The sequence below is a fragment of the Sphingomonas echinoides ATCC 14820 genome, assembly GCF_000241465.1.
Lineage (GTDB): Bacteria > Pseudomonadota > Alphaproteobacteria > Sphingomonadales > Sphingomonadaceae > Sphingomonas > Sphingomonas echinoides.
This window is the reverse complement of the sequence record NZ_JH584235.1, coordinates 2,134,279-2,176,175: the sequence shown is the minus strand read 5'-3', so window position 1 is coordinate 2,176,175 and position 41,897 is coordinate 2,134,279. Positions and strand designations below refer to the sequence as shown.

The following is a 41,897-nucleotide window of genomic DNA, read 5'->3' as shown; positions in this document are numbered from 1 at the left end:
ACACGGCCGCCAAGCGGAAATCCCCGGTTGCGCGCGAGTTACGAAAAGCACTGGAACCAGAAGGTGGAAAGACCCGAACGATTGCGCCGATTGATGGCTGGGTCGATCCCACTGCCTTGACGATATTATACTTCAGACCAATCGAGGACGGCGCAAACCCGCTGCTGTCCGTATCGACTAGGGCCGGGTCGTGCTGGCGCTGCCGAGTGAACGTGTTGCCTTCGACACGGAACTCCCAGTTCTTGCTGAACCCATATCGCAGCAGCGTCGGAATAAAGGTCGTATGCTCTCGTTCATCGCCGTTGCTGCGATACTCGCGCTGGATAGCCGTCTCGATCTGAAAATGACCCTGGCCAACCGTCGTGCTTCCATCCGCGATCCCGGGCCGATCGGGATTGATGAAGTCGTCGGAAGGGTCCGCATGAGCTGGAGCCGCGACTGCGAACGCCGCAACGATAATGAGCGTTGTTGATGTGCGAAGATGGCAATGGGGCATCGAAAACTTACTCCGCTCCTGGACGCAATCAGTCGGCACCTAAGCGGCTGGCCTCGCAATCGCTTGAATGACCCGGCACTCGGCCATCGTTCGGGCGCAGCACCCGCTCGCGCTCATGGCGGCCAGTTCGTCGCGCAAGGCAGAAAGCTGGCGAAGCCGATCCTCCACACCGACCAGGTGGCGCGCTGCGATTTCCGCTGCTTCCGCACAGTCGCGCTCTGGTTGATCGGCAAGCGCCAGGAGCGAACGAATTTCGTCGATCGAGAAACCGAGCCTTCGCCCGTTCCGCACGAAGTTCAGGCGATCCACGTCGCCGTCACCATAGGTGCGTCTGCCCGAGGATGTGCGCGCGGGTGTTTCGAGCACACCAATTTGCTCGTAAAAGCGGATCGTCGTCACCTTGGTCGCAGTCGCGCGCGCCAACTCACCAATCTTCATCTCGCATTTGCTCCAAATCATTTGCTGCCATCGAACTTTGCGCTTGCTCCTACAGCAGCTAGAGATTGTAAAGAAGCCAGATGATTGACACCCGAATCGTTAACGCGCCCGCCCGCCATGGACGGGGCGAGCGTTGCCCGACCTCACGGTTGACGGCGTGATCGCGCTTCTGTTCCTTCCTTCCGCGTATGAGATCGTCCGCAATGCGCGGACTGAACTCCGGCCGGCAACCTAGAGGTGCGCAGGATGATCGTTCCGCCGCGCGCGGTTTTGTGCGTGCTGAATGCAACGCTGGTCGCGTGCCTCGCTGGCGCGTCGGTCGCGCAGGCGCAAACGGGGTCTCAACCGGGGGTGCCGACGACTTCGACCGAGGGAGAGGTGCTTAGCCTTGAAGCGGCCTTGTCTCAGGGCGGCGCCGCTTCGCCCTCGATCGCAGCATCGACTGCCGGTGTGCAGGCGGTCACGGCCGCCCGTACGATAGCGGGATTGCGCCCAAACCCCGAGGTTCAGCTGCAAGTCGAAAATTTAGCGGGTTCGGGGCAATATCGAGGCTTCCGCAGCGCTGAATCAAGCGTCGGAATTGCGCTGCCTCTGGAACTAGGAGGCAAGCGCAGCGCGCGGCTTGCGCTGGCGAACGCACGACTGACCCGGGCTGAGATCCAGACCGCAATCGCCGTTGCCGACCTTCGGCTCAGGATCACGCAGCTCTATGTCGAGGCGGCCGCAGCCGAGCGTCGTACAGAAGTGCTGTCGGAGCAGTCTGCTATTGCAGCAAATGCCTTGCGGATCGCAAGCGAACGCGTTCGTGCCGGCGCGGCATCGCCAATCGAGCAGCAACGCGCTGATGTCCTCCGGATCAACGCACAGGTCGCTGCCGACAGTGCGGGGCGGCAGGCACAGGCTGCAAGACTAAATCTCGCCGCGCTCATCGGTCGCCCGATCACGGGGCTGCTTGACCGCGCCTGGTTCGATCAGGTCGCAAGTTTCTATGGGCCCGCTCAGCCCGTCGATGTCGAAGAGACTCTCGCTTTTGCCGCTGCCACCGCCGACGTTCGCGCGGCGGATGCTCAGGTCCGACTAGCTCGCGCGTCACGCATTCCTAACATCACGATCAGCGCAGGAGCCCGTCGTTTGGCGGAGACCAATGACACAGCCGCCGTGGTCGGCGTGAGTGTCCCCATCCCGATCTTTAACAATGGTCGGGCCTTCGTCAGTCAGTCGCAAGCCGAGCAGACGCAGGCTCAGGCGCTGCGCTCCCTCGTGGCACTCGATACCCGCCAGGATATCGCCCGCGCGCAAACCGAAGTCGCCAATGCTGCCGCGACTGCACGCGCTACGGGAGGCCCAGGTCTCGCTGCCGCAGCGGAGGCGGCCAGGATCGCGCGTATCGGTTACTCTCAAGGCAAGTTTGACCAGATCGCGCTGCTAGACGCCGAGCGAACGCTGTCTCAAACCCGGCAAGCCTATGTCGATGCGCTTGCCGCCTACCACGATGCAGTGGCGAGATTGCAGCGTCTGACGACGCCAGCCACCCTCGCCAACGGTGAGGCGCGGCAGTGATGAACTTGGAACATAAGCCGGGTTCCGGCCGCACGTGCCTTGGGCATAAGTCGTATGCTCGCGCCTCGTTTTATCTCGGAGAACACCTATGATCCTTCAGGATAAGCGCCTGCTTGGCAGTGCGGCCGGTGTCGCGTTGATCGCCGCACTCGGTGGTTTCGCGGTTGCCCGCTATACCACGGGCGGCTCGAAGCCCGTCGAGGCCCCGGCCAGCGTTCCTGCGGCTGCATCGGGCAAGGAGAAGAAGCCGGATACCTTGGCAATGACCGCACAAGCAATGCAGCAAGCTAGCATTGCGACTGAAACGGTCAAGGCAGGCGGTCTGGGTGCCGAAATCGTTAGCCAAGCGACAGTGGCAGCCTCCCCTACTGGCGAGGCGATCGTCACAGCGAGAGCCGGAGGTGCGGTGACGCGCTTGCTCAAGCGCCTGGGCGATCCCGTACGAGCAGGCGAAGCGCTCGCGATCGTCGAGAGCCGTGAGGCGGCTCAATTCGCGGCGGATCGCACGGTCGCAGCTGCCAAATCAGCGCTGGCGCAAAAGGCATTGGCGCGAGAGCAATATTTGTACCGGCAGAAAGTATCCGCGCGGGTCGATCTCGAGCAGGCTCAGGCCGGGGCGACGTCCGCGGCGGCCGAGGCGCGACGCGCGCAGGTCGCCGCGGGAGCGGCAAACGTCACAAGCGATGGTCGCGGTGTCGTCGTCGCAAGTCCGATCACAGGGCGCGTGACCGCCGAAAACGTAAGTCTCGGGGCGTTCGTTCAACCCGAGACCGAACTGTTCCGGGTTGCCGATCCTGCGAAGATTCAGATCGAAGCCGCGGTCGGTCCGGCTGATGCTCAGCGCTTATCCCCCGGTGACCGCGCAATCGTCGAATTGCCCGGCGGGCGGACGATCGAGGCGCGCGTGCGCGCCGTGACCCCTGGCCTTAGCGGGGAGACTCGTTCCGCGACTGCGGTGTTAGATGTTCCCGGTTCTCTGCAGCCGGGTCTCGCAGTCCGGGTGCGGCTCCTGCCAAGCCGCGGCGAGGTTTCGAACGCGATTGTCGTGCCAGAAGACGCCGTTCAGAGCCTTGAAGGTCGCGACGTCGTGTTCACACGCACTGCTAAGGGTTTCCGCGCCCAGAATGTCACTACCGGCCAGCGCAGCGCCGGCCGCATCGAGATCGTGTCGGGCCTCTCAGCCGGGCAGACCATCGCCACCAAGAACGCCTTCCTGCTCAAAGCCGAACTCGGCAAGGGCGCGGGCGAGGAAGAATAACAGATGATCGCCAACCTTATCGCGCTGGCCGTCCGTGCGCGCTGGGCGGTCCTGTTCATCTTCCTGGCGATTGCCGGTCTTGGCCTGTGGCAGCTCACCAAGCTGCCGATCGACGCCGTGCCCGACATCACCAACAAACAGGTACAGATCAACACCGTCGATCGGCGCCTCTCGCCGGTCGAGATGGAAAAGCTTGTCACTTATCCGATCGAAACCGCGCTGGCTGGCATCCCTGGACTGGAGACGACCCGTTCGATTTCCCGCAATGGCTTTAGCCAGGTATCCGCAATATTCTCGGAAGGCACCGATCTCTATTTCGCGCGCCAGCAGGTAGGCGAACGCCTGACCCAGGCGCGCGATACGTTGCCCGACGGCGTACAGCCGCAGATCGGCCCGGTTACGACCGGTCTTGGCGAAGTCGTGATGTACACGGTCGAATATGCCAATCCTGACGGCAAAGGCGCGAAAATTGTGAACGGCCAGCCCGGCTGGCAATCGGATCGGAGTTACCTGACGCCCGAAGGCGATCGGCTGACGAATGCGGTCGAACAGGCCGGGTTCCTTCGCACCGTTCAGGACTGGATCGTCCGCCCACAGCTCCGCGCCGTTCCGGGCGTGGCCGGCGTCGACTCGATCGGCGGCTACGCCAAGACATTCGTGGTTGAACCAGATCCGGTGAAACTCTCGACCTACGGTATCTCGTATAGCGAGCTTGGCGAGGCGCTGGAGAACGCCAACCTCGCGGTGGGCGCGAACTACTATAACCGCGGCGGCGAAGGCTATTTGGTTCGGCTCGATGCGCGGGTTCGCTCGGTGGATGAAATCAAGAACGCCGTCGCCGCCACACGCGGCGGTGTTCCCATCACCGTTGGCCAGATCGCCAATGTCGAGAGCGGGGGCGACCTTCGCACCGGTGCGGGCAGCGTGAACGGCAAAGAAGCCGTCATCGGCACCGCGTTGATGCTTATCGGTCAGAACAGCCGCATCGTTGCGCAGGATGTCTCTGCAAAGCTCGAGCAGGTATCGAAGACCTTGCCGCCCGGCGTTACCGTCAAGGTGGTGCTCGACCGCTCGAAGCTGGTCAACGCGACGGTCGCGACCGTGCAGCGCAATCTGACCGAGGGCGCGATCCTGGTGGCGGTCGCGCTATTCCTGTTGCTCGGCAACTGGCGCGCGGCGCTGATCGCGGTGCTCGTTATTCCCTTCTCGTTCCTCATGATGGCAATGGGGATGAACGCCTTTCGCGTGCCCGGCAACCTGATGAGCCTGGGGGCTCTCGACTTCGGTCTTATCGTCGACGGCGCGGTGATCATCATCGAGAACTGTCTGGCGCGGCTAGCGCACCGGCAGGAACATGAGGGCCGGCTGCTCGCCCTTCGCGAGCGGCTTGAGGAGACCATGCGCGCCGCTCAGGAAATGATAAAGCCGACCGTTTTCGGGCAAGCAATCATCCTGCTTGCCTTTGCGCCGCTGCTCATGTTCACCGGCGTCGAGGGCAAGACGTTCTCGCCGATGGCAATCACGATCATGCTCGCGCTGGTCGCGGCCTTCATCCTGGCGCTGACCTTCGTGCCGGCCATGGTGGCGCTGCTCATTCGCGGCCGGGTCGCCGAGAAGGAAGTGTGGCTGATCCGCAAGAGCAAGGAGCGCTATCTGCCGCTGCTCGACAAGGCGATCGCACGGCCGTGGCCGTTCATCCTCGGCGGACTGGCCTTCTTTCTCGCCGCGGTGCCGGCGTTCGGATTGTTGGGCAGCGAGTTCATCCCGCAGCTCGACGAGAAGAATATTGCCCTCGCCTCGACCCGCGTTCCCTCGGTCAACCTCGAACAGTCGCTCGCTATGCAGCGACAGGTCGAGGCCGCCGTGAAAAAACTGCCCGAAGTCGAGCTGATGTTTTCCAAGACCGGCACCGCTGAGGTTGCGACCGATCCGATGCCGCAGAATATGTCGGACGGCTATATCATTCTCAAGCCCCAGGATCAGTGGCCCGCCAGCGTCCATACAAAAGCCGAGGTGATCGAGCGCATTGAGAAGGTGTCACGTGGTCAGCTCGGTCAAATCTATGAAATGAGCCAACCGATCCAACTTCGCTTCAACGAACTGATCGCGGGTGTTCGCGGTGACGTCGCCATCAAGCTCTACGGCGACGACCTCGACAAGATGGCGCAGACGGCCAGCGAGATGGTTCGCGTCCTGCAATCCATTCCGGGCGCGGGCAGCGTAAAGGCTGACCAGGTTGGTGGTGCGCCGACGCTCGACGTGAAGCTCGATCGCGCCGCCATTGCACGCTATGGTCTCACGATGCGCGAAGTGGCCGACACGGTTTCCGCGGCGCTCGGGGGCCGCGAGTCCGGTTTGCTCTATGAGGGCGACCGGCGGTTCGACATCACGGTGCGCGTGCCCGAAACCACGCGCACCAGCCTGGATGACATCCAGGCGCTGCCGGTGTTGCTTCCCGAGAAGGCCGGGCAAGCTCGCCAGCAAGTGCCGCTCTCGCAAGTCGCGCAGATTCGCGTCACCGAAGGCCTCAATGAGATCAGGCGCGAGAACGGCAAGCGCCGTCTCGCCATTCAGGTGAACTTGTTGGGACGTGATGCCGGGTCGTTCGTCGCCGAAGCGCAGGCCAAGATTGCACAGGTCAAACTTCCGGCCGGCTATTATCTCGAATGGGGCGGGCAGTTCCAGAGTCTGCAGGATGCATCTAAGCGGCTTTCGATCGTTGTGCCGCTCTGTTTCGCGTTGATCTTTGGCCTGCTCTACATGGCTCTCGGCAGCTTTGGACGCGCTACTGCGGTGTTCCTGGCGGTGCCCTTAGGATTGGCGGGCGGCGTGTTCACCTTGGCGCTCACCGGCATTGCATTCTCGGTATCAGCCGCTGTCGGCTTCATCTGTCTTGCGGGCGTCGCCGTACTCAATGGCCTCGTGGTGATGACAGCGATACGCGAACGGATCGAGGCAGGGTTTCCGCTCGCTCAGGCGATCCGCGACGGGATGGCCGAAAAGATGCGCGCCGTCGTCATGACCGGATTTGTGCCGGCGATCGGTTTCGTGCCGATGGCGCTCGCGCACGGCACCGGCGCCGAGGTCCAGAAGCCCCTGGCGACCACTGTTATCGGGGGCTTGGTTGCGGCTACCATTCTCACTTTGCTCGTTCTCCCCGCCATCGCCCGCGTGGTGCTTGGCTGGGGCGAACGCGTGGGCAAGCACCGCGATCCCGAGCCGGATGGCGGCGTGGCGGCGCATCCGACCCCCGAGCCGATCTCGACATGACACAGGAGGCGAGCATGAGCGAACATACCAAATTGCTCCGCATCTACACCGACGAGGCCGCCTATTACGGCGACCGCAAGGTGCTCGAGGTGGTCGCATCCAAGGCGCGTGACGCCAGACTCGCCGGCGTGACCGTGCTTGAGGCGCTTATTGGGTTCGGGCGATCGGCGCATCTTCATCGCAGGCATGTACTCGAAAGCGATCGAGCCGTGGTGATCGAGATCGTCGATTTCGACGCTCGTTTGCGGGCGTTCGTGTCGGACCTGTCCGACGTGCCAGGGATAGGATTGATGACGCTCGAAGCAGTGGAGGTTCTCGGGTCAGAGCTTTCGGTCAGCAGTATACAACCAGAGTGAGGTTTGGGATCAGGGTGAGGATCGTTCTTGGCGACTGATATTCCTTCCGCTTCGTCTCCACGGCCATCATTGCGCCGCTTTGCCCTGTTGCTCGTGCTGGTCGGGGCGGCAATGATTCCCGCCGTGATCCTGCGGATCGAAGGCTGGCGTCCCAACCCGCTGCTCGACACGTTCGTTTTCGGAGCGGCTATCCTCGCTGCGGGGTTCCTTTTGTCATGGGGCGCCGAGGCGGCCGAGAAGCGCATTTCGGCAGGGTTGATCGTGGCGATCGTCGCGCTGATCACCGTGCTCCCTGAATATGCCGTGGATTTTTACTACGCCTATTCGGCGGGCGCGAACCCCGGATCGAATTACGTCCATTATGCCGCGGCGAACATGACCGGCGCAAATCGGCTGCTCGTCGGCCTTGCCTGGCCGCTTCTGGTATTGCTTCACTGGCGGCGAACGCGGGATCGCGCCATTGAGTTACGGCCCGCGAACCGAACCGAAATCCTCTTTCTGCTTCTGCCAAGCATCTATGCCTTCGCGATCGTGGCGAAGGGCCGAATTTCACCCATCGACACCATCGTCCTTATCGCGCTGTTCGGGGTGTATATGTGGCGCGCCAGTCGGAAGGAAACTGGCGCAGACGCTGATGACGACGATGACGACGATGACGACGAGCCTGGCCCGGCCGCGGCGCTCATGCTGCTTTCACCCCTTCGCCAATGGTTAGCCATGGGAGCGCTGACGATCGTCGCAGCCGCGATTATTCTTGTATCCGCCGAACCTTTTGCAGAGTCGATGATCGACTCGGGCCGCCTTTTGGGGTTCGACGAGTTCTTGCTGATCCAGTGGCTCGCGCCGCTGGCCAGCGAAGCGCCTGCCGTCGTCGTGGCGGCGCTGTTCGTGCTGTCGGGCCGCGCCGCGTCCGGCCTCGCGACGATGATGTCCGACAAGATCAATCAATGGACTCTGCTAGTCGGCATGTTGCCGCTGGCGGTCAGCTTGGGCGCGGGGCATCTGACCAGCCTCCCGCTCGACACACGCCAACACGAGGAATTCTTCCTCACTGCCGCACAGTCGTTATTCGGTATCGGCTTGCTGCTGCGTCTTCGCCTCAGTCTGGTGGGTGCGGCGGCGCTCGCTACCCTTTTCGTCGCCCAGGTGGCTTTGGCGGTAATCTGGCAGGGTGACGAACTGCGTATCGTCAACAGTCTGACGTGGCTGGCTTGGGGCTATCTGGCGCTCGCGGCTGGCCTGTTCTTGACGAACCGCAAAGCGCTTGGCGCGCTTTTCAGGAAAACAGGCTAGTGAGACGGCCAGCGTCGTTGAACCGACACGGCCGGCCCGCCGGCAAACGTAGGAGGTGGAGTCGTTGTTTGACCAACTCGCCGCTCCGGTCCTCGACAGCCCAGCCTCTAGGCCGGGGAATACGCCGCAGCGCGAGGGTGAAGCCATGACGAGGGCTGCCACCTGGCTGGGCGCAGGGCTCGCCCTGACCGTGGACCAGGTGACCAAGCCGGCGGCCTTCGAGCTCGTTGCAAGCCACGGCGCGATACCCGTCCTCCCCTTCCTTACCATCACGTCCAGCATGAACGCCGGCGTTGCCTTCGGGATCGGCACAAGGGTGCATCCGATCCTGCTGATCGGGGTCGCGGCGACCGTCACGGCTCTTCTCCTCGCGATGATCCTGCGGTCGGCGAGTCCTCTCTACCGCGCCGTGCTGGGCATGATCCTCGGCGGCGGCATTGGGAATATCGCCGACAGGCTGCGATTCGGCGCCGTACGCGACTTTATCGACCTCCACTGGGGCGGATCTCACTGGCCGACGTTCAATATGGCAGATGCTTTCATCACCGTTGGCTTCGTCATCATGCTCATCGCCTGCGACGAGTCCAACGGGCATTTGAAGCCGCGATCCACCCGTTGCGGGAAGAACTGATGTCAGAAGCGGGGATGAATGAGGGAGCGCCACCCATGACAGGCCACTTCCTGTCGATCTACCGACAAGGCTTTGTGAGGGTCGCCGCTTGCTGCCCCCTCTGCAGGATCGCGGAACCGGCGTTCAACCTCGAGGAAACACTGAGGCTCGCCCGCAGAGGGAGTGATGAAGGGGTCGCGCTGATGGTCTTCCCGGAGCTCGGGCTGTCGGGCTATTCGATCGACGACCTCCTCCATCAGCGGGCCCTGCTCGACGAGGTCGAACGACGACTTCTGGAGCTGGTCGCCGAAAGTAGCGATCTCCACCCGGTCCTCCTCGTCGGGGCACCGCTGCGCCGTGAGGGGCGGCTCTACAACTGCGCCATCGCCATTCATCGGGGTCGAATTCTCGGCGTCGTGCCGAAGGGGCACCTGCCCAACTATCGGGAGTTCTACGAGAAGCGTTGGTTCGCCTCCGGGCGGGACGTGCGCGGCGAGATCTGCCTCGGAGGCGAGCCCGTTCCGTTCGGGATGGACCTCCTGTTCCAGGCGGAGGATGTCGACGGCCTGATCTTCCACACCGAGATATGCGAGGATGCCTGGGCGCCCGCCCCGCCCAGCGACTTCGGCGCGCTCGCCGGCGCGCTGATCCTGACGAACCTCTCTGCCAGCAACATCGTGGTGGGCAAGGCAGACACACGGCGACGCCTCTGCGAGGTCCAGTCCGGCCGCTGCTGGGCCGCCTACGTCTACTCGGCGGCTGGACACGGGGAGTCGACAACCGATCTAGCCTGGGATGGCCAGGCCTGCATTTACGAACTCGGGGCCCAACTCGCGGAGACGGAGCGCTTCAGCGCAGAGTCCCAGATGGCCGTCGCGGACATTGACATCGAGCGGCTGCAATTGGAGCGCATGCGGACCGGTACGTTCAACGAGGCGGCAATCGCCAACGGCATGCCGGACCGGCGCTTCCGTCGCGTGTCCTTCGTTCTCCAGCCGCCCGCTGGCGACTTGGGCCTGCGGCGACGCATCGATCGCTTCCCCTTCGTACCTAACGATCCAGCCCGGCTCGATCAGGACTGCTACGAGGCGTTCAACATCCAGGTGACCGGGCTCGCGAAGCGCCTTGAGACGACCGGAATAAGCAAGATCTGCATCGGCGTGTCCGGAGGGTTGGATTCGACCCACGCCCTGATTGTCGCGGCGAAGGCATTTGATCTGCTCGGGCGTGCGCGTACCGACATCCTCGGCTTCACGATGCCCGGCTTCGCCACCAGCAGCAGGACCAGGTCCAACGCGCATTCGCTGATGAGCGGGCTCGGGGTGACGGCCGAGGAAATCGATATCACGCCGCTGGCCAACCAGATGCTTCGCGATCTGCGGCACCCGTTCGCGAGCGGGGAGCCGGTCTACGACACGACCTTCGAGAACGTGCAGGCGGGGATCCGGACCGATCTCCTGTTCAGGGCCGCCAACCAGCGCCAGGGCCTGGTGCTCGGCACCGGCAACATGTCGGAGCTCGCACTCGGCTGGTGCACCTACGGCGTCGGCGACCAGATGAGCCACTACAACGTCAACGGCTCGCTTCCGAAGACCCTCATTCAGCACCTCATCCGGTGGACGGCGTCGAACCGGCTGTTCGACGCCCAAGTGACCGACATCCTGCTCGACGTGCTCGGGACGACTATATCGCCGGAGCTCATCCCGCAGGCATCCGAAGGCCAGTCGCAGAGTACAGAGGAAAAGATCGGCCCCTACGAACTCCACGACTTCTGGATCTACTATCTGACCCGATTTGGGCTGCGCCCCTCCAAGATCGCCTTCCTAGCAATGCACGCTTGGCAGGACGCCTCCGCGGGCAACTGGCCGCCGGGCTTTCCGGAGGACCAGAAGCGCTCCTATGATATACCTGCCATCCGCCACTGGCTCGACGTTTTCCTGCGCCGCTTCTTCGCCAACCAGTTCAAGCGATCCGCCCAGCCGAATGGGCCGAAGGTCACGACTGGCGGCTCGCTGTCGCCGCGCGGCGATTGGCGCGCGCCCTCGGACGCCAACGGCCAGCTCTGGATCGATGAGCTTTGCAACAACGTGCCCGAGGACCTCAACGCGGCGGACGTGTCTCCTCTGACGCAGGAACCACCTGCGGTAGCCGCGGAGGGCAGACCCATTGTCCGATGAAATCCGATACCATACGGCCCGGTGGCTGCGCACCGGCCGTCCGCACCTCGGGGCGCCCGGCGACATCGTCGTCCCGAGCACGGCGAAGAGGCAGCCCGACGTGGGTGCGACGGAGGCGCCGTTGCGGGGCGGCCCCCATCCAGGGCGCGGAGGGGCGGCGACGATCCATCGGCAGGCAAGCTGGAGCGAACGACAATGGCTGAGCATCCGAAGCCTTTGACCATGGCCGCAGAACGGTCGGGAATACGAAGGGAGGGCCGGGTGGGTCTTCCTGATGTGCGCAACGGTCCTGGGTGTCGCCACTTTGTGGCTTCCCGAACAGATTGAGCTGCCACGGGAAACTGCCCCGCGGCTCGCGTTTGCCGCCCGCGAAAGCCTCCTCGTAATGCTGTGGGTCGCCATCGGTGTCGGGATGGTGTCGACCATCCGGCGCTACTCGGCACATGACAATCCCGGCTCCGCCTTCGCTCCTCCAAGCGAGCGGCTGAGGGTGCCGCTCGCATTTCTTCAAAACACGCTTGAGCAGGCGACGATGACGAGCATCGCCTTTCTCGGGCTCTCCACCGTCGATGGCGACGCTCCGCTCGGCTTCATCACCGGCGCCGTAGTCCTGTTCGCGGCAGGACGGATCGAGGTGCGTGGCATGCCACTAAATGCCCAGTGTCGAAACCGGTCCAGCCTGAGCAAATATTCCGGGCGCATTGGCGGAAGCGCTTGACCTTTGGCTGAAAGATACAGTCCTCCGGCGACGCACCACAAACCTCATCAGGTTCGCCAGGTTTGACGCCAACGATACCGCGTCTGTCCCCAACGCGAACAGAGCTCCGACGATCAAATTATGGGCAAGCCAAAATGGAGCCCCCAGGAGGAAGAGCCCCTTCATACGCGTAGTCGATGTCTGCAAGCGCGCCAGACTACCCAGCGAGCTCCCCGTCAATGCCAGCGCAGACGGTATGCCGTGCCATGTCACTACCGAAAGGAAAGACAATATAATGAGGCTGGCTCCGTAGAGTCGCACGACGACATAGCGATCACGCACCGATGCCGAAACGACGAGCTGCGCGCAGGAAATGAGGCACGCGATCGCCGCCGTAGGAGATCCCAACATCAGAAAATACATCGCGAAGGCGGCAGCGCCTGCACTCTGAATTTGGACGACCTTTTTATAGTCGCTGAAAAACGGCCAGCTGATGACGCACAAAAGAGCCATGCAACCGAACGCGGTGGCAATCACGACGGCCCCCGCGCGGTTGTTCCTGTGTTGATCTGCGTGCCGCGCTCAGCTCTGTCTTTTCCCATAGCTGAAGCGTGAAGGAACGAGGTTAATTACGCTTTAATGGCCCTCATGAAATCGACCATTCAAGGCTTCTTTTGGATTGCTGTCACCTCACCCGCACTGCCAACAAGCGTGACATCAAAATCGACCTTGTCGCCGACCTTGGCGGCATCGGTGATCCCAGGCGCTGCCTTGAACGCCATCGTCATCGCCGGCCATTTGGCTTCCGGGATCGGGCCATGGTCGAGCGTGATCGTGCCTGCCGCCTTATCGATCTCCTTCACCGTCCCCTGTCCCTTGGCCTTGATCGCGGATGTCGCGGAGGGCGCCATTGCCATATTCGCCATATCGCCGCTCATCGCCGCATCGGGCGATGCCTGATTGGTCTCGGTCGCGATAGGTGCTTCCGCTTTTTTGCCGCACGCGGCGGTCAGGGCGGCGAGGCCGAGGGCGATAGTCAGTCGTGCATAGTTCATGGTCTTCTCCTTGCATGTTAGGCGGGTTGATGGGTGGGCTTGGTCTTGGGCTTGCGCTTGCGCAGCAGCAGATAGGCGGCGGGCAGAACGAACATGGAGAGCAGCGGCGCGGTCAGCATGCCACCGATCATCGGCGCTGCGATCCGGCTCATGACCTCCGAGCCCGCGCCCGAGCCGAGGAGGATCGGCAGCAGGCCGGCAAGGATCACCGCGACCGTCATTGCCTTGGGGCGGACGCGGAGAAGAGCCCCCTCTCGAACCGCCGTCTCGACCTGGCTCGCATCGGGATCGTGGCCGCGCTCTTCGAGCGCGTTCTTGAGGTAGATCAGCATCACCACGCCGAACTCGGCGGAGACACCGGCGAGGGCAATGAACCCGACCCCGGTCGCAACCGACTGGTTGAAGCCAAGGAGGTACAGCGTCCAGATACCGCCGGTGAGCGCGAACGGCAGCGTGCCCATGATCAGGGCAGCTTCGTCGAAGCGCCCGAAGATCATGTAGAGCAGCACGAAGATGATCAGCAGCGTCGCTGGCACCACCAGCTTGAGCTTGTCGATCGCCCGCTGGAGATATTCGAACTGGCCTGAGTAAGCGATGCTGACGCCCGGCGAGAGTCTGACCTGCTTCGCCACCGCCCTTTGCAGATCGCCGACCACCGAGGCGAGGTCGCGCCCGCGCACATCGACATAGACCCAGGTCGATGGCCGGGCATTCTCGGTCTTGAGCATCGGCGGCCCTTCGGCGATCGATATGTTCGCAACTGTACCGAGCGTGATCTGCTGCCCCGAAGGGGTCAGGACCGGCAGTGTCCGCAGACCCTCCAGGCTGTCGCGCAGTTCGCGCGGATAGCGCACGGTGATCGGATAGCGGGCCAGCCCCTCGACAGTCTCGCCGATCGTCTCGCCGCCGATCGCGCCCGAGACGATCGCCTGCACATCGGTGATGTTGAGCCCGAACCGCGCGGCGGCAGCGCGGTCGATATCGACATCGACATAGCGCCCGCCGGTCAGCCGTTCGGCGAGGGCAGAGGAAACGCCCGGCACGGTCTTGGCGACCGTCTCGACATCATGCGCGATGCGATCGAGCTGGGCGAGATCGGCGCCCGACACCTTGACCCCGATCGGGCTCTTGATGCCGGTCGCCAGCATGTCGATGCGGTTCCTGATCGGCGGCACCCAGACATTGGCGAGGCCGGGCAGCTTCACCGTGCGGTCGAGTTCGTCGACCAGTTTGTCCGGCGTCATTCCGGGACGCCATTGGTCGCGGGGCTTGAACTGGATCGTCGTCTCGAACATCTCCAGCGGCGCCGGATCAGTCGCGGTCTCGGCGCGGCCGGCCTTGCCGAACACGCTCTCGACCTCGGGCACCGTCTTGATCAGCCGGTCGGTCTGCTGGAGCAGTTGCGAGGCCTTGGCCGCAGAGAGGCCGGGCAAGGCCGAGGGCATGTAGAGCAGGTCGCCCTCGTCGAGATTGGGCATAAACTCACCGCCGAGCCGGGTGAGTGGCCAGGCCGTTGTCGCGAAGACCAGCGCAGCGATCACCAGCACCGCCTTCGGCTTTCGCATCGTCCAGTCGATCGCGGGGCGGTAGAGGTTGGTCAGCCAGCGGTTGACCGGATTGGCCTGCTCGGCTGGGATGCGGCCCCGGATCAACCACCCCATCAGGATCGGAACGAGGGTCACCGACAGGATCGCGGCGGACGCCATCGCATAGGTCTTGGTGAAGGCGAGCGGCGCGAACAGCCGGCCCTCCTGCGCCTCCAGCGTGAACACCGGAATGAACGACAGCGTGATGATCAGCAGGCTGAAGAACAGGGCCGGGCCGACTTCGGCCGCGGCTTCGGTGACGACGATCCAGCGCATCTCGCCCTCGAGATGCTCGTCCGGATGATCCTGCTCCCAGCGCTCGATCTTCTTGTGGGCGTTTTCGATCATGACGACAGCCGCATCGACCATCGCACCGATCGCGATGGCGATGCCACCCAGTGACATGATGTTGGCGTTGACTCCTTGGAACCGCATCACCACGAACGCCGCCAGCACACCCAGCGGCAGGGTCAGGATCGCGACCAGCGCCGAGCGGACATGCCAGAGGAACAGGCCGCAGACGATCGCGACAACAATGAACTCCTCGATCAGCTTGTAGGTGAGGTTTTCGACCGCGCGATCGATCAGCTGCGAGCGGTCATAGACCGTCACCACCTCAACACCGGGCGGCAGGCTTTTCTTCAGGTCGGCGAGCTTGTCCTTGACCGCCGCGATCGTTTCGCGGGCATTCTTGCCCGAGCGCAGGATCACGACGCCGCCGGCGACGTCGCCTTCGCCGTTCAACTCAGCGATGCCGCGCCGCATCTCCGGACCGATCTGGATCGTGGCGACGTCGCCTAGCCGGACCGGAACGCCACCGCTTGCTGTCTTCAACGGGATCGCCCGGAAATCGTCGAGCGTCTTCAGATAGCCCGAGGCGCGGACCATATATTCGGCTTCGGCCATCTCCAGCACCGAGCCGCCCGACTCCTGGTTGGCTTGTCTGATCGCCTGGACTGCTTGTTGATGGGTGACGCCGTAGGCAGCGAGCTTCACTGGATCGAGCAGCACCTGATATTGCTTCACCATGCCGCCGATGCTGGCGACCTCGGCGACGCCGGTCACGGTTTTCAGCTCGTAGCGCAGGAACCAGTCCTGAAGCCCGCGGAGCTGCGACAGGTCATGCCGGCCGCTCCGGTCGACCAGCGCATATTCATAGACCCAGCCGACGCCGGTCGCATCGGGACCGAGCGCGCTACGCGCGCTCGCCGGCAATCGTCCCTGCACCTGGTTGAGATATTCGAGCACACGGCTGCGCGCCCAGTAGAGGTCGGTGCCGTCCTCGAAGATCACATAGACGAAGCTGTCGCCGAAGAAGGAGTAGCCGCGCACCGTCTTCGCCCCTGGCACCGACAACATGGTGGTGGTGAGCGGATAGGTGACCTGGTTCTCGACGATCTGCGGTGCCTGGCCCGGGTAGCTGGTGCGGATGATGACCTGCGTGTCGGAGAGATCGGGCAGCGCGTCGATCGCGGTCGATCGCACGGCCCAGACGCCCACGCCGATGAGGGCCAGTACGCCGATCAAGACGAAGAAGCGGTTCCTGACCGACCAGCGGATGAGATGAGCGATCATTGGCCCGCCACCTTGGTCATACGTCGTATCGTTGGCCCCGCGGGAGGCCGGTCGAAGCCGAAGCGAACGCGGTCCCCTGTCTTCAGGCCACGCGGAATCTTCGGATCGGGAAGCTGGAACGTCATCGTCATCGCCGGCCAGCCAATCGCCGGCACGGGCTCGTGGCTCAGCGTCACCGAATTGGCGGTGATCTGTTCGATCTTGCCGACGGTCTCGTAAAGCGTTCCCGTAGCCGCGGGCTTCGCGGCGGCGGTTGGCGTGGCAGCTCCGATTGGCCGCGCTTCGACACCGGACAAACTTGCCTCGGAATCAATCAGGAACTGGCCCGAGGCGACAACCTTCTCACCTTCGGAGAGCCCGGCGAGGATTTCGGTGTCATCGCCGGATTCCCTTCCGATTTGCACCTCTGCGGGTCGGTAGCGGCCCTTGTCGAGGGCCAGCATCACCAAGGTCCGCTTGCCGGTGCGGATCAGCGCTTCGGAGGGCACAAGTAACGCCGGTTGCGTGGCTCCACCGAACGAGACGGTAGCAAACATGCCGGGACGCAGACGTCCTCCGCGATTGGGCAGCTCGATCCGGACAGTAAGGGTGCGGCTGTCGGCCTGAGTCTCGGGCAGGATCGCCGAGACACGGCCCGACAAGGTCTCGCCAGGAAAAGCGGCAAGCGTGGCCTGCACGGTTTGTCCGGGTTTGAGCGGACCGGCGATCGCCTCGGGTACAGCGGCATTGAGCCAGACCGTGCCGAGGCCATTGACCTCCGCGAGCGTCTGGCCTGCCATCATGGTCATGCCCGCCCGCACGTTCAATGTCTTGATGACCCCGCGGGTGGGCGTAGAGATTGTGATGACATTGTGCGGCCGTCCCGCTCGCTCGACCGAGGCGATCGTGCCCGACGACATGCCGAGCAGCATGAGCCGCTGGCGCGCGGCCTGGGTCAGCGCCGCGTTGCCGGTGCGGCGGACCGCAAGGAATTCAGCCTGCGCGCCGCCCCATTCCGGCACCAGTAGGTCGGCAAGAGGTGCCCCTGCCCCGATGATGTCGCCAGGTGCGCGCGCATAGACGCGCTGGACGAAACCTCCAGTGCGTGCCTGGACGACTGCGATATCACGCTGATTGAAATCGATCGTCCCCGTCGCGGTCACGCTACTCGCCAAAGCGCCACGTCGGACCAGGACGGTGCGCAGCCCGAGCGCCTGAGACGCGGAAGGATCTATTGAAATCCCCGGCGCTGCCGAGCCTGCCCCCGCCTCATCTGCATAGCGGGGGATCGTCTGCATCCCCATCGACGAAAGGCCGGGACCGTCATGATGTTCGGCCGGGATCATCGGGTCGTACCAATAGAGAATCTTGCGCGCGGCGGGCTTCGCGCTCTCCGGATCGTGCGAACCTTCCCATTGTTGGGCCACGGTAAAACCGATCCCGCCAGCAGCGAGCGCAAGAAGAGCAGCGGCACCAAGAAGGCGGCTGCGGGTAATTGTAACTTGGCTCATCGCGGTGCGCTCCCGTAAGTAAAGTTCAATCCGGCTCCGTCCGCTGCGACCTTGGCTTCGCGATCAACGGTCGTCAGGGTGGCATCGGCGAGCGCGGCAAAAGCGTCCGCGACGTCAATCAGACTGGCGCGGCCCGCACCATAACTCGCTGTTTCCAACTTCACGCGCTGCTCGGCGAGCGGTTGCAGCGTGCCCTGCGCGCGCATCCACTGCTCATGATGCATGACATGGTCGGCGATATCAGCGTCAAGGTCGGCGGCAAGCGTGCGCCGCGCGGCCTCGCGTTCGGCCAAGACCCGCCCGGCACTGGCCTGGGCCGCCGCGATCCCGGCATTCTGGCGATTGCGGGTGAAGAACGGCAGGCTGACCGTCACGCCGGCCGAGATAAAGTCGCCGAAACGGGGGTCGCGGCGTTGATAGGCCAGGTTGACACCGAAATCAGAGCGCCGACCGGCGTCGGCCACACGCACATCGGCATCCGCCTGGTCGGCCTGGGCATCGATCATCTCGATGGTGGGATGGTGATCAAGGCCGGCACGCAGCTTGGCGGCATCGACCGGGAATTCAGGGATTGGTCCAGCGATCTCAGGCGCGGGATCGCCTGTCCAGCGGGTCAACGTGGCGCGGGCACGCGCTACGTTTGACACCAGCTCGCTCCGGCGATCGCGCATCGTCGCGACCGCCTGCTGTCCGGAAAGCGTCTGTGCCGGCCTAGCGTTACCCGACGCGACCGCGCCAGGCGTCGTCCCCACCACACGCTCGAGGCGGGTTAGAAGATCATCGAGCGCCGTGAGCCTGCGTTCGGCGTAGGCGAGATTGATCCAGGCAAGCGCGGTGCTCACCTCGACGGTGCGCGCCTCGACCGCGGTATCGGCCTCGGCCGCCTTGATGTCGCTATCGGCGCGCGCCTGCTGGGCATGGCGCTTGGCGAGGTTGGGAATGTCCTGGGACACGCCGACCCGCGCCATGGTGAAATCGTCGCGATTGGGCTCGAACGCGAGCGGTCCTGAGATCGGGAAGCTCTCGACGCTTACGCCGAGCGTCGGATCAGGCAGCGCCCCGGCCGCGCCGCGCGCGGAACGCGCGGCATCGGCGCCGAGCGCCTTGGCCTTGATCGACGGGGCTTCCTGTCGGGCGCGCTGGAGCGCAGCTTCGAAGGTGAGCGGACCGGCGAATGCAATGCCGGGGATCGCCGCAAGAAGCGGCGCGCAAAGAAACAATCGCATGGAAAACTCCTGATCGGAGGGTCAGGCCAACAACGCGCAATATGACAGGCATGTCAGTGGCGGCGGAATGGGGGGCATCCCGCCGCCACTGCTGGCCTAGCCGTCTATGCGACCTGTAGCGGCCAGAACCTGTGCTTAGCCGGCCGAAGGGGTCGACGAAGGCTGTGCCATGCTGTGCATCTGCTTCATGCAATCAGCAGCGTCTGTGCTGCTCATCTTCATCATGTCGCAGTCGCAAGCCGCCACTTGCGTGGCATCAGGCACCCAGACGTGCCGCTGGGCCGGTCCCGTGGCACGCGGGCCATATTGCGGGACCGGCTTCCACTCATAATGGCCGGACTGTTGGCTGTGATTGGGCTGGCCGGCGAATGCGGCGCCAGGTGTGGCAAGGGCTACGCCGAGTAGGGCATAGAAAACACGGTTTTTCATGACTGTAATCCTTTGGCAAAACATCGTGGTAGCCGCAGATCAGACGGGATGTTTGGGTGCGCAAAGGCGCAACGATCCTGTCAGCCTTACGGCCGGTTTCGATCAGCCAAGGAGAGTCGGTGGTTCCGGTTCGGGCGTAAGGTCACTGCCGCGTAGGACCGTGGTGGTCGGCCAGAAGGCCAAGATTGGATTCGCCTCGCGAGCCGCAAGCGCTGGCGAGTCATTGCGAACGGCCATGGGAACTACGCACCCCATCGCGGCTATGCAGGCAAGGGTCATGCCCTTGCAGGGCTTCTGCGCAGGCTGTTGTTGCTGCGCCATCATCTTCATGCAGTCCTCGGACATGCTTGAAGCGGCCATACTCGACATCGCCACCGGCGCGGACACTGCAGGCGGGCCGGACGCAAAGGCGGCTTCCTGGCCGAGCAGACCGATCAGGGCTCCAAGCAGGAGAAAGAGATGAAGCGCACATTTCACAGACGTAACCAGATACACCACTCATGATCCAGGGACAACGCGATACTCATCCGCCGTGGCGTGCAAAGATGGTTTCGCGTTCCGCGCCAAAGGCAATGACATTGAAGGGTTGGGCGGACTGTCCGGGAACTTCCATGCCGGGTGATCCGACAGGCATACCAATTACGGCGAGACCGCTCACACCACGCGGACGCAACGCAAGAACGCGCTTCATGTCCGCGATGGGGACGTGTCCCTCGAAAACCATGCCATCGACGATCGCTGTGTGACACGATGATAGCCGAGCCGGTACGCCGTGTACCCGCTGAAAGGCGGGTCGCCCCCGATCGTCGATCATGTTCACGCGTCGCCCGAATTGTTGACGGACCTGGGCCGCCCATTGCTCGCAGCAACCACAGCCGGGATCCCGGTGAACGACGATCGGCTCAGCAGCAATGCTGACGACGGAGAGTGACGCGCCGAGCGCAGCAAGTACGATCTTGAGTTTCATATCAACCTTCAATGGTCCCCGCGGGACGGGGGAAATCTCCTACTGCGCGCGCTTGCCGTGGGCTTTTAGCCAGCCCTCGAGTTCGCCGACCTCACGCGTCTGCTCGGCGACGGCTTTGTTGGCCATCATCCGAACCTTTGAATCTTTGGTCTCTCGCAGAACGATGCGCGACATTGCGATCGCGCCACGATGATGCTCGACCATCTTGCGCACCCAGGTTTCGGTAGCATCAGCGCCCATCGCGGACGTCATCTTCTGGTGCATTTCCATCTCAGCCGACGGGTAGGGGTTAGCAGGGGTCGGCTTCATCATTTGACCCATGTCCATCTTGGAATGGTCCATGCCCTGCATTTGCGCGATACCGGGCGTGGCCAACAATCCGACGATCATGACGGCGATTATTTTCTTCATAAAATTCTCCTCATCATCCCCGCATTGTTAATACGCGCGAGCGTGCTTTTCCCCTCTGCGAATCGCAGACATTGCCAAGGATTAGGGGTCAGGGATGCTATTTACGGGCCAAAATTGCCTTCATCTCGTCGATCTCGCGCCGCTGGGATACCTCGATGCCGCTGCAGAGACGAACGACTTCCGGATCTTTGAGAGACGCCTCACGACACATAAGGATCGCCCCCGAATGGTGGGGGATCATCGACCGCAAGAACGCGGTATCGCCGATCGTCGTTTGCGTCCGGATGAGCGCGAAGGATCCAGCAAATATCGCGACTGAACCGATTACAAGAGCTGCGTTCGCCCTCTTGGACGGAAACATATGTCCCATTGCAAGGATCATCAGCACCACCATCGGTGCGACCATCATCAGTGTCATGTAGACCATGTTGAGGTTATTGTAGAAGCTTCCCAGACTATCGATCATGACGAACATCACCAAATACATGATAATGCCGCCGACGAGGGTCTGCAGCGCGAGGCTGGTATAAGCGTTCTTCATCATCGGTCGTCTCCTTCGGCCCCCGCCCAAGAATCCCCCATGGTCGTTCAACTCTTGCGGCGCCGCTTTCGCGGCCAGCGGAAATACAAAAGAGCAGAACCCGCGATCGCGAGCGCAAGCCCCCCACCGGCAAATCCAATCAGCCAGGGCGTGTTGAAATCTTCGTGGTTCTTCCAATCCATGATGTGGAGGCCCCAGAAGAAGTCATAGAGACGCCAAGTGCCGTTCCTGACGGCAACGATCCGACCACTATTTTGCGCAATATAGACGCGGGTCGAATCCTGATCTGGAAAGTCGATTCGCCATGCCGGAAGCACGCCCTTATATTCGGTGCTCGCGGACGTAACGGCACGGACGCTCGGCGGCGCCGACTTCCCACGATATGATCGCACCGCCACCGCGCGAGCCATCGCGGCGTTGACGCGCGGGATGGCCGACGCTGTTTCTGCGTCGTGGAGCCGTACCGAGCCGTCAGCCATCTCGACCTCTGTAACCTCTCGCCCGGCGAGCATACGGTACCGCACCTCACGGACAGGAGCGCCCGCTTGGCGTAGAACGATATCGAGCGGCGCCCGGGCATGGCCCTGGGCGAGCGTCGCCAGCGATGCGCGATCTACGACATGTTCACCGCGGACCCGATCGATGGGCAGCACGCTCATGATCAAGCCGCTCGCAAACCACAGTAACAACTGAACGCCGATGATCAGGGCCAGCCAGCGGTGCACCCGGCTAACCCCGACATGGAGGCGAAGCCGGTTGCTCCTCAGAACCAGGTCCGCACGCCAATGACAAAGCTTGTCGCCTTGACACCTTCGCCATCAGCTCGCGCATAATCCGCGGTCTTGCCCAGCTTGCGATCGTAGGAGACGCCAATATAGGGCGCAAATTCGCGTCTGACTTCGTAGCGCAGACGCAGCCCAAACTCGGCGTTCGATATACCAGCGCCGATGCGGGTTTCCGGGACGTCCTGGGCTGATAGATTCAATTCGACCCGGGGCTGAAGGATCAAACGTTGCGTAATGCGCTGATCGTAATAGCCCTCGATCCGCCCCAGGACCTCGCCCTTGTTCGACAGGAACAAGGCTGCCTCCGTTTCGAACCAGTAAGGCGCGACTCCTTCGATCCCGACTGTAGCGTAGGTGCGCGAGGGATTGGGTTTGAAATCATATCGGACACCAGCCTGCAGGTTCCAGTATGGATCGAGCGCGCGGCTGTAGAGCGCCTGAATCTCCGCAGTTTCCATAAAGGTGCCGTTACGACCGCCTAGGACGCCCTCGCCTTCTGACTTGATTGTCAACCGATCGAGATCCTTGCCGAACCACGCTTCGCCATCCCAGCGATAACCGTCCCGACCATTTCGGACCTGATATTCCGCCAGATTGAACAGGATCATCGAGGAGGTGCTGGCGCCATGCTCGTTGTGCAGCATGGACCGTGAATCGACCATCGCACCGTTCTGATAGATCCGATCGGCATAATGATCGCTTGGTGCTGCCGGTGCCGGTGCATTGCCCGGTGCAAGGCTCGTGCCCCCTGCCCCATGACCGGCCATCTGCCCGTCCATCGACATGCCGGGCATGGACGACATGTCATGCTCCATTGGCTGACCGCCTCCACCAGCAGGCATATTCATACCGGGCATATCGTGGTTCATGGCGCCACCCGCCGTGTCCGGCATTGTCATGCCAGGCATGCTCGACATGTCATGTCCTGCATGGGGATCGGGCTTCGGAGACGCCTTGCTTCCTACCGTTCCCGACATATCCATTCCGGGCATGGCGCCCATTCCCGACATGTCATGGGCGGCCGCTTTAGGTTTCGCGACGGGCGCCCCGCGCTTTGCTGAAGTTGGTTTAGCAGCCGGTTTGGCGGCCGTTTTGCGCTTAACGGGAGTCGCGGGTTTGGTTGCCGGCTTTTTCTTCGGAGGTGCTTTGGCCGCAGGCATGTTCATGCCCGGCATATTCTGCATCGATTGCGCGTTAGCCGGAGCCGCGAGGGCAAGCGGCGCTACGCTGATGAGGAGAAGCAATGCCTTCATGCTGCGTCTCCCCGAGGCCGGACAGAGACGACGCGCATCATCCCGGCATGCATGTGATAAAGCATATGGCAGTGGAAGGCCCAGTCGCCGATCGCGTTGGCGGTGACGTCAAAACTCACTTTGCCGCCCGGCGCGACGTTGACCGTATGCTTGCGCGGCGAATATTCGCCATGCCCGGTAACCAACTCGAAAAAATGTCCGTGAAGATGGATCGGATGCGACATCATCGTGTCGTTCACCAGCGTCACACGCACCCGTTCGTTTTCCAGGAATGGAATCGGCTCGCGCTTGTCGCTCATCTTCACGCCGTCGAACGACCACATATAGCGTTCCATATTGCCGGTCAGGTGGATTTCCATCGCCCGATCAGGCGCTCGCACGTCGGGGTTGCGATCCACCGCCATGAGGTCGCGATAGACCAGGACGCGGTGTCCGACATCTTCCAGGCCCTGCCCGGGCTCTCCGGTGCGATCCATCGGCATAGGTGAAATCGTCTGGACGCCAGGCCCCATCTTGACCTGCGGGGCTTTGCTGCCGTCGCGCATATTCATGCCGCCCATCCCGCCCATCGCCATGCCTGCCATAGCGTCGCCGGCCGGGGCGCCCATTCCAGGCATGCTCGCCATCGAGCCGCCGGGTGTCTTGTCCGTTGTCGGCATGGATGCGCCGGAGCCCATGTCCATGCCCGCCATGCCACCAGCAGCGGCGCCGCCTGTCGGCATGTCATGACCCATTGCTGCATGGTCCATGCCGGCCATCGTAGAACCGCCGGAAGCGTCCATGCCTTGCATGCCGCCCATGTCCATCTCGCCCATGCCCATATCCTTCATATCGGCAAGGGGACGTTTGCGAAGCGCGGGCACCTGGGCTGCCATGCCTTCGCGCGGGGCCAGAGTTGCGCGCGCCATGCCAGACCGATCAACAGATTCGCCGATCAGAGTGTAGGCACGGTCATCAGTCGGGGTGACGATGATGTCGTAGGTTTCCGCCACCGCAATTTGGAACTCGTCGACCTCCACCGGCCGCACGTCTAGACCATCGGCCTGAACGACCGTGAGCTTGAGTCCTGGAATCCGGACATTGAACGTCGTCATCGCCGAGGCGTTGACAAAACGTAGTCGAACTCGCTCGCCGGGCCGGAAAAGCGCTGTCCAATTGTCCTGGGGACCATGGCCGTTGACGAGATAGGTGTAGGTTGAACCTGTGACATCAGAGACGTCCGTGGGGTCCATCCGCATTTTGCCCCAGTCGAGACGATCCTTGAGCGGTTGATCTTCTTTTGCCATCAGGCCAGCCAGCGTCTGGCGCTGATAGTTGAAATAGCCCCCGCCCACCTGCTTGAGCTTTCTGAAAATCGCGTGCGGATGCATCTGGCTATGGTCGGACAGCACGATCACATGCTCGCGATCCGACTTGATCGGATCTTCGCCTGCCGGATCGATCACGATCGGCCCGTAATGGCCCATCTGCTCCTGCAAACCCGAATGGCTATGATACCAATAGGTGCCCGCCTGGACGATCGGAAACTCATAGACGAAGGTCGATTTTGGTTTGATGCCGGGGAAGCTGATTCCCGGTACGCCATCGAACTGGAACGGTACCAGTAACCCGTGCCAGTGGATCGAACTGTCTTCTTCAAGATCGTTGATCACCGACAGGCGCACCGTTTGCCCTTGGCGCAACCGGATCAAAGGCGCCGGCACGGTTCCGTTGATGCCGATCGCATGGCTTGCGCGGCCATCGATCATCATCATCTGATGAGCGATCTTGAGAGTGATATCGTTGCCGGTAACGGTCGGGAGCGGCTTCACAATACCCGCCGAGACGGGTTGAGCCCATGCCGGCATCCAGGCCGACAATGCCAGGCCACCGCCGGTCAGCGCGGCACCGCGGAACAGATCGCGGCGGTTCAATACCGGGGGCATATAATCTCCTTGTTCATTGTTCAGCACCCTCTTGTCCACAGCGAGGCTCGAGCGCGGTATCTCTCTCATCCTTACGCACGAGCGCGGCGCACCCCTCAAATGTCGGCCAAGATTTCAGCAAGTCGGACGCGAGCGCGGTACAGCCGCGTCTCGACAGCCTTCCCGCTGATCGAAAGTGCCAACGCAGCTTCCGATTGGTTCAACCCTTCGACGGTGCGGAGCAGCAGAACCTCTCGCAACGAAGATGGCAAGGCAGCGATCGCAGTCGAGAGTTTTTCGAGTTCCATCTTCGAAGCTGCGCTGGCATGAGCCGAAGGTGCGTCGTCTGGGACCTGTTCAATTTCGTCGTCGGACGTGGCGGCACTGAAGATGAAGAGCTGACGCACTCTTTGGCGACGGCGCCAATCACGGCATTTGTTGATCGCGATCCGCGACAGCCAAGCGCGCAGCGGTCGGGCACCATCATATTTCCGCAAATGGCTGAACGCCGAAACGAAGCAATCCTGGGTAAGGTCAAGCGCCTCTTCCGCATTGCCTACGAGTCCGCGGACCAGCCGGAATATCGCGGATTGATGCCGGTGCATGATCTCTGCGAATGCCGCTTGCCGGCCACCGAGCGTCAGCGCGGCAAGTTCACCATCGGAGCACGACTGGAGCTCCAGACTCACCGCGCATCGTCGGTAAGCGCATGTACTACCGCCTGGTCGAAGGTCTTGGCCTGATCCGGACGTAAGATCTGGCGCATGGCGAAGATATGGCCGAGCGTCTCCTTTTGGAGCTGACCCATTGCCTGATGCGACTGATCGACGGCCGCAGCGACACCCGGACCGTTGCCATGTTCAGTTTCGATGGCATCGGCAAGCCGTGCATTGTCGGCTCTCAGTTCGAGTTCCAGCGCCCGTCGGCGCACGGCAAACCGCTGCTCAAGCAACTCGATCTGAGCCTTCTGACGATCGTCCAGGTCGAGCTTGCTGTGCAATACGTCATGCAGTTCGACGCCGCCAGCCACAGGATGTGGCAGGAAATGACGGCCCAGAAACACGCCCGCGACGGCTGCGACAAAGGCGACAATCGCGACCAGAACGAGCAGCCGCGGCTTCATCGCGGACCTGCGAGCAACGTGGAGGGAGCAAGCGGATTGGATGGCCCAAAAGGCGAGAGCGTAACGGAGGCCTCGACTGGCGTCGTAACCCCGTTGCTGGCAACACCCAGCAGCACTGCGCCAAAGGCGGCGACCGCGCCAAGCCTCAACTGGGAGCCCGCCGAAACCTGCGTCCTGGCGGCAATGCGCCTGAACACTGCCTCTTCAAGACCGGCCAGACCGGGATGCCCCGGTTCGTTGCGTAAGCGGCTCAAGAGCCCATCCAAGTCTACATTCATCTCAAATTCCTATTTCTTCAATCCATCCGACGCGCTGGCGCAAGACCCGTCTTTTCCACCTCCGCTATCAGCCCGTTCGTCAAAAGCGCCCCTCGGTTTTCGGGGGGCTGAACGACGACCTTCAAGGCACGGTGCCACATAGTTACGGCATCGTCTTTGTCATGCCAGGCATATCCTTCATCATCGCATCGTGATCTTCAGGCGCACTGGAAATCACCGCCTGATATTGCGCAGGACTCATCTTCGGCATCTGCCGCACGAAAGCCACCATGTCCCAGATCAGCTCGTCGCTATGGGTTTTGCCCCAGGCCGGCATCGCTGTGAGCTTGACCCCATGCTTGATGATCCAGAACTGCTCCTTTGCCGATCTCTGCGGCTCACGGAAAAGCTCGGGAGCCCTGGGATAGAGGCCCTGGCTGATCTCGGACTTCTCAAGGCCCGGCGCGAGATGGCAGCCGCTGCACATCTCGGTATAGAGCCCCGCTCCGCTCTGCAGACGTTTCACATCCATCAGGTTTGCCGGGACGCTGATGTCGCGAGACCTTACCGCGATCGAGCGATCACGGAATTGCTCCACGAGCCAATAGACTGGTTTGCTGTGGGGGGCATCAGCGCCAATATCGTAAGCGCCGACATACACGACGATGCCGGCGAGCGCGCCACCGGCCAGCGCCGCCGCCGCGACGAAGCCCACGCTCGGAAAATGTCTCCGGAGCCATGCTTTCCTTGAATCTTCCATCGCGTCCTCCCCAGCAGAAAGTCTTTGGACGATCGATGATTTCACACCCCATCCAATTGATCATACGCGCGGCGCGCCTTCACCCCTCAACCCTACGCCGATCCCGCGCGCCGGCCGGTTTCCATACAACCGCCGAAGAAATTTCGCGGGTTTGATGAGGGGTTGCACTCTGCGGTGCGTAAATCGCTGTGTCGGCAGTATCGCCGCCTATGGAGAAATCGATGTTTCGTAAAACAGCTTTTGCCGTCGCCATGGCGGCTTCTGTCTTTGCCGCTACCGCCGTCCAGGCTCACCCCAAACTGAGCAGTGCCACGCCAGCCGCCGACACCGTCGTCGTCGCCCCGACGAAGATCCAGCTCGTCTTTTCCGAAGCGCTTGTCGCGCAGTTCTCCGGAATCGACCTGACGATGACCGAAATGCCCGGCATGAAGATGGGGCCGATGAAAATGAACGGCGTCAAGGCAACGCTGGCTCCCGACGGCAAGACACTCGTTGCCACGCTCGCCAAGCCGCTGACAGCTGGAACGTACAAGCTCGATTATCATGTCGTCTCGACCGACACCCATCGCATCCAGGGCGGATACACGTTCAAGGTCAAGTAAGACCATGCCGGACATGGTGGCAATCGCCGTCAGGCTTGGACTCTATCTTGACCTGATGCTTCTTTTTGGGCTGCCGATGTTCGGGCTCTACACATTGCGCGGGACCGAACGGGAATCCGGCTCGGTCCTGCGCTTCCGCTCCGTACTCGCGTCCATCGCCTTGGCCGGCATAGGTCTGTCGATCCTCGGCATGATGGTTTTGGCGGCCTCGATGGGCGGCGTGTCGGTCGATCAGGTAGACCGCGCCACAATCAACATGGTGATCTCGGGCACCTCGATCGGAACGATATGGCAGGTACGAGTGGCCGCACTCTTGCTCGTCCTTTATTTTTCGATTGTCGGATGGCGTCGTCCCGCTTTTGCTCTCGGTTCACTTTCGTTCACGGCAGCGATCGCTCTTGCAACATTGGCCTGGACCGGTCACGGCGCTGCCGATGAAGGCTTGCTGGGATGGGTTCATCTTGGCGCCGATATCACCCATTTGTTGGCAGCAGGGATATGGGTCGGGGCGTTGGCTGCTCTATGCCTACTCATATTTCGCCCCGCCGACCGAATGGCTGTGGACCATATTCACCTTTCGCACCGAGCCTTGGACGGCTTCGCCAGGATCGGCTCAATCGTGGTCGGCCTCCTCATCCTCTCTGGTGTGGTCAACAGCTGGATACTGGTGGGGCCGTCCAGATTGGGATCGCTTTTCACAAGTCTCTATGGTGCGCTGCTGACAGCGAAATTGCTGCTGTTTGGCGCAATGCTCATCCTTGCAGCAGCCAATCGCTTCTTCCTCACGCCTGCGTTGGCGATGGCTGTCGAAAGCGGTGACGCACCAGCCGCGATACGGTCGCTTCGCCGAAGTCTGATTGTCGAGAGCGGGTGTGCGCTTGCAATCCTTACGCTCGTTGCCTGGCTCGGACTATTGGCGCCTCCCGCCTCCGGCGTATAGACATTCGCCCATCACGGCAGCGCGCGCGATATGGCCTTGATCGCTTTCAGGCCCGAACCAAAACGGGAGATCGCTTCCTTGTGGCGTTCCAGCTCACCATAGGGAAGATAGGCGATCTCAAGATCTGCGATACGGCTGAAGGCGGGCCGTGCGAGTTGCGCCCGCACCTCGCTCTCGCGGGCATCGGGTGCGACAAGGAACAGCCCGGCGGTGGCGTGCAACTCGCTGCCGCTCAGGGCCAGGTCGAGCATCCGGACGATGCCCGAATAAATCGAAGTCGAATGCTCGACTTCGAAGGCCGCGGCGACACGATCGCTCGCCCGCTCCAGCCACAGTACATCAATAAGACGGATGGCATCGGCACCGGTCGAAGTGGAAATCGACTCCGGCAGGCACTCAAGGCATCCCTCACCAAGACGCACCCCATCATGGAGACGCCCGCGGTCGTTGGCTGCGATCCAGACATCATAGCCTAGCGCATGACCGATGTCGCGAAGCCAGGCCTGAATCTCCGAATGGGTCCGATCGCTTTCGCCCTGCTTCTGAAGGGCCTTGTTGAGACTTTGCGCCTCGGTCCTGGCCTGTTCGAGCCGCGCCGCCCAGGAACCGGCTGCCTGATCGCCCTCGTCGCGTGGTGGCGCAGGATAACGCCCCGAGCCGATATCAAACAACAGCCCCCCAATGGCGCCGAGATCGTTCGACAGCAAATCGCGGAACTGCTCGTTCAGATCAAGGACGCCCGAGCGCATCGCGAGAAAATGCTGCCAGCTGCCCAGCTTCACCTTCCCGCCCGTCAGCTTGTTATAGCCATTGACGATCGCCGTGTTGAACGGCGGGACCAGCGTGGGATGCAGGAAGTAGAGGAGATTGGCGACCGCTGGTCCCAGGCCTTTGATGTTCAGGCGATCAATGGTGTGGATTCCCGCGATAATCTCTTCAGCGGTATCACAGCACGCGCAATGATCCAGCAACCGGCCAAAAGCGCGCTGGTTCGCTGGGTTTTCATAGATGTCAGGGATGCGCAATTTTGGCTTCCAAAGAAACGCATGATCCGCACCTTTGAATATCTGCCGTTGCTCGGCGACCGAATGAACGACCGTTTCCAGCGAAGATCCGCGATAAGCGACGCCGAACCTCCCGGCTTCGATTTCAGCGACCACCTGGGCGAGGCCCCGTCGGATCGAGCGGAAATTCTTGATGCGCTCGTCCCAAAGAAACCAGCTCTGATAGGTCGCGTTCGGGTCTTCCTTCCATCGCTGGATCAGTTGCCGCGCCAGCAATTCAAAGTCTGCCAAACCCTGCTCCCCCCTTCGCCCCAATCTCCTCGGACGCTAGCACTCCATTTCGCGGACCACCAGATTTTGCGGGAGCTGCCCCGGCCTAATAAAAGGCCTGCGATCATCGTATGTCGTCCGGAATATGCATGAACAGGTCGCGGGTATAGTCGATCAGGAGATCGCCGACGGTCGCCCCGTAGATTGCAAGAAACAGGATGAACGCCAGAAGCTTCGGGACAAAGCTTACCGTCTGTTCGTTGATCGATGTCGCGGCCTGGACCATGGAAATAACCAGCCCGACGACCAGCATCAAAATGAGCGGAGGCCCGGCGATGATCATGATGACCCAGAGTGCCTGGCCCATCGAAACCGAAAAAGGACTGTAGGTCTCCAATTCGCCTCCCGCGGTGACGGGGTCGCGGCGCCAGGACGTGCGCCTAGCGATCCTTGCGGGGCGAGGGGCGTGGAGCGCGATCATTGCTTCCGATCCGTCTTCCCCACGTCCACTTGCCCCCGCGCCACGCTGCGACCCGTGGGCACCTCATTTGTCCATCCTGTCGGTTGATGGGCTACATCTGACTTACGCATCGACGGCTCGTACCCCTCGCGCCCATCTGCATTTTCTCCAGAGAAGCGCCTGCTTTCGAGGGCACATGCCCCGTGCCGCGTAATAGCAATGTCGATCAACGTCAGCGAAAGGCATGCATGTACGACTGCATTATCATTGGCGGAGGCCCCGCAGGCCTAACGGCTGCCACCTATCTGGGCCGGTTTCTGCGAGCCACGCTGGTCGTCGATGCGGGGCCGGGCCGGGCAGCCCGCATCCCAACGACCCATAACCTCCTTGGATTTCCAGACGGAATATCTGGCGCGGATTTGCTTTTGCGTATGCGTCAACATGCAGCTCGCTACGGTGCCGAATTGGCCAACGGAGTCGTCGAGCGCGTCGAGCGCGCCGATACTGGCTTTATCGCCTATACGGGTTCCCAGGCCATTGAGGCACGAACCATATTGCTCGCCCAAGGCGTGACAAATCATCGACCGAGAATAGAGCAGGAAGCGCACGATCGAGGCGTTGCGCAAGGGTTGATACGCTATTGTCCGATCTGCGATGCCTACGAGATCCGCGGCAGGAGAGTCGCCGTGCTGGGCTGTTCCGACCACGGCGCGGCCGAAGCGATTTTCGTTCGCCACTACAGCGATACCGTCACCCTGCTCACTCAGGATGCTTCGGAACTCTCGCACGCTGACGAGGCAAATCTGGTTCGATACGCTATTAGGGTGGAGCGAGCGCCTGTCAGCGATTTGTCGGTCAACGAGAAAGACCTTCTCGCCCATTTAGCCGATGGCCGATCGCTCCAATTCGACACCCTATATGTTGCTCTTGGGACCTCCGCTCACTCGGAACTGGCGCGGATGGCTGGTGCCGAATTGGCCCCGTCAGGGTGCATCGTCGTCGATGAGCATCAGCAAACGACGATCAGCGGTATGTTCGCCGCCGGCGACATGGTCGAAGGGCTGGATCAAATCGCAGTAGCGGCGGGCCAGGCGGCCAGGGCAGCGACCTCCATTCACAATCGATTGTCTGGCTGATCCGGGGAAACGAGGGTCGCCCACGCAAAAATATATGAGAGCCGGGGTTGACCCTGACATGATGTCAGACCCCAGATTGCATTCGTCGATAAGGAGACGAGCCGTGACTGATCCGATTCCTGAGAGCAAATCTGATGCGCATAGCTGCTGCGCGGGCAAGCACGATGCCACCCCGGGCTCGAAGATGGCCAAGGATCCAGTGTGCGGCATGATGGTCGATCCGGCTGTCGCCTCTCATCATGTCTCGCATGGGGGAAAGGAATATTATTTCTGTAGTGCGGGGTGCCGCGCCAAGTTCGCCTCCGACCCCGAGCGCTATTTGTCTGAGGGTAGTAACAGGCCGGCGGCGCCCCAGCCCGGCGCCATCTGGACCTGCCCCATGCACCCGCGGATCCGTCAGGATCATCCCGGGCCATGCCCGATATGTGGTATGGCCCTCGAACCGGAGGTTGTAACTGCAGACTCGGGGCCAAGCGCTGAACTGCTCGATATGTCTCGCAGGTTTTGGATCGCTTTGGCGCTTACGGTGCCCATCTTCGTGCTGGAAATGGGCGGACACCTGTTCCCAGCGCTGCACAGCCTCATTTCCGAGCGCATATCGGGCTGGCTCCAGTTCGCTTTGGCAACCCCGGTCGTGATCTGGGCGGGCTGGCCATTTTTCGAGCGCGGTTGGGCCTCTGTCCGGACCCGCAACCTCAACATGTTTACCTTGATCGCGATGGGGACGGGCGTGGCCTGGGCTTATAGTGTGGTGGCCACTGCAGCGCCGGGCATATTCCCTGCAGCTTTTCGTATGATGGACGGCACGGTCGCGATCTATTTCGAGGCGGCTGCCGTGATCACCGTCCTTGTCCTCCTGGGCCAGGTTCTTGAGTTGCGCGCTCGCGAGCGCACCTCGGGCGCGATCAAGGCTCTTCTCAATCTCGCTCCCAAGACCGCGCGCAGGATTATGGCGGACGGGAATGACGAAGAAGTCGCGATCGACCTGATCGCTGTCGGCGACCGACTGCGGGTCCGCCCCGGCGAAAAAGTACCCGTAGATGCCATCGTCGAGGAGGGCCGCTCCTCCATCGATGAATCGATGGTAACCGGCGAATCGATGCCGGTGACGAAAACGGTCGCGGCCCTTGTCGTCGCAGGAACCGTGAACCAGACGGGATCGCTCATCGTGCGCGCCGACAAGATCGGCCGCGATACAATGCTGGCGCGGATCGTTCAAATGGTCGCCGATGCGCAGCGATCGCGCGCTCCGATCCAGCGCATGGCTGACAAGGTCGCTGGCTGGTTCGTACCCGCCGTGCTCGGCATCGCGCTGCTCTCCTTCGCGATTTGGGCGATCTGGGGTCCAGAGCCGCGATTGGCACACGGCCTCGTTGCGGCCGTTGCGGTATTGATTATTGCTTGCCCCTGCGCGTTGGGGCTTGCGACTCCGATGTCGATCATGGTCGGTATCGGGCGCGGCGCTGGGCTTGGTGTCCTGATCAAGAATGCCGAGGCGCTCGAGCGAATGGAGAAGGTCGATACGATCGTCGTCGACAAGACCGGCACCCTGACCGAGGGACGCCCTTCCCTGACCGCCATCGTGGCGATGGACGGCTTTTCGGAGGATGATATTCTTCGGTTGGCCGCTGGCGTCGAACGGGCATCCGAACATCCCTTGGCGCTTGCGATCGTCGCTGCGGCCAAGCTCCGCCAGCTCGACATTCCTGAAGTTTCGGATTTCGACTCGCCCACGGGCAAAGGCGCTGTCGGCACCGTCGGTGGCAAGCGCATATTCCTGGGTGCTGGAGCTTATCTAAACGAGAATGGCATCGATGTATCGACAGCAGCCACGCAGGCAGATGACATGCGGGCGGACGGCGCCACTGCGATCTTCGCGGCGGTCGATGGCCGCGTCGCAGGAATTCTGGCAATTGCAGATCCTATCAAGGCAACAACCGCTGAAGCGCTGGCGGCGCTGCGAAAGGAAGGCATCAGCGTCGTCATGCTGACCGGCGACAATCGAACGACAGCCCAGGCCGTGGCTCGTAAACTTGGTATCGACGCGGTTGAAGCGGAAGTCCTGCCCGATCAGAAAAGCGCAGTCGTGCTGCGCCTGCAACGCGAAGGCCGTGTGGTTGCAATGGCGGGCGATGGAGTGAACGATGCGCCAGCGCTGGCGGCGGCCGACGTCGGCATCGCCATGGGTTCGGGGACGGACGTCGCCATCGAGAGCGCAGGCGTGACGCTGCTCAAAGGCGATCTCAATGGGATCTTGCGCGCGCGACGGCTGAGCGAGGCGACGATGGCCAATATCCGCCAGAATCTTTTCTTTGCCTTCATCTACAATGCCGCAGGCGTCCCCATCGCTGCAGGTTTGCTCTACCCGGTGTTCGGCATTCTTCTGTCGCCCATTATCGCTGCAGCAGCGATGGCCCTCTCGTCCGTCAGCGTCGTCACCAATGCGCTGCGTCTCAACCGGGTGGCACTGTGAACATCGGCGGCGCATCAGCGGGGAGCAGCGTCTCGCAGCGGATGATCCGCCACTACGAGAAGATCGGTCTCATTCCGCCGCCGCCGCGGCGTGACGGTGGCTATCGAGACTATTCTGACGCTGACGTACATCGGCTGCGTTTCATCGCCAATGCCCGCGATCTCGGTTTTCCGATCGAAGAAATCCGAAAGCTGCTTGGTCTCTGGTCTGATCGCGATCGCGCGAGCGCGGAAGTCAAGGCGCTGGCGGAATCGCGCGCCGCGGACCTCGGCCGGAAGGCGGACGCGCTCAATGCGATGCGCGAAGCATTGCTCGACCTGGCGAAGGGCTGCCACGGCAACGAGCGGCCCGAATGTCCGATAATCACGCGCCTGGCCTCCTGAGCCTATCTGGCGGGGTCGGAAGATCGCCAGCAGGGCACGCTAGCCGCAAGGCTAGCCGATTCACTTGTGCAGGCCGCGTCCTGCCAGCTTCGCGAGCCGGCGCGGTAGGTCGGCAGCGATTTTGCGTTGCTATTGCGGCTGCGCCTTCTTCCATGTCCTGCATTCGGGTTTGGACCTGCCGCACCCTCGGCACCAGCCGGTCGAACCGTTGAACGCGCACAAGTCTATGCACGGGGACTTCACGCGTGCGCTTTCAATGGCATTCGATTGTCAGATGCTTCAACTCGTGGACGGGGACGAGCCGGTTACGGATAACACCCGCATCGATGCCCACGCCACCAACAACACCGACGATCGCGGCATGGGCGTCAGGGCCGACGCGCCAGACATGGAGATCGGAAATGCGCGCATCTCCTGGTCCTTCGACAAGATCCTGTATTTCCTCGGCAACGTGATTGTCTGTCGTATCGAGAAGGACTGCGGCGGTATCGCGCATCAAGCTCCAGGACCAGCGAGCGATCACCACTGCCCCGACGATTCCCATGACAGGGTCCATCCAGACCCAGCCCAGATAGCGGCCTGCCAGAAGAGCCGTGATCGCCAACACAGAGGTGAGAGCGTCGGCGAGGACGTGCACATAGGCTGAGCGGAGGTTATTGTCGCCGCCATGGGCATCATGGTCATGGGCGTGATCGTCATGACCGTGATGATGGTGGCTACCCGAGAGCAGGAATGCACTGACGATGTTCACGCCGAGCCCAATGACCGCAATCACCGTTGCTTCGCCAAACGCGACCTTGATGGGTTCGAACAGCCGCAGGATCGATTCGACCCCGATCCCCAAGGCGATAAGGCCTAGCACGAGCGCCGAAGCGAAGCCTGCCAAGTCGCCGACCTTCCCGGTTCCGAAGCTGAACCGTCCACTGGATGCATGCCGCTTGGCATAGGCATAGGCAATCGCTGCGACACTCAGCGCCCCGGCATGGGTCGCCATATGAAAACCGTCGGCAAGGAGCGCCATCGAGCCGGTAACATAGCCGGCGAAGATTTCGCCGATCATCATCACAGCCGTCAGCACCACAACCCACAAGGTCCTGCGGGCGTTCTCGTCGTGAGAGGCCCCAAGATACACATGGTCGTGTGTAAAGGCTTCAATGTCGCGGGACGTGGTCAATATCTCAGCCTCATTTTGCGTAGCGGCGTATGACCGCGATCAGTTCTTCCGCCCCTGCGGCGCGCTCCTCGGCCGGAAGATCGGGATGCGCCACATGGGCGCGGACATGCTCTTCGATAATCTCGTCCATGAGGCCGTTGATGGCACCGCGTGTCGCTGCAACCAGGTGCAGCGTCGTCGTGCAGTCCGTCCCTGCCGCCAGCGCTTTTTCAATCGCCGTGACCTGACCGGCGATGCGGCGCACCCGCTTCAGGAGTTCATCATTGCCTTCGGTCAAATGTCCCATAGCATACCCCCCTATCCTATAGACAGGCGCGCCGCCATAGCGATCAACTGGAAAACGGATTCACTGAATGGGGCTGGCGTCCGCACCATATATCTATAATAGCGGATATATGGAATCGGTATCTGCTATCTCGGCGCTAGGAGCGCTTGCGCAAACAACGAGGCTCGATGCCTTTCGTCTTCTGGTTCGGCACGAACCCGATGGACTCGCCGCGGGCGAGGTCGCGCGGGCGCTCGACGTGCCGCAGAACACCATGTCAGTGCATCTGGCGACCCTCGCGCGCGCTGGGCTCATTCGTTCCGAGCGACGCAGCCGGATCATCAACTACCGTGCCGACCTCGACCAGTTGAAGGCGCTCACGCTGTTCCTCGTCAAGGATTGCTGCGGCGGCAAGGCGGAGCTGTGCGAGCCGCTGATCGCCGAACTTTTCCCCTGCTGCTGATGGAGCCCATCATGTCCGATCGCGTCTTCAACATCCTCTTCCTGTGTACAGGTAACTCGGCACGCTCGATTCTCGCGGAGAGTGCGCTCACCAAGCTGGGCAACGGACGCTTCCGTGCCTTCTCCGCTGGGAGCTATCCCAAGGGTGCGGTCAATCCCGACGCCATCGCCTTGCTCGAACGGACCGAATATCCGACCGATGGCCTGCGATCGAAGAGCTGGGACGAGTTCTCCGGACCTGACGCGCCGGTGATGGATTTCGTGTTCACCGTCTGCGACGACGCGGCCGGCGAGACCTGCCCGATCTGGCCCGGCCATCCCGTCACCGCCCATTGGGGGATCGAAGATCCGAGCCACGTTCTGGGCACCCCTGTCGAACGTGAGCGCGCCTTCGGCACGGCGCTCCGCTACCTCGAGAACCGCATCAAGCTCTTCATCGCGCTCCCGTTCGAGAAACTCGAGGCTCGTGCGCTGCAAGCCCAGGTTCGCGAGATCGGCCATGGCGAAGGTGCGAGCAGCCGTCGCGGGGATGCGGCCTGATGCCAATCGACATGATCATCTACCACAACCCTGAGTGCGGCACCTCGCGTAACACGCTGGCGATGATCCGTAATGCCGGGATCGAGCCGCATGTCGTGGAGTATCTGAAGACCCCGCCGTCGCGGCCTATGCTGGTGTCGCTGATCGAACGTATGGGGATCGCACCCCGCGCTCTCCTGCGCGAGAAGGGCACGCCGTTTGCGGAACTGGGGCTTGGTGATGTGTCGCTCGGCGATGACCAATTGATCGATGCGATGATGGCGCATCCGATCCTCATCAACCGCCCGATCGTCGTATCGCCGCTCGGCGTGAAACTCTGTCGCCCTTCCGAACAGGTGCTCGACCTGCTGCCGAACGCGCAGCTTGGCGCCTTCGCCAAGGAGGACGGCGAACAGGTCATCAACGCAGCCGGCAACAGGGTCGGCGCATGACGGCCCCGATCGCGGCGCCGGCCAAGCCGGCGATCAGCACGTTCGAGCGCTATCTCAGTGCCTGGGTTGCGCTCTGCATCGTCGTCGGCATTGCCCTTGGCTACGCATTGCCAGGCTTGTTCAGGGCGATCGCATCGGCCGAAGTCGCGCGGGTCAACCTCGTGGTCGCCGTGCTGATCTGGTTGATGATCATCCCCATGCTGCTCAAGATCGATCTCGGCGCGCTGGGGTCGGTCAGGCGGCACTGGAAGGGCGTCGGCGTGACGCTCTTCATCAACTGGGCGGTGAAGCCGTTCTCCATGGCGCTGCTTGGCACGGTCTTCCTTGGCTGGCTGTTTCGGCCGCTCCTGCCGGCCGCCGACATCAGTTCCTATATCGCCGGCCTGATCCTGCTGGCGGCCGCACCCTGCACCGCGATGGTGTTCGTCTGGTCGAACCTTTGCGACGGCGACCCGACCTATACGCTGAGCCAGGTCGCGCTGAACGACGTCATCATGGTGTTTGCCTTTGCACCGCTGGTCGCCCTGCTGCTCGGCGTCGCATCGATCACGGTCCCGTGGGACACGCTGCTGATCTCGGTGGCGCTCTACATCGTGGTGCCGGTGATCGTTGCACAACTTGTCCGTCGCGCCCTGCTGTCGGCGGGCGGTCAGCCGACACTGGATCGGATGTTGGCCCGGCTGGGTCCGGTGTCACTCATGGCGCTCCTGACGACACTCGTCCTACTGTTCGGCTTTCAGGGTGAGGCAATCATCGCCCATCCATTGGTGATCGCCCTGATCGCGGTGCCGATCCTGATCCAGGTCTATTTCAACGCTGGCCTCGCCTACTGGCTCAGCCACCGGTTCGGTGTCGCCTGGTGCGTGGCCGCGCCCGCCGCGCTGATCGGCGCATCCAACTTCTTCGAGTTGGCGGTCGCCGCTGCGATAAGCCTGTTCGGGCTCAATTCGGGCGCGGCGCTTGCGACCGTGGTCGGCGTGCTGGTCGAGGTTCCGGTCATGCTGTCGGTGGTGAAGATCGTGAAGGCGACCCGGCCCTGGTATGAGGAGCGGGTGCCGGCATGATCGCGACAGCGCTCGACACCACCGTGCTATCCGATCTGGCGGCCGATCTTGCTGAAGCCGGCCTGCCGACCAGTGACCTTGCCGAACCGGGACGTCGCTTCTTCCGGTTCGAGGATGCTGCCGGTATCGTCGGATATGCTGGCATGGAGGGCGACGGGCCTGATCGGCTGCTGCGATCGCTGATCGTGAAGCCTAATCGGCGCAGCGGCAGCATGGGCACTGCCATTCTCGGCGCGATCGAGCAGGCGGCGACCGAGGAAGGCGTTGCTTCCCTCTATCTGCTGACCACCACGGCCGAACCGTTCTTCCGGCGGCATGGCTATGTCATGGCCAACCCTGCCGATGCGCCCGACGCCATAACCGGATCGGCCGAGTTTCGGTCGCTGTGCCCGGCGAGCGCCGCCTTCCTCTCCAAGCGGATTGCCTGATGTCACGTCTTCGTATCCTTGCCGACCCCGATTTCACGCCGGCGCTCGATCGCGACGTGATTCGCCCTGATTTCGCGACGGGGCTCGGTTCGCTCGATCATCCGCCGCGCATCCTGCTGCTCTACGGTTCGCTCCGCGAGCGGTCGTTCAGCCGGCTTGCTGTCGAGGAAGCGGCACGGTTGTTGATCCTGTTCGGCGCCGAGGTGCGAATATTCGACCCAAGCGATTTGCCATTGCCCGATCAGGTGAAGGCCGATGACCACCCCGCCGTCCACGAATTGCGCGAGCATTCCTTGTGGTCGGAAGGTCAGGTGTGGTGCAGCCCGGAGCGGCACGGCCAGATCACCGGCATCATGAAGGCCCAGATCGACCATCTTCCACTGGAGTTCGGCGGCATGCGGCCGACACAGGGCCGAACGCTCGCTGTCATGCAGGTGTCAGGCGGATCGCAGTCGTTCAATGCCGTCAACACGCTTCGGCTGCTTGGTCGCTGGATGCGGATGTTCACGATCCCCAACCAGTCGAGCGTCGCGATGGCGTTCAAGGAGTTTGACGAAGCGGGGCGAATGAAGCCGTCCAGCTATTATGATCGCATCGTCGATGTGATGGAGGAACTGGTTCGGTTCACTGTTCTTACCCGGGGTCATGCGGATCAACTCGTCGATCGATATTCCGAGCGCAAGACGGCGGCCGCCAAGCGCGACGCCGTGAAGGACCTTGCGTCGCAGTCGGTCGGCTGACCTGATCCGGACAGCCTCCGGGTCTACCGCGCTTCTGCAGTGCAAAGCGTTTCTAGCAAGGGACAGCCCAAGGTGTCGCCGGCTTCGCAGGCGGCGACGGTGTCGCCGAGCACTTGTTCCATACGGCGAAGGTCGGCGATTTTCAGGCGGATATCCCGCAGATGCTTGCTCGCCAGATCGCGCGCCTGCGCGCACGAGGCAACGCCCCCGTCGGCAAGTGCCAACAGCGCTCGCACCGCGTCGATCGGGAAGCCCAGTTCGCGCGCACGTCGCACGAACGACAGTCGCCGAACATCCGACGGGCAATAGGCGCGGTATCGCCCGCGGCGCAGCGGTACCGGGAGGACACCGATGCGTTCATAATAGCGGATCGTCTCGATGTTGCAGCCCGTGCGCTGCGAGAGTTCGCCGATCGGGATCGTGGTACCGGACGTCGCCATCATCAAATTTCCCTTGAGTCTGTAGTAGCTACAGACACTAGGCTAGGATCGCACCGGTCTCAAGGAGTCGCCATGTCTGAACCTTCTTCCAATCCACATTCGCCGAAGGGATTGGGAACCGCGTCTCTCACTCTCGGAGGAATCGCGGCAGGTTTCGGCGTTGCAGCTTGCTGTGCCCTGCCGATGCTGCTGGCTTCAGTCGGTATCGGATCGGCATGGCTGGCCGGAATCGCCATGGCCGCGCTCCCCTATCGCGTGGCGCTCCTTGCGATCGGCGCACTATGCCTCCTTGCAGGCGCCGCACTTCTCGTTCGTCAGCAAGCGGCGGCAGCGCGCTGCGCATCGGACGCCGCATGCACCTCTCGCGTCACGCGGCTCATCACTCTTGCCGGCCTGCTGATCGGTGCCATCCTGCTCTGGCTGGGCTATGTCTATGTCTGACATCAGCCCGGAGCTAAGTTCGACGATCACCTGTCCCGAGTGCGGCACGATGACGACCGAGCAGATGTCAACGAACGCCTGCCAGTTTTTCTACGACTGTACTGGCTGCAACGCTATGCTTCGGCCCAAGCCCGGCGATTGCTGTGTGTTCTGTTCGTATGGAACTGTTCCCTGTCCGCCGATTCAGATCGATGGCAAGGGCGCGCACTGTTGCAGCTAGTTTCCGGTGTTGTCGTGGACGAAGTATAATAGAACGAAGGATCGAAGCGAAACGGCCTGCAACAATCTGTGTCGAGGTCGCGGTCAGGTGTCCGCAACGTAAAGCGAAACTTCTCCTTCCTGTCCCAAGGTCGCGGCTAATTCGCTGGGCGATAGAAGGCGCCGAGTCGATTTCATGGGTAGGCGGTACCCCACGGTCTTGACCAGACGGGGAGCAACCTGGTCATCCCAGCTTGACCATCAGCCTTCCGGCTGCCCCCTGCTCCGCAGCCAGGTTGCGGTTGTAGGCAAGCGGCATGCGTGGAGATTTCCACCGCAGCGCGTCCATGATGCCGGCCAGATCCTCGCCGCTGGTAAACAGGTCCTGGTTGAGCCCCACGCGCGTCGAATGCGCGCTGATCCCCTTGAGCAGCCGGACCAGGTCGTCGGCGGTGAGATCGGCCAGAGCTCCACAGTCGAACGCGCGCTGGATCATCGACCGATAGATCGGGCCAACCGATGCGGGATGCAGCGCGCCCTCCCCCACATCATACTCGACCCGCGCAGGCACCGCAGATTTTGACAGTGTCTTGCGCAGATCCCAGCTTTCTCGCCCCGAGATGCTATCGATGGATCGCCCGCGCACCGCCGCCTTCGCCTTGTATCGCCGCACATTAACGCGGCGAAACACCGCCCCTTCCCCTATGCCGGCCGCCTCCAACCAAGCCGCAATCGCACGCACCGTACGCGGGCTCAGATAGGCGGTCGCCCCCTCCCCCTCCTGATCACCCTTGCTGCGCGGGATGCTGAGCAGCCGCGCGTCGGGATCGATCGCCTCGATGATGTGCTCGACCTCGATCGCGACCAGCTCCGAGGCCCGCAGGCCGGTATCGTAACCGGCCGAGAGCAGTGCGCGATCGCGCAGGTGT

At 62.3% G+C, this 41,897-nt stretch carries 46 protein-coding genes; 21 read left to right on the top strand and 25 right to left on the bottom strand.

Annotated elements, in window-relative coordinates; all coding sequences use genetic code 11:
* Nucleotides 1-496: transporter (locus ON00_RS10195; protein ID WP_010405559.1), on the bottom strand; the 496-nt coding region annotated here is incomplete at its 3' end.
* Nucleotides 497-535: 39 nt separating this feature from the next.
* On the bottom strand, nucleotides 536-934 hold the full coding sequence (locus ON00_RS10190; RefSeq protein WP_010405558.1) for a MerR family transcriptional regulator: 399 nt from the start codon (nucleotides 932-934) through the stop codon (nucleotides 536-538).
* 279 nt (nucleotides 935-1,213) lie between these two features.
* On the opposite strand from ON00_RS10190, the gene ON00_RS10185 reads away from it, so the two are divergent.
* The 8 genes from ON00_RS10185 to ON00_RS20560 all read left to right on the top strand — a co-directional run bounded on the left by ON00_RS10185 (nucleotide 1,214) and on the right by ON00_RS20560 (nucleotide 12,176).
* Nucleotides 1,214-2,494 carry a TolC family protein gene (locus tag ON00_RS10185; protein ID WP_033963168.1) on the top strand — a complete coding sequence of 427 codons (1,281 nt, stop codon included), beginning with the start codon at nucleotides 1,214-1,216 and terminating at the stop codon, nucleotides 2,492-2,494.
* 88 nt (nucleotides 2,495-2,582) lie between these two features.
* Entirely contained in the window at nucleotides 2,583-3,752 is a 1,170-nt protein-coding gene (locus ON00_RS10180; RefSeq protein ID WP_010405553.1) for an efflux RND transporter periplasmic adaptor subunit, read from the top strand.
* A gap of 3 nt (nucleotides 3,753-3,755) precedes the next feature.
* Complete coding sequence (locus tag ON00_RS10175) at nucleotides 3,756-7,022, top strand: efflux RND transporter permease subunit (RefSeq protein ID WP_010405552.1); 3,267 nt, start codon at nucleotides 3,756-3,758, stop codon at nucleotides 7,020-7,022.
* Between the two features lie 14 nt (nucleotides 7,023-7,036).
* Nucleotides 7,037-7,378, top strand: coding sequence for a DUF190 domain-containing protein (locus tag ON00_RS10170; protein ID WP_010405551.1), 342 nt, complete (start codon nucleotides 7,037-7,039; stop codon nucleotides 7,376-7,378).
* Between the two features lie 27 nt (nucleotides 7,379-7,405).
* Nucleotides 7,406-8,671, top strand: coding sequence for a sodium:proton exchanger (locus ON00_RS10165; RefSeq protein ID WP_245535557.1), 1,266 nt, complete (start codon nucleotides 7,406-7,408; stop codon nucleotides 8,669-8,671).
* A 64-nt stretch (nucleotides 8,672-8,735) separates the two neighbouring features.
* Complete coding sequence (gene lspA / locus ON00_RS10160) at nucleotides 8,736-9,302, top strand: signal peptidase II (RefSeq protein ID WP_126849018.1); 567 nt, start codon at nucleotides 8,736-8,738, stop codon at nucleotides 9,300-9,302.
* Between the two features lie 35 nt (nucleotides 9,303-9,337).
* On the top strand, nucleotides 9,338-11,458 hold the full coding sequence (locus ON00_RS10155; RefSeq protein WP_081988567.1) for an NAD(+) synthase: 2,121 nt from the start codon (nucleotides 9,338-9,340) through the stop codon (nucleotides 11,456-11,458).
* 274 nt (nucleotides 11,459-11,732) lie between these two features.
* Nucleotides 11,733-12,176: an MAPEG family protein gene (locus ON00_RS20560; protein ID WP_010405543.1), complete on the top strand. Its 444-nt coding sequence runs from the start codon at nucleotides 11,733-11,735 to the stop codon at nucleotides 12,174-12,176.
* On the opposite strand, the gene ON00_RS20185 is transcribed toward ON00_RS20560, so the two are convergent.
* The 16 genes from ON00_RS20185 to ON00_RS10080 form a co-directional block, all read right to left on the bottom strand.
* A complete protein-coding gene (locus ON00_RS20185) occupies nucleotides 12,108-12,692 on the bottom strand; it encodes a YgjV family protein (RefSeq protein WP_269430243.1) in 585 nt (194 codons plus the stop codon). The two genes, ON00_RS20560 and ON00_RS20185, sit on opposite strands and share 69 nt — an antisense overlap.
* 125 nt (nucleotides 12,693-12,817) lie before the next feature.
* Nucleotides 12,818-13,210 carry a copper-binding protein gene (locus ON00_RS10145; protein WP_010405537.1) on the bottom strand — a complete coding sequence of 131 codons (393 nt, stop codon included), beginning with the start codon at nucleotides 13,208-13,210 and terminating at the stop codon, nucleotides 12,818-12,820.
* Between the two features lie 17 nt (nucleotides 13,211-13,227).
* Nucleotides 13,228-16,371: an efflux RND transporter permease subunit gene (locus ON00_RS10140; RefSeq protein WP_010405534.1), complete on the bottom strand. Its 3,144-nt coding sequence runs from the start codon at nucleotides 16,369-16,371 to the stop codon at nucleotides 13,228-13,230.
* Nucleotides 16,368-17,861 carry an efflux RND transporter periplasmic adaptor subunit gene (locus ON00_RS10135; protein ID WP_010405530.1) on the bottom strand — a complete coding sequence of 498 codons (1,494 nt, stop codon included), beginning with the start codon at nucleotides 17,859-17,861 and terminating at the stop codon, nucleotides 16,368-16,370. Before ON00_RS10135 ends, ON00_RS10140 begins: the two co-directional genes overlap by 4 nt.
* A complete protein-coding gene (locus ON00_RS10130; RefSeq protein ID WP_010405527.1) occupies nucleotides 17,858-19,087 on the bottom strand; it encodes a TolC family protein in 1,230 nt (409 codons plus the stop codon). The genes ON00_RS10135 and ON00_RS10130 overlap by 4 nt, the downstream gene beginning before the upstream one ends.
* A gap of 135 nt (nucleotides 19,088-19,222) precedes the next feature.
* Nucleotides 19,223-19,516 (bottom strand): hypothetical protein, encoded by a 294-nt coding sequence (locus tag ON00_RS10125; protein ID WP_010405525.1) that lies wholly within the window; start codon nucleotides 19,514-19,516, stop codon nucleotides 19,223-19,225.
* Between the two features lie 523 nt (nucleotides 19,517-20,039).
* Entirely contained in the window at nucleotides 20,040-20,483 is a 444-nt protein-coding gene (locus ON00_RS20180; protein WP_010405522.1) for a DUF411 domain-containing protein, read from the bottom strand.
* A 39-nt stretch (nucleotides 20,484-20,522) separates the two neighbouring features.
* Nucleotides 20,523-20,894 carry a DUF305 domain-containing protein gene (locus ON00_RS10115; RefSeq protein WP_010405520.1) on the bottom strand — a complete coding sequence of 124 codons (372 nt, stop codon included), beginning with the start codon at nucleotides 20,892-20,894 and terminating at the stop codon, nucleotides 20,523-20,525.
* Nucleotides 20,895-20,991: 97 nt separating this feature from the next.
* Nucleotides 20,992-21,438 (bottom strand): DUF305 domain-containing protein, encoded by a 447-nt coding sequence (locus tag ON00_RS10110; RefSeq protein WP_010405517.1) that lies wholly within the window; start codon nucleotides 21,436-21,438, stop codon nucleotides 20,992-20,994.
* Nucleotides 21,439-21,482: 44 nt separating this feature from the next.
* Nucleotides 21,483-22,160 carry a PepSY domain-containing protein gene (locus tag ON00_RS10105; protein WP_010405516.1) on the bottom strand — a complete coding sequence of 226 codons (678 nt, stop codon included), beginning with the start codon at nucleotides 22,158-22,160 and terminating at the stop codon, nucleotides 21,483-21,485.
* A gap of 38 nt (nucleotides 22,161-22,198) precedes the next feature.
* The gene (locus ON00_RS10100; RefSeq protein WP_040601624.1) at nucleotides 22,199-23,473 is read right to left on the bottom strand and encodes a copper resistance protein B; all 1,275 of its coding nucleotides are present in this window, start codon (nucleotides 23,471-23,473) and stop codon (nucleotides 22,199-22,201) included.
* Complete coding sequence (locus ON00_RS10095) at nucleotides 23,470-25,398, bottom strand: copper resistance system multicopper oxidase (protein WP_029622637.1); 1,929 nt, start codon at nucleotides 25,396-25,398, stop codon at nucleotides 23,470-23,472. Before ON00_RS10095 ends, ON00_RS10100 begins: the two co-directional genes overlap by 4 nt.
* 95 nt (nucleotides 25,399-25,493) lie before the next feature.
* A complete protein-coding gene (locus ON00_RS10090) occupies nucleotides 25,494-26,066 on the bottom strand; it encodes an RNA polymerase sigma factor (protein ID WP_010405508.1) in 573 nt (190 codons plus the stop codon).
* Nucleotides 26,063-26,500, bottom strand: a complete 438-nt coding sequence (locus ON00_RS10085) for a periplasmic heavy metal sensor (RefSeq protein WP_010405505.1) — start codon at nucleotides 26,498-26,500, stop codon at nucleotides 26,063-26,065. The genes ON00_RS10090 and ON00_RS10085 overlap by 4 nt, the downstream gene beginning before the upstream one ends.
* Nucleotides 26,497-26,754 (bottom strand): hypothetical protein, encoded by a 258-nt coding sequence (locus tag ON00_RS21040; protein ID WP_231565178.1) that lies wholly within the window; start codon nucleotides 26,752-26,754, stop codon nucleotides 26,497-26,499. The genes ON00_RS10085 and ON00_RS21040 overlap by 4 nt, the downstream gene beginning before the upstream one ends.
* Nucleotides 26,755-26,920: 166 nt before the next feature.
* Nucleotides 26,921-27,562, bottom strand: a complete 642-nt coding sequence (locus ON00_RS10080; protein WP_245535556.1) for a c-type cytochrome — start codon at nucleotides 27,560-27,562, stop codon at nucleotides 26,921-26,923.
* 164 nt (nucleotides 27,563-27,726) lie between these two features.
* On the opposite strand from ON00_RS10080, the gene copC reads away from it, so the two are divergent.
* Both copC and copD read left to right on the top strand, forming a co-directional pair.
* Nucleotides 27,727-28,119 (top strand): copper homeostasis periplasmic binding protein CopC, encoded by a 393-nt coding sequence (copC, locus tag ON00_RS10075; RefSeq protein WP_197057804.1) that lies wholly within the window; start codon nucleotides 27,727-27,729, stop codon nucleotides 28,117-28,119.
* A 4-nt stretch (nucleotides 28,120-28,123) separates the two neighbouring features.
* Nucleotides 28,124-29,059, top strand: coding sequence for a copper homeostasis membrane protein CopD (gene copD / locus ON00_RS10070; RefSeq protein ID WP_010405497.1), 936 nt, complete (start codon nucleotides 28,124-28,126; stop codon nucleotides 29,057-29,059).
* Nucleotides 29,060-29,070: 11 nt separating this feature from the next.
* Here the strand turns inward: copD and ON00_RS10065 are convergent, their stop codons facing one another.
* Together ON00_RS10065 and ON00_RS10060 are read right to left on the bottom strand one after the other, a co-directional pair.
* On the bottom strand, nucleotides 29,071-30,354 hold the full coding sequence (locus ON00_RS10065) for a hypothetical protein (protein WP_010405495.1): 1,284 nt from the start codon (nucleotides 30,352-30,354) through the stop codon (nucleotides 29,071-29,073).
* Between the two features lie 103 nt (nucleotides 30,355-30,457).
* On the bottom strand, nucleotides 30,458-30,814 hold the full coding sequence (locus tag ON00_RS10060) for a flagellar biosynthetic protein FliQ (protein WP_010405494.1): 357 nt from the start codon (nucleotides 30,812-30,814) through the stop codon (nucleotides 30,458-30,460).
* Between the two features lie 227 nt (nucleotides 30,815-31,041).
* On the opposite strand from ON00_RS10060, the gene ON00_RS10055 reads away from it, so the two are divergent.
* The 3 genes from ON00_RS10055 (at nucleotide 31,042) to cueR (ending at nucleotide 34,785) form a co-directional block, all read left to right on the top strand.
* Complete coding sequence (locus tag ON00_RS10055; RefSeq protein ID WP_010405493.1) at nucleotides 31,042-31,929, top strand: NAD(P)/FAD-dependent oxidoreductase; 888 nt, start codon at nucleotides 31,042-31,044, stop codon at nucleotides 31,927-31,929.
* A 115-nt stretch (nucleotides 31,930-32,044) separates the two neighbouring features.
* Nucleotides 32,045-34,402 (top strand): heavy metal translocating P-type ATPase, encoded by a 2,358-nt coding sequence (locus ON00_RS10050; RefSeq protein ID WP_405131451.1) that lies wholly within the window; start codon nucleotides 32,045-32,047, stop codon nucleotides 34,400-34,402.
* A complete protein-coding gene (gene cueR, locus ON00_RS10045; protein ID WP_010405488.1) occupies nucleotides 34,399-34,785 on the top strand; it encodes a Cu(I)-responsive transcriptional regulator in 387 nt (128 codons plus the stop codon). The genes ON00_RS10050 and cueR overlap by 4 nt, the downstream gene beginning before the upstream one ends.
* Before the next feature lie 129 nt (nucleotides 34,786-34,914).
* Here the strand turns inward: cueR and ON00_RS20170 are convergent, their stop codons facing one another.
* Genes ON00_RS20170 through ON00_RS10035 form a run of 3 tightly spaced genes read right to left on the bottom strand, consistent with a single transcriptional unit; the run spans nucleotide 34,915 to nucleotide 36,245 of the window.
* A complete protein-coding gene (locus tag ON00_RS20170; RefSeq protein ID WP_081988753.1) occupies nucleotides 34,915-35,028 on the bottom strand; it encodes a DUF1289 domain-containing protein in 114 nt (37 codons plus the stop codon).
* A gap of 10 nt (nucleotides 35,029-35,038) precedes the next feature.
* Nucleotides 35,039-35,959 carry a CDF family Co(II)/Ni(II) efflux transporter DmeF gene (gene dmeF / locus ON00_RS10040; protein WP_029622632.1) on the bottom strand — a complete coding sequence of 307 codons (921 nt, stop codon included), beginning with the start codon at nucleotides 35,957-35,959 and terminating at the stop codon, nucleotides 35,039-35,041.
* Between the two features lie 10 nt (nucleotides 35,960-35,969).
* Nucleotides 35,970-36,245, bottom strand: a complete 276-nt coding sequence (locus tag ON00_RS10035; protein ID WP_010405486.1) for a metal/formaldehyde-sensitive transcriptional repressor — start codon at nucleotides 36,243-36,245, stop codon at nucleotides 35,970-35,972.
* Between the two features lie 109 nt (nucleotides 36,246-36,354).
* Between ON00_RS10035 and ON00_RS10030 the strand changes: the two genes are divergently transcribed.
* From ON00_RS10030 to arsH, 6 genes are read left to right on the top strand one after another with little or no spacing between them, the layout of a single operon-like run.
* Nucleotides 36,355-36,687: an ArsR/SmtB family transcription factor gene (locus ON00_RS10030; RefSeq protein WP_029622631.1), complete on the top strand. Its 333-nt coding sequence runs from the start codon at nucleotides 36,355-36,357 to the stop codon at nucleotides 36,685-36,687.
* Between the two features lie 11 nt (nucleotides 36,688-36,698).
* On the top strand, nucleotides 36,699-37,226 hold the full coding sequence (locus ON00_RS10025) for an arsenate reductase ArsC (protein ID WP_010405484.1): 528 nt from the start codon (nucleotides 36,699-36,701) through the stop codon (nucleotides 37,224-37,226).
* Nucleotides 37,226-37,657, top strand: coding sequence for an arsenate reductase (glutaredoxin) (gene arsC, locus ON00_RS10020; protein ID WP_010405483.1), 432 nt, complete (start codon nucleotides 37,226-37,228; stop codon nucleotides 37,655-37,657). The genes ON00_RS10025 and arsC overlap by 1 nt, the downstream gene beginning before the upstream one ends.
* Nucleotides 37,654-38,721 carry an ACR3 family arsenite efflux transporter gene (arsB, locus tag ON00_RS10015; protein WP_010405482.1) on the top strand — a complete coding sequence of 356 codons (1,068 nt, stop codon included), beginning with the start codon at nucleotides 37,654-37,656 and terminating at the stop codon, nucleotides 38,719-38,721. Before arsC ends, arsB begins: the two co-directional genes overlap by 4 nt.
* On the top strand, nucleotides 38,718-39,149 hold the full coding sequence (gene arsN2 / locus ON00_RS10010) for an arsenic resistance N-acetyltransferase ArsN2 (RefSeq protein ID WP_010405481.1): 432 nt from the start codon (nucleotides 38,718-38,720) through the stop codon (nucleotides 39,147-39,149). Before arsB ends, arsN2 begins: the two co-directional genes overlap by 4 nt.
* Entirely contained in the window at nucleotides 39,149-39,889 is a 741-nt protein-coding gene (gene arsH / locus ON00_RS10005) for an arsenical resistance protein ArsH (RefSeq protein ID WP_010405480.1), read from the top strand. The genes arsN2 and arsH overlap by 1 nt, the downstream gene beginning before the upstream one ends.
* Nucleotides 39,890-39,912: 23 nt before the next feature.
* On the opposite strand, the gene ON00_RS10000 is transcribed toward arsH, so the two are convergent.
* A complete protein-coding gene (locus ON00_RS10000) occupies nucleotides 39,913-40,329 on the bottom strand; it encodes a MerR family transcriptional regulator (protein ID WP_010405478.1) in 417 nt (138 codons plus the stop codon).
* A 72-nt stretch (nucleotides 40,330-40,401) separates the two neighbouring features.
* On the opposite strand from ON00_RS10000, the gene ON00_RS09995 reads away from it, so the two are divergent.
* Together ON00_RS09995 and ON00_RS21325 are read left to right on the top strand one after the other, a co-directional pair.
* Complete coding sequence (locus ON00_RS09995; protein ID WP_050810912.1) at nucleotides 40,402-40,770, top strand: hypothetical protein; 369 nt, start codon at nucleotides 40,402-40,404, stop codon at nucleotides 40,768-40,770.
* The gene (locus tag ON00_RS21325) at nucleotides 40,757-40,990 is read left to right on the top strand and encodes a GDCCVxC domain-containing (seleno)protein (RefSeq protein WP_483475661.1); all 234 of its coding nucleotides are present in this window, start codon (nucleotides 40,757-40,759) and stop codon (nucleotides 40,988-40,990) included. The genes ON00_RS09995 and ON00_RS21325 overlap by 14 nt, the downstream gene beginning before the upstream one ends.
* 222 nt (nucleotides 40,991-41,212) lie before the next feature.
* On the opposite strand, the gene ON00_RS09990 is transcribed toward ON00_RS21325, so the two are convergent.
* A partial coding sequence (locus tag ON00_RS09990) for a site-specific integrase (RefSeq protein ID WP_010405474.1) occupies nucleotides 41,213-41,897 on the bottom strand: 685 nt, incomplete at its 5' end.

What these genes read in the sequence shown, in the direction of transcription:
- ON00_RS10190 (WP_010405558.1), bottom strand. Translation starts at nt 934, where the DNA reads ATGAAGATTGGTGAGTTGGCGCGCGCGACTGCGACCAAGGTGACGACG.
- ON00_RS10180 (WP_010405553.1), top strand. Translation starts at nt 2,583, where the DNA reads ATGATCCTTCAGGATAAGCGCCTGCTTGGCAGTGCGGCCGGTGTCGCG.
- ON00_RS10175 (WP_010405552.1), top strand. Translation starts at nt 3,756, where the DNA reads ATGATCGCCAACCTTATCGCGCTGGCCGTCCGTGCGCGCTGGGCGGTC.
- ON00_RS10170 (WP_010405551.1), top strand. Translation starts at nt 7,037, where the DNA reads ATGAGCGAACATACCAAATTGCTCCGCATCTACACCGACGAGGCCGCC.
- ON00_RS10155 (WP_081988567.1), top strand. Translation starts at nt 9,338, where the DNA reads ATGACAGGCCACTTCCTGTCGATCTACCGACAAGGCTTTGTGAGGGTC.
- ON00_RS20560 (WP_010405543.1), top strand. Translation starts at nt 11,733, where the DNA reads ATGTGCGCAACGGTCCTGGGTGTCGCCACTTTGTGGCTTCCCGAACAG.
- ON00_RS10145 (WP_010405537.1), bottom strand. Translation starts at nt 13,210, where the DNA reads ATGAACTATGCACGACTGACTATCGCCCTCGGCCTCGCCGCCCTGACC.
- ON00_RS10140 (WP_010405534.1), bottom strand. Translation starts at nt 16,371, where the DNA reads ATGATCGCTCATCTCATCCGCTGGTCGGTCAGGAACCGCTTCTTCGTC.
- ON00_RS10135 (WP_010405530.1), bottom strand. Translation starts at nt 17,861, where the DNA reads ATGAGCCAAGTTACAATTACCCGCAGCCGCCTTCTTGGTGCCGCTGCT.
- ON00_RS10130 (WP_010405527.1), bottom strand. Translation starts at nt 19,087, where the DNA reads ATGCGATTGTTTCTTTGCGCGCCGCTTCTTGCGGCGATCCCCGGCATT.
- ON00_RS10125 (WP_010405525.1), bottom strand. Translation starts at nt 19,516, where the DNA reads ATGAAAAACCGTGTTTTCTATGCCCTACTCGGCGTAGCCCTTGCCACA.
- ON00_RS20180 (WP_010405522.1), bottom strand. Translation starts at nt 20,483, where the DNA reads ATGAAACTCAAGATCGTACTTGCTGCGCTCGGCGCGTCACTCTCCGTC.
- ON00_RS10115 (WP_010405520.1), bottom strand. Translation starts at nt 20,894, where the DNA reads ATGAAGAAAATAATCGCCGTCATGATCGTCGGATTGTTGGCCACGCCC.
- ON00_RS10110 (WP_010405517.1), bottom strand. Translation starts at nt 21,438, where the DNA reads ATGATGAAGAACGCTTATACCAGCCTCGCGCTGCAGACCCTCGTCGGC.
- ON00_RS10100 (WP_040601624.1), bottom strand. Translation starts at nt 23,473, where the DNA reads ATGAAGGCATTGCTTCTCCTCATCAGCGTAGCGCCGCTTGCCCTCGCG.
- ON00_RS10095 (WP_029622637.1), bottom strand. Translation starts at nt 25,398, where the DNA reads ATGCCCCCGGTATTGAACCGCCGCGATCTGTTCCGCGGTGCCGCGCTG.
- ON00_RS10085 (WP_010405505.1), bottom strand. Translation starts at nt 26,500, where the DNA reads ATGAAGCCGCGGCTGCTCGTTCTGGTCGCGATTGTCGCCTTTGTCGCA.
- copC (WP_197057804.1), top strand. Translation starts at nt 27,727, where the DNA reads ATGGAGAAATCGATGTTTCGTAAAACAGCTTTTGCCGTCGCCATGGCG.
- copD (WP_010405497.1), top strand. Translation starts at nt 28,124, where the DNA reads ATGCCGGACATGGTGGCAATCGCCGTCAGGCTTGGACTCTATCTTGAC.
- ON00_RS10060 (WP_010405494.1), bottom strand. Translation starts at nt 30,814, where the DNA reads ATGATCGCGCTCCACGCCCCTCGCCCCGCAAGGATCGCTAGGCGCACG.
- ON00_RS10055 (WP_010405493.1), top strand. Translation starts at nt 31,042, where the DNA reads ATGTACGACTGCATTATCATTGGCGGAGGCCCCGCAGGCCTAACGGCT.
- ON00_RS10035 (WP_010405486.1), bottom strand. Translation starts at nt 36,245, where the DNA reads ATGGGACATTTGACCGAAGGCAATGATGAACTCCTGAAGCGGGTGCGC.
- ON00_RS10030 (WP_029622631.1), top strand. Translation starts at nt 36,355, where the DNA reads ATGGAATCGGTATCTGCTATCTCGGCGCTAGGAGCGCTTGCGCAAACA.
- ON00_RS10025 (WP_010405484.1), top strand. Translation starts at nt 36,699, where the DNA reads ATGTCCGATCGCGTCTTCAACATCCTCTTCCTGTGTACAGGTAACTCG.
- arsC (WP_010405483.1), top strand. Translation starts at nt 37,226, where the DNA reads ATGCCAATCGACATGATCATCTACCACAACCCTGAGTGCGGCACCTCG.
- arsB (WP_010405482.1), top strand. Translation starts at nt 37,654, where the DNA reads ATGACGGCCCCGATCGCGGCGCCGGCCAAGCCGGCGATCAGCACGTTC.
- arsN2 (WP_010405481.1), top strand. Translation starts at nt 38,718, where the DNA reads ATGATCGCGACAGCGCTCGACACCACCGTGCTATCCGATCTGGCGGCC.
- arsH (WP_010405480.1), top strand. Translation starts at nt 39,149, where the DNA reads ATGTCACGTCTTCGTATCCTTGCCGACCCCGATTTCACGCCGGCGCTC.
- ON00_RS10000 (WP_010405478.1), bottom strand. Translation starts at nt 40,329, where the DNA reads ATGGCGACGTCCGGTACCACGATCCCGATCGGCGAACTCTCGCAGCGC.
- ON00_RS09995 (WP_050810912.1), top strand. Translation starts at nt 40,402, where the DNA reads ATGTCTGAACCTTCTTCCAATCCACATTCGCCGAAGGGATTGGGAACC.
- ON00_RS21325 (WP_483475661.1), top strand. Translation starts at nt 40,757, where the DNA reads ATGTCTATGTCTGACATCAGCCCGGAGCTAAGTTCGACGATCACCTGT.